Raw genomic sequence first — 50,665 nt, 5'->3', positions numbered from 1 at the left:
AGTTCGTCGATCGGCTTCGGCCGATAGCCGTATTCGGGACCGCCCGACGGGGTGTAGCGCAGCCTGGTAGCGCACTTGACTGGGGGTCAAGTGGTCGTCGGTTCAAATCCGGCCACCCCGACCAATGCCGTCCTAGACGGGAAAAGTAGCGATTCCCGCGACTGTTTTTGTCGCGGGAATTGTGCTGCAATGGGCGACTTTTCGGGCCATAGTGGACCAACTGGTGGACCAACGGCGTGTCTGCCCTCCTGGTCAGGATTTCATGTTGCCCGGAGCTGGCCGCGTAAGCGCCGTTCCCCGGACGCGACCTCGAAGAGATTAGGCAACTTGCGTCAGCCCTTTGCTGTAATAGAAGGGTCCTAGACCTCGCCGCTGACATAAAGGCGGTGCAGCAGTTCCGAGAGTTGTCGAGCTACAGCGATGATCGCTCGCTTCTTTCCGCTCCGGCCTCCCCTTCCGGCCAATCCCGAGCCGAACCGCCGTAGGTGTTATCGGTCTGAAACGCGTCATGAATCGCTACGGCCCAGGCCGGCCTCCCGTGCTTTCACGATCGCCTGAGCCCGGTTGGCCACCTGGATCTTCGAAAAGATGCTCGAGATGTAGTTCCGGACTGTCTTCTCGCTCAGATACAGGCGCCTGGCGATCTCGACGTTCCTGAGACCGCGCGCGACCAGGTCGAGGATCTGCCTCTCGCGCTCGCTGAGTTCCGGAAATGCGCCGTGTAGATCGGCCGCCGACATCGAGGAGAAGAACTCGATGAGCCTGGATGCGACCGAGGGGCCGAAGATCGCTTCCCCGCGCGCAACCGCCCAGATCGACCGGACGACTTCCTCGTGCGACGCCCCCTTGAGCAGGTAGCCGCGAGCGCCCGCCCGCATCGCGGCGAGGACCGATGGGTCGTCATCGAACATGGTTAGTACCAGGATCCCTACGACAGGGACGATTTCGAGAATCCTTCGGGTGGCTTCGATGCCGTTTACACCCGGCATCTGGATATCCATCAGCACGATATCGGGGCGCAGCTCGAGGGTAAGTTCGACCGCCTTCTCGCCGCTCTCAGCCTCAGCGGCCAGCAGCAGACCAGGGGTCGCCGCCAGCAGGGTCCGCAGACCGGCCCTGAACATAGGATGGTCGTCCGCGACAAGAACGCTAAGGTTTCTCTCAGTCACTGCGGTCCCGCCACCGGGAGGTTGAGCTCCACCCTGGTGCCGCCCAGCGGCGAACTCCCCACGGACAGTGAGCCGCCGAGCTCCGCTGCTCGCTCCCGCATCGACCGGAGGCCTACACCGGCCGGGCCTCCCTCGGGTCCGCGGCCGTCGTCATCCACCCGGAGGAGGAGCCGCTGCACCGTGAGTGACAGACTAACCGAGCAGCGGCTGGCGCCGGCGTGCCTCACCACGTTCGTCAGCGACTCGCTCACGATGCGGTAGGCTGCAACCTCGACCGCGGCGGGCAAGCCCGACACTTCGCCGGATGCTTCAAACTCCACATGCAGATCTTCAGAGCCATACTGCTTCACTACTCCATCGAGCGCCCCCACCAAGCCAAATTCGTCGAGTGCCGGTGGCCGTAGCTGGTATACAAGGCGCCTCACTTCCGCCAAAGTCTCGGCGATCTCCCTCTCCAGCTGCGATAGCATCTCGTCACCGGCAAGAGCGTCACGAGCATAGACCAGTCGCGCAGAACCGGCCTTGAGCGAGTGTGCCGCCAGGCGGGGGCCAAGGCCGTCGTGCAGTTCGCGGCGGAGCCTGCGCCTTTCCTCTTCCCGGGATTCGACCAACCGCTGTCGAGACTGTTGCAGGTCATCGGTAAGCTTCGCGGCATGCGCGGCGGCGCCAGCCTGGCGCGCCACATCCTCCAAGACCGCTATATCCCGGCGACTGAAACCCGCTGCGCCGCCCCGCGGTGTCACTTTCATGCTCCCGGTCGTCTCGCCGTTGTACCGGAGGGTAAGAACGAGCGACTCGGGCCCCGGAGAGCCCACCGAAGCACCAAGGTCGCGCCCGTCACCGTGAGGAACATCGATAGCCACGTACGGCAACTTCATGCCTGCCGCAACGACCAGAGCCAAGTTGCCGAGGGCCTCCCTGCCGGGAACCGACCCCTGCAAGAGTCGTCCGAGTCGCGATAAGAGCCTGTAGGGATCATCCCTGTCCCCATAAATGAACCGGTTGACGAACCCCTGCAGGCGTTCACGAAGCGGGGCGAAAGCCACCGCCACCACACCGGCGGCCACCAGCGATACCGGGAAGCTGCCCCGGGCATCGAGAAGCGTCCCGAGGTAACCGGCCACCAAGGCGTAGAGGGCGATGCTCGCCACAGTAAGCGAGATGTAAACCAGGGCCCGGTTTATCAACTCGTCTACTTCCCATAGGCGGTGACGGAGCACCGCCACGGCAATCGAGGCCGGTACTGCCAGGAAGCCGAAGGTGAGCAGGTGACCGTACGCCAAGTCCCACAGGACGGCGTTCTCTGGTTGCAGGGAGCCTGCAAGAAGCTGGTCGAGCACGGCCGCCACTGCGAAGGAGACAAGCGCAACCATCAACCCAAACACGGCCCACTTCGTCTGCTGCCTTTCGACCGGCCCCGAGACGATCCGATAGCGGAACACCTGCGCATAGATCATCGACAACGCAAGTGCCAGGAAAAGCAGAGTGCCAAAATGCCAGGGCCAAATGTTCAGGTCCAACAGCGTCCCGGGAGCGACCGTCGACAGCAGGGTGAGCAGGACGAAGAGCGCAGCCGGCCAACGAGTCCATCCGGGCACGAAACGCCAGTCTGGGAACAGGTAGAACAGCAGGAAGAAGAGGATGAATGACAGGCCGGAGAGCAGGTCCACCAGCGGAACCAGTGCCGGGACTGAGTCACTGAGCGCCCGCGTCACTGGCGTGAAGGTGGCGCCAAAAACCACCAGCCACAATGAGACCAGCAACGCAACAGGATCGCGCGGCCGGCGCAGGAAGAGATAAGTTCCAACCGATACATAACCGCCGGTGAACAGTACCAGCACCGCCGTGACGTAGGTGCCGTACGTGCTGGCGGTCAATCCAAGTTGCACAAGGCCGGCTTCGAGATCCACCCCCAGCGTGGCCGAGGAGCCGCTCAATCCCGGTTCCAGCCCAACTGCGAGCCGGTGGAACGGCCTCAGGCTTGCCAGAAAGGTGAACAGTGCAGTTCCAACCAGCGTCCACCAAACGACGCGCAGTAGAAGCTCCAATTCGGTCGACCTGACGGGAGCGCGCTGGCCCCGCCTGCTCATCTCGGTTTCGGAAACGGGCATGATCGCCCTCCAGGTTGTCCAGATTCTACAGTCGCAAGCGGCAGTCGGGGCCACCGGTAACCTACGGCGACCCCGTGTTGAGCGGACTAATCAAGCGGAGACAGTTCGAGGACCATCCTGTTCCGCTCGATTGCTGGCCGAATCGACACCTGCCCAGGTATTGCCGCTGCTCCCCAACACACGAATCCCCGTCCAGCCCAGGCCGAAAGCCATCACACCGAAGCCGACCACATTGAAGATTCCGCCGCTGCCAAGGAACAGCACCGAGACACCGAGCAGCAAGCAGGCCGCCACCCAAACCGGCACGCTCGATTCTCGCCACAGGCCGACGGCGAGCAAGGCCAAACCCGGATAGAAACCGAACATCACCAGCGACATGATGACCGCGAAGCCCGGGTTACCGTTCATCCCTCCCGCAAACTCGATCATCTGTTCCTGTTCCAGCGTGACGGCGAACTGATAAAGGACGTAATTGAGAGCGTTGAGTCCCACGAACCCCACTACCCCCAGGACCGCAAGAGTCCCACCCAGATTCGCTAGAAGAACGCCCCGAGTTCGGGCAAGCTGGACCAGACCCAGAACCGCCGGCAACAACAAGACGAGCCCCAGCAGGAAAAGCAGGCTGCCAGCCAACCACTGCTGCGGACTCCCCGCCGCGATCCTTGCAATCTCTCCGCCGATCGCATCACCCTCCGACCTAGCGATCAACCTGTCACCTATGAGGAGAAGCGGCACCGCGGCCACGAGTCCGACACCGACAACGATTCTCCAGTAAGCGCCTACAAGTCTCAGGTTCATGTCCACTCCTTCCCGTCCTTGGACGTGCGCTCGACTCTAGAAAGTTCCTTGTCCCGCCGTCATCTGTCCCTTGTCCCGCCAATGTCCCGACCGGCTCGAGACAAGCGGTCACTTGCTCTCTCCTCACCCCCTAAGATTTGAAACGACCCACTACTCCCGTTTGCGCCCATGGCCCAGGTCATGGCCCGAAGGGTTCGATAGCAGCACAAGCAAGATCTGAACTGTACTGGGTTTGATGGAGGCTAGGCCAAGGTGGCATCCTCGATATTACTGAGGTTTCGGCTCCTGGTCTGCTCGCGTACCTACCCTCTGGCGTGCGCCGGTTGGAGCCAAGATCGTTGCCCCACAGTTCCAGGTAGAGAGTGAGGTCCTCCCTCGACGAGGAGGGCAACTCGAAGTACGGCAGACCCGGATTGGAGGCCTCATCCGGGATAGTTGCAGCGCTCTCGTCAAAAAGAGAAGCCGCTCCTCCGCCCGCCCTCGCGCCAACTAGAGCGCAAGTACGGCACCCACTCGGGATGATCCTTCAGAGGAGTGCAATTAGGATCGGTGCTCGTAAACATCTCAGCTCGAGGCTAACCGCACACACGAAAGCGCTTTCGCCTAGCCTCCCACCTCGAGCTCGAGGTCGTCGCCGAAGGGATCGAGGACCGGGAGCAGGCCCAACTACTGAAGGAGCTGGGTTGCAGCCTGGGTCAAGGCTTCTACTACTCGCCTCCGATGGCGCCCGGCGAACTCGAGGCGTTCCTGCGAGCCAGGACAACGGCGAGCATGATCGAAGGTGACCCACGGTCGTTGCCGGGTCCGAGTTGAATCAGGGCCTTCAAGGAAGATCTAACGCCAGGAACGCCGCTGCAAGCCGGCCCGCACCCCTTGGTGGTCCGCGGGGGTTGGGGGCGGGCCAACGACCTGGAAGGCCTTCAGCCGGGTACTCGCCCTGATGCCACGCGTACAACCCGCCGGGACGAACGCCACCGACCCCTGCGTCAGAACGACCGTCCGGTCCTCGAGGGCCAGTTCTCCCTCCCCTTCCAGAACCACCAGTGCCAGGTCGAGACTAGGAGCGTGCACCGGGATGAACTGGCCCGCTTCGAAGCACACCACCACGGCCTGCAGGTGGTCTCCACGTCCCACTGGAGTAGCGGAGAAGGCATCGGGGCGAAACTGGCCGACCTCGTCATAGTGCGTAGAGAAGTGGCTACCGACTGCAGCCTGCTGCTTCGTCATGCGTCACTCTAGAAGGTGAACGACGCCGCCGCCTTGACTCGCGTCAACGCCTGCCCATCGAGGCGCCGCTACCATGCACCAGTCCGCGGGCTCGCGCTGCCGGACCTGGCCGATCCCATTCGAGCGCCTCCGCAACGTTCGCCGGCAACCGTTCAGGTAGTGGATGGGCGTTGCGGCTCGGCATCGAGGAGACGCTGAGGGGACGCGAGTAGCGGTCGCGCAATAGCTCCTGTGGCAGCTTGACCTGGGTCATAGGCGCTGATCGATAAAGCCCAGATACTCGGACTAACGTGTCCACGTTTTCGTGAACGCGCATCGGTTCGTGGGCGCCGACCGCTCATCGGGGCAGACCGCATGGAGGTTGCGACGTGGTTCAACGGTCGATCGATATCACCCTGTCGGTTATCGCCAGCATCGTGAGCCTGCTGCTCTCATGGCCCTACTGGCGAAGGTTCGAGTACTGGGCCGAGTCACGCGGCTGGTGGCAGGTGTACATGATCGTCGGCTTCCTGCTGGCGGTCTACGTCTTCTTCGTATTCTTCCGCGCGCTGCGCACCCTGTTCGTACACGAGGGGCCGGGTCACGGGCACCACCACGCCCACAAACACGAGCACGAACCCAACACGGCCGTCGGTCACGGCCACGTCCACTCACATCCAGTACATGGAAATGGCGATGCCGGCACCGAGGAGAGCGCATCTTGAACGGCAGTGAGCGCAGCCGGCGCTACGCGGCTCTCGCCGTCCTCGCGGTGATGATGGTCATCTTCATCGTGCTGTCGGCCTTCTCCTTCCTGGGCTCGCGCGACCAGGTAACTCCCGATACCGTCAGCTACGCCTCCTACGGCGCCACCGACGGCAAGCGGGTACTCCAGGCCTACAACTGCATGGGTTGTCACACCATCGTCGGTAACGGCGCCTACTTCGCACCCGACCTCACCGATATCTACGAGAGGGCAGGTCCCGCCTGGCTGGCCGCCTTCCTGCCGTCCGCCTCGACCTGGCCGACCGAGGCCGCCGTTCGCACCCAGCTCATGGACTCGGCCCAGCTTGCCGACACCGGTGTCGACGATATCGACGAGTACTTCGCCCGCTTCCCGGGCGCAAGAGAGCGGGTCGTCAGGCGCGGCGGAAGCCATTCACTCATGCCGACCCTGCCGATAACTGCTCAGGAGACGCGGGAACTCATCGCCTTCTTCAAGTACACCTCGATGATGAACACCGAAGGGTGGCCCCCCGAACCGAAGATAGACGGCCTCCAACACCCTCTGGCGGCCCCGGCGCCCGATGCAGCATCGAACATGAAAGCGGCGGAACCACGGGCAGTCGCAGTCGATGAGGCGAGCGACGCAGCGGAGCCGGCCGAACTCGCAAAGGTCGGGGAAGGGATCGCAACCGAGTATGGCTGTTTCTCCTGCCACGCCAGCGACTCATCGCGCCTTGTCGGACCAGGCTGGGGTGGCCTCTACGGCACCGAGCGCACCTTGAGCAACGGCAGCAGCATTATCGTCGATGAAGCCTACCTCGAGACAGCGATCCGCGAGCCGAGCGCGCACGTTGCCCAGGGCTTCCCGGCCGGCGTCATGCCCTCCTACGAAGGGATACTCACCGACGAGGAGATCGACGCCCTTGTCGCTTACATCCGCAGCCTGGAGGAGGCGCGATGATCCAGTACCGCACCCAACACCTCAGTCAACGTTTCTTCATGCTCATGCTGGTACTGTTCGTCGCCCAGGTGATCTTCGGACTGATTCTCTCGGCACAGCAGGCAGACCCCTCGCTGCTGGCGGGCAAACTCAACTTCAACGTCGCCCGCGCCGAGCACGTCAACCTGGGCGTCCTCTGGATCCTCTCCGGCTTCATCGGCACCATCCTCTTCATAGGTCCGCTGCTCTCCAAACGGGAGTTGGCTGCCCCCTGGCTGATCAACGTGCTCTACTTCGCACTGATCTTCGTTACCCTCTGGAACGCCAGCACCCTATACCTGGCGCAGAAGGGCGTGGCCGGCTGGTGGATGGGTCAACCGTGGCTGCAGGAGGGGCTCGAGTACCTCGAAGCCGGCCGCGCCACCGACCTGGTGATCCTTGTGGGCTTCGCTATTTTCATGTACGTCATCCTTCGCACCTTCCCCCCGGTACGAGAATGGAACGAGATCCACTGGGGCCTCGGCATAGGCGTGACCGCCCTTACCGCCATGTGGGTGTTCGGTCTTTTCTTCGTGCCACGCCTCGACCTGCAGGAGTACTTCCGCTGGTTCGTCGTCCACTACTGGGTGGAGGGCGTCTGGGAAGTGATCCACATCAGTCTCATCGGCTTCCTGCTGGTGCTGATGTTCAAGGCCGACGTCAAGGCGGTAGGTTACGCCGTCTTCTGGGGAGTGGTGCTGGTCTGGCTCTCGGGCCTGCTGGGAAACGCCCACCACTATTTCTGGATCGGCACGCCCGCCTTCTGGCAGTTCTGGGGCTCGCTTTTCAGCGCACTAGAGCCGTTGCCACTGATCTTCTGCTTCTGGCACATCTACCTCGACGCCCACCACGACAACAGCCCGCTGGAGAACGCGCCCGCCTTCTACTTCCTGCTGGGCTCGGTGGTCCTCGAACAGGTGGGAGCAGGGATCCTCGGTTTCAGCATGACCTTCGCGCTCACCAACGTCTGGTCGCATGGGAGCTGGGTCACGCCCAGCCACGCCCACCTGGCTATGTTCGGCACCTTCGGGATGCTCAGCCTGGGCGCCGCCTACTTCATCGTTCCAGCCCTGCGCAATGCTACCGACTTCGACCAGCGCTTCGGCAAGCTCAGTTTCTGGCTGGTATTCATCGGCATGCTGGGGATGGCGTTCTCGTTCGCACTCGGCGGTACGGTGCAGATATTCGTCTACCGCACCCTTGGCCTCGACTGGTTCGGCGGCGATGTCTTCCCCGCCATGGGCCTATACAAGGCGATGCTGCCCTTCTTCGGCATCGTGTTCACTATCGGCACGGGTCTGCTGACCTTCGACCTGATCACCATCGGCCACAGGGTGCGCCTGCCCGCCGAGCACTCGGAACACCAGGCGGCCGTGTCCATCGGTTCCCCAGCACTGGCACATACAGGCAGGGGCTGGTCGGGACCGATGAGCGGCTTCGAAGCCGGGATCTGGCTCATGAGTATGTGGATCTTCGGCGGCATCATCACCTTCGGTTTGCTCAGCTTCAACCTGCCCCGGGTGCAGTTCGGCGATCCAACTATTCCCTACCTGGCCGCCGGCGTCGGCTACCCGGGGCTCCTGCTCGTCACCGTGCTGTTCGTAGCGCGCTTCCTGGCTTCGCTCGAGGCCCGCACACCCGCAGCAGTATCACGGCCGAGTGTACGTCTGGAGGTAGCACCCGCCAGCGACTGACCGCCCGCAAAAGACTGCAAGAAAGTGAGGCGGGCGGCTGCAATGGTAGGCACTTCATCCTGCTCGTCATTTCGCTCACCTGCGCAATTGGGCACGGCCAGACCGCACCACTCACCCTCTCCCAACTCCAGGACCTTGCCGCAGAGAACAGTCCCGAGGTGCACGCCGCCCGAAACGAACTCCAGGCCGCCGAACGACAACTCGAACGAATCCAGCAGGACCCCCTGGCTCTCAGACTGGACGTCATCGAAGCCGAAAACGCCGTAGTCAACGCTCAGAATGACCTGCTGGCAGCAATCCGGCAAGCCCGCACCGCAGCAGCCGACAGCTACTATGCAGCTCTCGAGGCGCGGAACGACCTGGAAGTGAGCACGCAACAGAAGGCGATAGCCCGAACAACCCTCGAAGCAACCCGCATCCGCTTCGAAGCGGGCGCCGCTACCAGGATCGAGCTGGAAACAGCCGAGAACGAACTGGAAGCGGCACAGCAAAGGCTCGAGGATACGGAAGGCACATTTTCCCTCGCGCTGGCCCAGCTATCGGGCCTCCTCGGCCAAAAGATAAGTGAGCAAGAACTTCAACCGATAACCGCAAACCCGGATGTTCCTCAACTCGATACGGCGCTTGAACGCCTGCGGACGAACACGGGACTCGAAGTCGCGCGCCAGGCGATCGAAATCGCGGAACTCGAACTAGCAGCCGTCGACAACGCCTTCAGCTCACGCCTGGAGATCGAACAAGCCGAAGCCCACCTCGAAGGTGTACGCCGTGACCTGAACGCGCTAGTCGAAAGCCTCGAACTGACAGTCAGACAGCGCCACAATCAGGCACTGATCGCGCAAGGCAAGCACGAAAGCGCATTGGCAGCACTCGATGCGACCGCCGAAAAGCTCAACGCCCAAGAACTCCGCTACGAGTCCGGCATCATCTCACAGCTCGAACTGATGCAGGCTCAACTCGATCATGTGGAAGCGAAAGCTCAAGTCGCAATCGCACTCCACGACCTGCTGCAGGCGATACAAGATCTCGAGACGGCCATGACAGGATCGACTGGGAACTGACCCCCTGGGATGCAAGTTTCGTGATGCCCTTTGATCTCAACGAACTGATCAACCCGCTACACCCGAAGGCAGCCGGTCTCAAGATCGTGCGCAGGGAGAGATTACGACTCGATCCCCGACTCCTGCTACGAAAAGACTCGGAGGTTTCGACCGGCGTCCCCCAGGCAGGCCACAAGGACGACGAGTAAGGCTCAACTTCTGCCGGGGAAACCTCTCTCCCCGAGGCGCGCTCGTACACGCGGGCGAGCTCACGGCGGTTCACCACGAGCAGGCGCGTCGTGTCGACAGTCAAACGTGCGGCGCGGATGCGCCGAGCGTGGCGTGTACGCTCCGCCGCCCCGCACTCCACGCTATCCATGCCCCACTCACGACCATGAGGGCGGCACCTAGCGGCTGAGTCGGGAGGCTACCTCCCGTCGTGGCCGCCCCCAGTACGGCCCCCAGCACGTAGAAGAGCACCGCCGACAAAGCCCAGGTGGCTCCGGCCCACTTCGGCAAGATCCCCGAACGCCATACCGCCCAGCCGAGCAGGACGTTGCCGACGAACATGAGAAGGACAGCCAGCGCGAACACGACGATCATCCCGGTGGGAAACTCGATCCGCATGACCTCCGTGATGCCAGCCAAGTAGGCTCGACCGACCGCGGGCGTGGCGAACGCGGAGACGCCGCCTATCGCCAACCCCAACGCGTGACCCGCCACGGTCGCCACCATCGCTCCCAGGCCCAACCGACCGGCACGGCTTCCACTCAGGAAGCAGCCGAGCGCGAAAACGCCGAGGATCGCGAGAACGGCGCCGCCGATGGCGCCTAATGCGTGATCGACAACGTAGCCGGTGGAGCTGACGTACTGGGCCCACGCTTCCGGATCCGCGACCTGATCCGGCTGGGCATCCCACGTCGACCACATCGTGAGCAGACCGTAGACGGGCAGGGCGAGTAACCCGGCCCGAATCCATGCATCGATACCGACTCGCGTCATCCCATTCTCCCCGCTAGAAGAACTACCTCGATTCGCCCGAGGCGCGGCGCCTTCACCGACTCTCACGCCTACTGGGTCAGCTTCCGACCGCGTCGATCTCCCCGCCCCTCCTGGAAGTTGCCTGCTGAGCAACAGTATGGGACCGTCGGGACGAACTGTCGGTACCGTGAGCGGTGCAAGCAGCGGCGCCTACTCGACCTTGGGACTCAACTGCGGCATACCGCCTCGGCTCGATCGATAGCTTCATTCAGATTCAGTATCCGCCCACTCGCGAGGGCCACTTCGGCGCGGATTTCGCCCAACTCTCCTGCCACTGTGCGGACGCCGTCCTCGTACTCAACTGCCTGGCCGACGGGCAAAGGAACACCGCTCGCCTTGAGAAGCGCTTCCATCGCGCCCCACAACGTAGCCGCTTCTTCTGCCCGCCCCTCAACGGAGACGGTGAGGGCGACTTCGTTCAGGCACTCGGCGGTACGTTCGATGTCCCTCAACTGCCTCAGGAGTTCGAGACTTTCCCGGCAGAGGGCCTTGGCACCGCCGAGGTCCGCCTCGCGTCGCGCAACCGCCGCCAACCTGGTGAGTGAAGCGGCCGTGCCGGCCCTGTCCCCCAGCTTCCGCTGTGTCGACAGGCTCTCCGCGAACAGGGCCTTGGCCCGTTCCATATCGCCCTGATACTCGGCCACGTCCCCCAGGTTGCTGGTCAGCAGCGCCACCGCTGAGTGGTGGCCCAGGGCCCGGAACAGCTCGAGGCTCTCCGCGTAGTAGCGTTGTGCGGTCACCACATCGCCCTGTTTGCCTGCCAAGGCTCCGAGATTGTTCAGCGTTGCCGCCACGCCCCAGCTGTCGCGCAGCTCTCGTCGGATGGCAAGCGCCCTCTCGAGGTTGGACTTCGCATCCTCGAACTCCCCCTGGTGGAGCGCCAGCACTCCGATGTTGTCGAGCAGGGCGCCCACGCGTTCCCGGTTACCCAGCCGCTCGCTCAACGTGAGACTCTCCTCGAAGCTGACGAGCGCGGCAACGTTGTCACCCTGTGCCGAGGCCAGCACGCCGCGACCCCGTAGAGCCTCGGCCAATGCACCGAGGAGGCGAGGAGGATCAACTCCTTCGCGTCCGTACTCATGCGCGGCGGTTCGCAGGCCGGAAGTCGCTCGCTCCAACCAGGCGCGACCTTCCGTCCAGTGCCCACGCGTCTGCCAGAACCCCCATAACGCTGCCACCAGACGAACGGCCGTATCCCAACGCTCCTGAGCAACCGCCAGCCGAAGGATCAGCCGGAAATTGTCGTGTTCGGCTTCCAGGCGATCCAGCCAAGCCGCCTGCTCCCTTCCACGGAGTTCCGGCCGTCGGAGCTCGACCAGGTTCAGGTAGTAGCTCTCGTGCAGTTCCCGAACATTCCTTTCATGCTCGAGACTCCGGGAGAGCTTGCCGGCGGCGAACTGGCGGAGAAGTGGGTGGAGTTCGTAGCGTCCCGCCTCAAGGCGATGCAGTAACGACTTGTCGACCAGTGAGGCCAGGACCAACATGGAAGCGCCGGCGACGGCAGCGGCTGCGTCGTGCGTGAAACTGCCGGCGAACGCCGCGAGCGACTCGAGTGCATCTTCTTCTTCCGGAGACAACAGGCTCCAAGAGCGCTCCAGGGTCGACCGCATGCTGCGGTGCCTCTCGGGCACGTTGGCCACGTCGGTGCTCAACATGTCCAGGCTCTCTTTGAGCTCATCGGCGATCACATACTCGGGCATCGAGCGGACCCAGGCAGCTGCAAGCTCTATCCCGAGCGGTGACCCCCCAACGAGCCGGCAGATCTCGGCGACCGCGGGAAGGTTGTCGCCCGTAAGCACGAAACCGTGATCGACCCTCTTCGCGCGCTGCTCGAAGAGTTGCAGCGCTTCTTGATGGAGCGCCTCCTCGAGGCTTACCGTCCCAACGGGAAACGACAAGCCCGAGAGCGCGAACAGCTGCTCCTCCTCGAACCCTAGACGCAACCGTGACGTCGTGACGATCTTGAGAGACGGGCAGTGGGTCAGCAGCGCGGGAACGAAACCCAGCCCTTCGCTTACGTGCTCGCAGTTGTCGAGCACGAGCAGCAGGCGCAGAGTGCCGATCGCGTCTGCCACTCCGGTCCAGTTACCGCGACTCGTATTCGGCACCCCTATCACGGTCCCGATTCTGGCGGGCACGAGGTCGGGAGCCGATAGCGACTCGAGCTCGACGAAGTAGACGCCGCCCTCGAACCTCCCCTCATGCAGTTCACGATGCGCGAGCTCCAGAGCTAAACGCGTTTTGCCTATCCCGCCCCCGCCCGTGAGCGTGATCAACCTGGTAGTGGCGTCGGCGAGGAGACCGCTGAGCATGTCCAACTCGGCCGCTCGTCCCACGAAAGAGGTGCCGCGAGAGGCCAGGTTCGATGGTATTCGCCTCGCATCTCCGAGTCGTAGGCGCCCAAGGAGCGCGCGCTTGGCCTCTGCCGCACTACTGGTCAGCTCGATACCGTACTCACCGGCGTCACGGCGCAAACCCGCGGCTCGCGGGCTGCCGCCCGCCACGAGCAGGTTGTGGAGGCGTAGCAACGTCTCCGGGTCGGGATGAGGCGCGCCTGCCAGGTCGCACGCTGCCTCGGCACCTCTCGCGGCTTCTGGGAAGTCGCCCCGTGCGGCCTCGTCCTCCGCTCGCCTCAGCAGAGATTCGCGCACGCGCTCCGCGAGGTGTTCGCGGGTGGTGTAAAGCCACTCCTCCAGCTCGGAGCTGCACTCGTGAAGGTAGAACCCGTCGAGAAAGGGACCGGGGTAGATCGTCTGAGGGGCGTCCGAATCGCACTGATCGATCTGCTCCAGGAGCGCTCTCGCGTCGCACTCGACCGTCGCCCTGAGCTTGACGCCGGACGCCTCCAGCGTGCCGGGTGCTCCGGTTCGCAACTGCGACAGCGCCGTTCGCAGACTCGTCATGGGCGAAGATGCCGTCGGCCAGAATAACTCGCCGAGGTAGCGGCGATCTCGCGGGCCCTCCAGAGCGAGGTAGGTGAGCAGCAGGAGCGGCTTCGGCCTGGTGAATTCCGAGCCTTCGAGCCGGAGTCCACCGAGCGTCACGAGCCGCATGAGCGATTATAGTCGGCGATTCCGCGTTCACGGCATGTTGACGCCGTCCAGCGCACTCTGTAACCGCTGCACGCGGAAGTCGAGGTTCTGGCCGGATGAGAATGGTTTCTGGGGATACGTTCCTGCTCACGATCGGCAGAGTGCTCTGCGCCACCTCGTTACTGGTCACGTTGGCCTCTTGCGGGACGGGCGCCGGCTCCCGGTTCTCTCCAGGGACGTCGGAGCCGCTCGACGTCGTAGTCACTCTGGACGAGGGCCGCGCCGTCAGCCGGGTGGTACCGACCTCCGGTGGCAACATTCTCGTATCATCGGCGGACGGCACGACATACAGCCTGACCATCCCAAGCGAAGCGCTGCTGGCTGACACCGAGATCACCGTTACTCCGATAACCCGGATCGTTGGCGCACCGATCGAGGGCGGTCGTCCGTACGGGGTGCACCTGGAACCGGAAGGGTTGCGTTTTCACGAGCCCGTGACCCTGGAGGTGACGCCTCCCGACGGCAACGCCAGGCAGGAAGCAGCGTCCTTCACCTACTCCGCGATGGGAGAGGAGTTCCACGGATATCCTCTCGCACTCGACCCGCTCTCACTCAGGTTCCAGTTGCTGCACTTCAGCGGCTACGTCCTGTACCTCGGGCCTTCTCTGGAGGTTCGCGATCCGGATACGTTCATGCCCAGCGACTGGGAGAGTCAACTGGAGCACCGCGCCCAGGAGCTGATAAGGGCCGAACGCGACGCGCAGCTTCAAGGCGAACAAGGGGACCCGCAGTTCAGTCAGAAACTCGAGGCGATCCTCGACGACTACTATCGCAACGTGATCGCACCGCTTCTCCCGCTTATCGCGAGCGATTGCGAGACGGCCCAGGCCCAGTCCGCCAAGGTCCTCGCGTGGACGCGACTCACCCACTTGTTCGGCCTCCAGGACAGCTTCCAGGCCGAGAACGAGGCGATCTGGAACAGCATCATCGCCGGTCTCGAGAACTGCTGGGAAGAAACTACCAGACCGTGCGTCGACCACACCGATCAGGTTCAGGTGGCCGCGGCTCTGTCCATCGCTCGCCAACTGGAACTGCTGGGAGCTGCCCCCGGCGAGTTCGATCCCCTCGATCCGGCGCTTAGTTGCGGCGCCGTTTGGAGGGGCACGATCACCTACTCGGAAGCCGGCAGCATCACCAGATATCCGGACGACGCGGAGACGACCGGCAGCTGGACCAACAGTTACGAACATTCGCAGACGATCGAGGTCCAGGAGGTCGTCTTCCCGTACTCGGGGGGCACAGCAGAGCTCCGCGGCGCTCTGCGAGCCACCGGCACGATTAGCGAGCACGGCCTCTTCCGGAAGGAACATTACGACGACTGCGTCGCCAGCGCCGACGCGATCCTCAGGTACGTCTTCGAAGACAGTAGCGACTTCGAGCTCACGGGCGAGATCCAGGAGGACGACGCGTCCTTCAGCATCGTCATTGACTCCGACTCCACCACTTACGACATCTACCTGCCGATCAACGGCTTCCCCGTCACAGGCAGCAGAACGACCCGCCACTACTACATAGACAACTGCTGGCCGGAAAGCGAGAGTGACGACCGGACCACCGAACCGTGGGAACTGGCGATCGACTATGACGACGTGAAGGCGACTGGTACCCTCGGCGACCCGAACCACCTGAGCGGCAGATATGAGGAGCAGCGGGAACAAGGGAACGGTATCCCCACCACCGTCACCGTCACTTGGGACCTGGTGCGGCAGACCGACTGAGCGATAGCGCCGATCACCCAGGAGCTTCTTGGGGACCTGCCGCCGGCGCCAGCTGTCAACGGTCATCAAAGGGGCACCTCCTGGCAGTGGCCGGCTCGGCCAACAGACACAACGGCTGATCCCACTACCGGTACTTGCCACTACTGTGAGAAGGAGTCGGCCAAGCGATCCGGGGACGCCTGCGCGTTGGAGTATCCTCTGCTCGAGGTCCCCTTGATAGGGCAACTCGAAGGCGAGGCGAACGATGGCGAGGCTTGTCTACGGGATGATGCAGTCGCTCGACGGCTACGTGGATGACACGGAGGGGAACCTCGTGCTCCCCGCGCCGGACGATGACCTCTTCCGCCATTTCACAGAACAGGTCAGAGGAGTCTCGGGCTGCCTCTACGGCCGCCGCATCTACGATCTCTTGCGGTACTGGGACGAGGACAGGCCCGAGTACAGCGACCTGGAGCGTGAATACGGGCAGGTCTGGCGATCTCAGCCGAAGTGGGTGGTCTCGAACGGGCGGGCCCCGCTGGGGCCGAACGCCAGTCTGGTCGAAGGCGATCTCGAATCGTTCGTGCGAAGACTCAAGGACGAGGTCGGGGGCGATATCGACGTCGCTGGCCCCACCTTGGCAGGCGCGCTCACCGAACTCGACCTGATCGACGAATACCGAATCTACCTCCGCCCCTTCGTGCTCGGCGAGGGGAAGCCATACTTCCTCCGGGCACGGCCGGCGCTACGGCTGGTAGGAATCAACCGAATAGGTCCCGAGACCGTGCAGCTGGTGTACGTGCCGTAGCGGTAGACCGAAGACTGAAGCCTCGGCAATCGAAGGAGCGGACTACTACCCTCACTTGGCTTCTCGCGGCTCCCGAGATCGCTCGGCCGGAAGCAACCTGACTCCAACCGATCAGTGCCGATAGTGGACGCGTGGAAGAGAACAAGTGCATGCTCTGCTCCCGAGAGGCAACGAAGACGATCGCCAACTTCCCGGTGTGTGATCACCACCACGAACTTTACCTGCAACAACTGCGCGAAGGCCGCACGGACATCGTGAACCAGTTGATAAGCATCCACTACTTCCCTCGCTGACCAGGGTGCAGCGGCCTCAGCCGTAGCACCGGGCGGAAATCTGGGATGATTAGGCGACTCGCTGGAACGGTCGTCGCTGGCCCGATCGGTAACGCGATCTCCGGACCGGTGCGTCGTTGGACCGTGAATCAACGGCAAGGAGGCGGCATGAGAGAAAGCGAACCGGTCGCCCAGTGGCTACTGGGGGCCGATCCGGCTATACGGTGGCAGACATTGCGGGACCTGCTCGACGCGCCGGAGCAGATGTGGAGCGAGGAGCGGGCCAAGGTCGAAACCGAGGGCTGGGGCGCGCGGCTGCTCTCCTACCAGGACACGGACGGCCAATGGGCAGGCGGCGCCTTCATCCCGAACGGTTTCGAACCCCGCGAATGGCATGAGGAAGGTCAGCCCTGGACGGCAACGAGTTTCACCCTCACGCAACTCCGGGAGCTGGGCTTGGATCCCGCGTCTGCTAGAGCCAGACGAACTGTCGAGCTGATCGGCGAGAACTCCCGCTGGGACCATGACGCTCAACCCTTCTGGGCGGGGGAGGTCGAGGAGTGTATCAACGGCAGGACGGTGGCCGACGGAGCCTACTTCGGCGTGGACGTATCGCCCATCGTCGAGAGGCTCACCGGCGAGCGCCTCGACGACGGAGGTTGGAACTGCGAGCGACAGAACGGGTCCCTTCGTTCATCGTTCCACAGCACGGTCAACGTTCTCGAGGGGCTACTCGAGTACGAGCGCGCCACCGGTGGCACGCCTGAATCACGCGAAGCACGCCGTTCGGGTGAGGAGTACCTCCTGGAGCGCCACCTCTTCCGTCGCCTAAGCACCGGTGAGCCCGCCGACCCGGCGTTCCTCCTGTTCCTCTACCCGCACCGCTGGCGCTACGACATCCTCCGCGCACTCGACTACTTCCGGTCTGCCTCCCTCCTGACGGCCACTGCACCAGACGCAAGACTCGAGGAGGCCATCTCCCACCTCCGCTCCAAACGGCTCGAGAACGGAACATGGGCCCTCGACTGGCAACTCCCGGGACGCGCGTGGATCCAGATGGAGGGAGCGGGATCGCCATCCCGGTGGACCACGCTCAAGGCATCGAGAGTGCTCGAGTGGTGGGACACGGTCCGGGCGTAGGCGCGCGAGGGGTTTTCGACGATTCCATCTGTCACTCCCGCCCGATAGCAGTTGCGCCTATATTGTGATTCAGCTCACTGTTACCCTCGCACGAACCGGCGGGCAGTCCCGTCAGGACCAGGGGGTACGATCGATTTGCATTCTCCATACCTGCTGCTCATAGAAGACAATCAGGACGACGTCCTGCTCACGCTTCGAACGCTCCGTTCGAACCGCTGCGCCCTTCAGGTACGAACCGTATACGACGGTTTCCAGGCCCTCGAGTTCCTCTCGAACGCGGCAGCACTGCCGGCAGTCGTCCTCCTCAATCCGAGCCTACCTGGAATGGACGGATACGAACTGCTTCACTCGATCCGCTGCGACCCCCGCACCGAGCGCCTCCCGATACTCCTCTTCAGTGGCACGGAAGAGGAGTGCCTGCCGCTCTCCTCGGCAACCGAAGCTGGAACCCCAGTCGAGGGCTGTGTGCTCAAACCGCTCGACTGGCCCACGTTCCGGGAGCGCCTTCGCCGGCTCGGCCTTGGCACCGCCGGCAGAGAAGCCAAGCCCCGGCTTGCCTCCGCCTCCAACATGCACTCTAAGCGCCTCTTCTGAGGGTTGCGCTCCACGGCTTCTCCCAGCTGGCCGGTCCCGTCATCCAGAGCCGTAGCGCAGCAAGCCATGCTCGAGGGCGGCTCAACACGATGACGATCCGGAGCGAACGGCCCAGGTACGGCAGGAGACACGAGATCGGCGCATGTCGTGTAGTATGTCGATCGGCATTCGTGAGTAACGCAGTCAAAAAGCCAGAAAGTGAGTGCCACCAACTCGAGGCGCCGGGAAGCGATCCCGGCGCCTCCTTATTGACCGTCTTCCCTACTCCGACGCGGACCGCCAAGCGGTTCAGGTTCTCGACGGAGCCTCCTCCGGTACCCACTGCAGCAACGCCCGCACCTTCGAGATCCGCCCGTCGAACTCGACATAGAGGATCCTGACGTTGCCACTGAGCTGGACGGCCCAATCCTCGTCTTGCAGTTCGAGCGCTTCGAACCGCACGATAGCGCTTCCGCTCATGTACTCGTGGAGCAGATTTTCGAGCGAGGAGTCTTCGGTGGGACCCCCGTCGGAGAGCCAGGTGAACGGCTCGCGTTCCCGTCCGAACAGGCTCGTCGTCTGGTAGTCGCTGCAACGTCCGCGATTTCCCGCCAGCACTTCTCTTCGGTCTCGTTGGCCTGTTTCGACGCGGTTTCTCGAGGCACTCATTCCGATCTACTCCTCACGCTCGACCCGCCCCCGCCAGGGAGCCAGAGCCGCCATGAGCAGACTTGTGCGAGAAGGGGGTTGGCCCAGATTACTCCACTGGTCTCCTCCCGATATAGGGATCGGCATCAATGTCGTTCGCGCCGCCACGTCGCCTGGAACCACCCTCTGCCCCGATGACGGTATATAGTGATTCATCTGCACCAAAGCTCAACGGCTTTTTTGTGGTTCGGGCTGCGGCCCGTAGATGTCTCGTGCTCGATCTCATCGCGCACAACGAGAGTTAGGACAGGAACAAGATGGCAACAGGAACAGTGAAGTGGTTCAACGGCGAAAAGGGCTTCGGATTCATCCAGCAGGATGAAGGCGGGAACGACGTTTTCGTCCACTACTCGGCGATCTCCGGTGACGGCTACCGCGATCTCAATGAGGGTGACAAGGTCCAGTACGACGTTCAGCAGGGCCAGAAGGGTCTTCAGGCCGCGAACGTAACCGTGACCGAAGCGGCCCGGTAGGCCGGTAAACACGAACAGGTAAGTGAAGAGGGCGCTCGGCACAGCCGGGCGCCCTCGTGACTTCATCGCTCCAACGCGTCGCGCCCTCCGGGCGCTCGCGGCACGCCAGGGGGAGAAACTATCTCAGACACAGTCCAAGCACCAGCGGCAGAGCGGCAATGGGCCGCTTCCAAGGCAGCGATCGTCACGGTAGTCGTGTTGCCCTTCCTGGGCTTCATAGCTGCCCTCTTCCATTTCTGGGGCAACGGCATCGGCTGGCTTGACATAGCTCTCTTCGTGGCCTTCTACCTGATTACGGGTTTCGGAGTCACGGTCGGCTATCACCGCCTCTTCACGCACCGGAGCTTCAAGGCCGTTCCCTGGCTCGAGACTCTTCTCGGCGTGGCGGGCTGCGCCGCCGTGCAAGGGCCGATCCTGAGCTGGGTTGCTGACCACCGCAGACACCATCAGCACAGCGATCACGAGGGCGATCCTCACAGTCCGCACCTGTTCGACGACCACGGATTGCTGGGTACGCTGGGTGGCCTCTGGCACTCCCACATCGGCTGGCTCTTCGAAGCGGGCTCTACCGATGCGCAGCGCTACGCCCCAGACCTGCTCAAGGACAAGCGGCTGAGCCGCATCGACAGCCTCTATGGACTCTGGCTGCTACTCTCGCTTCTCGCTCCGGCCGTGCTGGCTTACGCCATCACCGGCGGCAGCACCGAGGCGGCCATCAGCGCCGTCCTCTTCGCCGGTCTCGCCCGTGTCTTCCTGCTCCACCACGTTACCTGGAGCGTGAACTCGATCTGTCACAGCTTCGGGAAGCGAGCCTACCGGACCACGGACGAGAGTCGCAACAACGCGATCGTCGGCGTCATCGGACTGGGTGAAGGTTGGCACAACAACCACCATGCCTTCCCCACCTCGGCGCGACACGGGCTTGGCAAGGGCCAGTTCGACCTGAGCTGGGAACTGATCCGGCTGTTCGTGCGACTCGGGTGGGTCACCAAGGTGCAACTGCCGACCGAACAGCTACTGCAGCGCAAGGCGATGGAGCCCGCAGCCGCCGAGTAGCCTTCTTGAGCAGTAGGCGCCAGGAGCGGGCGCCACGGCCGTTCCGGCCGACTACTCCCTGCCGGTCTCGACCCCCAGCCACCTCTCCACGGAGGTGAGGCGCTGCGGGTCGAAGTGGGCGCGCGCCGCGTTCAGGAACGGGTGGTAGTGCTTTGTGACGTAGGGGCCGATCCCCTCGCTGGCGATCTGCCCCAGTATGGTCCTGTAGCTGGAGATGACAGCCTCGTCGAGGACGCTCCAGCTAGCGCCGCCCACGGCAGCGACCGTCCCGATCCCCTTCCGCATCAACGACGCCGCCTCTAGCGCCATCACTCCCAGCACCCTCTCTAGGGGCACCTCCTGCCGTCTGCTCACCTCGAGGATCTCCTGCCAGGTGGTTTCGAGATGTCTGAGCAGCGCTCCCGAGTCGCTGAACACCTTCGAGTAGTGACCGCGCATCTCCGCTACCAGCTCCTCCAGCTCTCGCCTCGAGAGGGGAGGCATGTCGACCGCCGAGGCGGTCGCCTGGCTAGCGCTCTGAACGGCGTCCAGGACGTCCACCAACTCGCGAGGCTCGGCATCCTCTCGCAAAACCCCGTGCCGCTTGAGGTGCTCTACCAACCGCTCCAGGTAGATCCGGCCGCCGCCGGTGGCATCGGCCGCGATCGCGAACACCCAGAGGGGACTGAAGCGCACCGTCGCGAGCCCCGCCAGCTCGACGACGTTCCCCAACGCCTTGCGCTGAACGAAACGGTCACGCAGCGGCGCGGCGCCCGCCGCTCTCATCCCGGCCAGCTGCTCGATGAGGAACGACTGAAAGAGCCCCAGTGTGATCCTGTAAGTGCTCGATCCCCGAACGCTGCCTGGCAGGAGAGTGTCGGTGAGCAGGGTGGTCGTGCCGCCCACGAAGGCAGCAGCCGCCCGCACCAGCCGGAGGGGGAGCGAGATTCCGTACGCCAGCGCCCTTCCCGGCCGCAGCCGCACTCGCCTCGAACTCTTCATCGGTCCTTCCACGGCATCGATCGTACGCGAGCGGCGAGCGGGAGCCGTCCTACCATCGGAGGAGTGGCCCGCTAGTCGGCAGCTCGCCCTGCCGTCTGCTCCCGGTAGGTCGATTCGAAGATCTTGTCGGCGTTCCCGGCCTCGAATCCCTCGCGTCTCATCTCACGCGTGAGCCGAGGCTTGGGGAGATCCGCGAATCGCGGCAGTGGGCGCCTCTCGGCGAACTCGACGTAGGAGCCGCTTATCTCGTGCACATCGCCGCCCGCGAACTCGCTATCGACGAGCTGAGCGACCGTGGAACTCTGCCGCAAGAGCCCGTCCGAACTCGTCTTCACCTTGCCGCCCGAATCGTTGAGCCGGATCCCGTGACTCTCGACGAAGCGGTTGAAGCTGGGGATCGTGTCTATCTTCTCGGACAGGTTGTGGACCGAGATCGTGAAGTGGTTCAGGTAGTAGCGGTTGTAGATGACCCAGGCTGCGTACTCCGACTCGTTGGCGAGCAGCTGGTAGTCATCCCAACTAGGGAGGCGCCAGAGTGGCCGGTGCAGGAACTCGCCTACCGCCTTGCCGTCATCCAGGTCGAGGTCGTCCACGGGGTCCGTGCTAACTTCGTCGGTGTAGCTCCGGATGGTCTCCTGAACAGGCTCGCTCAGATCGGCAACTCGCAGTTCGCTCACGAAGATCCTGGGGAAGCGGGGCTCCGGTGGGCTGTACCAGAAGGCGTCGAGCTTCTTCACGGGGAAGTGGTAGTGGTCTTCGCGGCGGTAGCCGTAATGGAGCCAGATCTTCTCGAACGACCGGATGCCCAGCTGAGCGACGCCCATAGTGCGGAAGGCGATGTGATCGTTCTCGATGGCCTCCGGTGAGGTTATGTAGCCCTCCTCGGTCAGCGCAGCCAGCACCCGCCCCACGTCGGGCACACGCTGGGTGTAACGATGCATGAGCTCGCTGAGGACCTGTTCGAGTGCTTCCGTTCTAGTAACGCTTCCAGACGCATCTCCAGACATGGTTTCGAGTCTCGCACTCCGGCGGTCGATCTGTCAGTTGCCTCTATCTCCGAACGGCAAAACTGCATAACCCTCACGGCTCGAGCTCTGTACCATGATTCCCGCCGATGGACCGCGCCCCTAGATGATGAACCTCGATCCCCGAACGATCTATCTCACCGGGGCGGCTTTCGTGGCGATAGGCGCTATCCATCTGCTGGTACTCGCCCAGCGTCTTCCGGTGGAGCACAGGCGGAGCGCCAGATCGTGGGCGTTCGGCTGTTTCGCGGCTTCCGCCTCCTGGGCGATCTTCGCTCTCGAGCAGTTCCTTCCCGACCTCGCCACGGTTCTCTTCGGCAACCTGGCCTATCTGGTCGCAGTATTCCATCTCTTCCGGAGCGTCAGGCTTTTCGACGGTCTGCTACCCGGCTGGCACCTCTACTACCTGCTCGTACTCCCGGTCATCACCCTCAACCTGGTGCTCAGGTACGTCGTCGACCTCTTCCCCGCCCGGGTAGCGCTGATGTCGTTGGCCGTCGCCCTGCCCCTTGGCCTGGCTGCCCACCAGCTGCTGCGCGGGCCAAGCGGAGCCGCCCGAAACACCGGCAGGCAGCTGACCGCAGCCTGGCTGCTGGCAAGCTGCGTCATCCTGGTCGTGCGAGCCGCTGCCGCGCTCCTGGGGGTGAACGTCGAGAGCGCCGAAGGGAGTCCTGCTCAAGGTCTCGTGCTCGTCGCCTCGCTCCTATCGGTTACCGCCCTCGTCTTCTCCTACTATCTGCTCTACTTCGACCGCTCCACAACGGAACTGCGCTTCCAGGCCGAGCGTGACCCTCTTACCGGCCTTCTCAACCGGCGAGCGTTCCACTCGAGGGCGGCTCGAGAGATCAGGGACGCGCGAGAACGGCGCAAGCAGCTGTCGTTGCTGCTCATCGACGCCAATCACTTCAAGCTGATAAACGACGAGCAGGGGCACGATGCAGGTGACGAGACGCTGCGGCACATCGCGGCGACCTTGCAGCGCAACCTGCGCCTGGAGGACGTGTCGGCCCGCTTGGGTGGAGACGAGTTCGTGGTGCTGCTCCCAGGCTTGGACGAGTTCCAGGCGCGTACCCTGGCTACCCGCGTGGCCGAGCGGGTAGCCGACGCCAGTTCGAGCAACTACGTGACGAGTGTGAGCATCGGCGTAGCCCAGCTCCGCTCGGGGTCCGATATCGATTTGCTCCTCAAGGAGGCGGACCTCGAACTCTACAGGGAGAAGCGGAAGCGGGACGGCTTGCTTACTGGCGTCCAGGGTCCGATCAGCACGGGTCCACTAGAACTGCGGAGGGGCCAGCGCTAAGCGACGGCGCCCACGAACAGCCGCAGTTCGACATCCTGGCCCTCCGCCAGATTCTCCGCCTTCCTGACGCTAGCCTTCAAGGGAACGACGTAGAGTCCCTCCTTCGGCCAGAGCGAGGTCTCCCACTCGGTACTGCCGACTCGAACCCGTGCGGGGATCATGCCCCAGCCGTAGGTGACGAATCTCGAGGCCGCCTGCAATACCTCGCACTCGTCCGGAGGAACGGTAACGAAGTAGAAGGGGGCCGGGCCGCGCCAGTACCAGATCGTCCCGCTGAAGCTGAGTTCCACCCTGCCCGCCGACTAACCCATCGTCCCGCAGATGCCGGGATCGGAAAGCGGTACCTGTCGCGAGCCGAACATGAACCGGATAGTAGTGAGCCGCCTGACCTCGCGTCAAGCTTCGGGCACCTGGAGGAGAGCCTGGCACGCCTCCTCGCAGTTGCGGCAGGCACGAGCGCAAACCCGGCAGTGCTCCATCGCCGAGTGTTTCTCGCACTCGGCCGCGCAGACGCGGCACGCCGTGACGCAAGCCTGCAACTGAGCCCGTAGCAGTTCGTCGCTCGTCTCCGTCTGCCGCGACGCGAGCCTGCCCGTTGCCTGGCACACATCGGCGCAGTCTAGGTTCTGCCGGATGCACCTGACCATCGCCTGCACGTTCTCCTCTCCCAGGCAGGCGTCCGCGCAGGAGGTGCAGGCCTGGGCGCAGTCGAAGCAGGCTTCGATGGAGGCCTGCACCGCCTCGAGCTCGTTCCTTCCATTGGGGTGGCTAGCCAAGATATCCGCCGTATGCCGCATCCGTTCCTCCCGTCACGGCCACTACACCCGCTGGCGGTCTCACCGACCGTGAGCCGATGCGGGAAGCGAAGGGGCGCGCCGGCCCGTGCTCGGTCCTCTGCGCACACCCCTCCTGTGGGCTCAGGCTTTGAGAAGCGGAGGACGGCGGTCAGCGACCGCTCTTGTCGAAGCCGTCGCGCAAGCCGTCGGAGATCATCTGCAGGCTCAGTGCGGCCAGGGCAAGGAAGATGCCGGGTCCCAACGCCGCCCACGGCTGCCGGGTGAGAAACGATCGAGCGTCCTGGAGGACGTTCCCCCAGCTTGGCGTAGGAAGCGGCACCCCCAGTCCGAGGTAGCTGAGCGAGGCCTCCACCAGCAGGAAGGTGGCGACCGTGCTCCCACCCTGCACCAGCAGTGGTCCCAGGAAGTTCGGCACCACGTACTTGACGAGGAGCCGTTGGCGGGTCGCCCCGAGCGCCTCTCCCGCCACCACATACTCGGCAACCAGACCCTTGTGAGCGTAGGCGCGCGACAGTCTGAAGTAGAGGGGGGACCCGGCGAGGCCGAGCGCGAGGATGGTCTGCAGAGCCCCACCGCCCAGCGCTACGACGGCCAACAGGACCAGGAGGAAGCCAGGGAAAGCGAGCACGGCGTCGAAGAGCCGCACCAGCGACGTCTCCAAGGCACCTCCAGCCTGGGCTGCGAAGACGCCGAGCATCAGGCCCGATACGAGCGCAAGGAGGGTTCCGCCGGTCGCGACCGCCAGCGACACTCGGCCCCCCGCCAAGGCGCGCGTGAGCACGTCGCGGCCCAGTCCGTCCGTTCCCAACGGGTGTTCCAGGGAGGGTGGGGCGTAAAGAGCGCGGTAATCGGGTTCGACCGGATCGTAGGGCATCAGGCCGGGCCCAACGATGGTGGCCAGGGCGATCAACCCGAGAAGCAGGAGGCCCAGGCGCGCTCGTCTCACTGGTACCGGAGCCTGGGGTCTGCGATGAGTTGGCCCAGGTCGGCCAACCAGTTGATGGCCATGTAGATGACCACGGCGAGCACGGTTATCCCCTGGACTACGGGGTAGTCGCGGGCCGAGATGGCGCCGAGGATGGTGAGCCCCAGTCCGGGTAGTCCGAACACCTGCTCGACGACGATGGTTCCGGTGAGGAGGCCGCCGAGCTCCAGGGCGAGCAGCGGGAGCAGCCCCGGCAGGGCGTTCGCTGCCACGTGGCGGACGAGCGCCAGGGACCTCACCCCTTTGCTGCGTGCCGTCCGCACGTAGTCGGAGCGTCGCTCCTCGAGGAGCAGGGCGCGGGACAGACGGGCGAGTTGCGCTGCCCGGGGGATGGCGAGTGTCAGCGCCGGCAGGAAGAGGTAGTAGAGGAAGCTGCCGAACGTGGGATCGGCCGAGTAGCCGATGAGCGGGAACCAGCGCAGTTCCACGGCGAAGAGGAGGATCAGCAGGAAGCCGAGCCAGAACTCGGGCAGCGCCAGCCCCACGGTTGTGTAGCCGAGTATGAGCCGGTCACCCGCGCCGTTCTGCCTGAAGGCGGCCACCACTCCCAGGCCCACACCGACGACGAGCGAGAGAGCGAACGCCATGCTTGCGAGCCTGAGGGTGACGGGCAGGCGTTCGCTGAGGATCCGGCTCACCCCTCTCTGCTCACGGATCGACCGACCCAGATCGCCTCGGGCGAGCGACGCCCAGTAGTCGCCGAACTGCTGCACGAGCGGGCCTGCCAGACCAAGCGACTTGCGGATGAGCTGGATCTCCTCCTGGGAGGCGTCGAGCCCGCCTCGGATGGTGGCGGGATCGCCGGGCAGCGCGCGCACCCCGAAGAACACCAGAGTCAGGACCAGGAAGAGTGTGATGACGAAGCTGATCGTCTGTTGCGTGAGGTAGCCCAGCATCAGGTTCCGGAGGGGGCCGAGCGGTCACGCCGGGCCCCCCGCAGATGTCAGTCGATTCTCACATCCCGGAAATCGAAGGTGTCCAGGAGGGGGGTGATCCAGAACCCCGAAACGTTGGCTCGAGCGGCATAGGTACGGAAAGGCGTGCCGAAGTATATGAACGGCGCCTCCTCGTGCATCAGGGTGAGCACCTGAGCGTAGAGCTCTCGGCGCTCCTCGACGTCGGAGGTGCTGGCCGCCCTGTCCAGCAGCTCCACTACTTCCTCGTTGTCGTAACCGGCGTAGTTGTTGTCGGGGTCGCCGTACCCGTCGAGCCTGCCGGTGGGGTCGAGCTTCCCGGTATGGCCGATGACGGTGATGTCGAAGTCGTGCTGCCCGCCGTAGACCTCGGCCAACCAGACGCCCCATTCGACGATCCTGATCTCGCTCTCGATCCCTACGTCACCCAACATGTCCTGTACTATCTGCCCGGCGGTTATGTGGGTCGGGTAGGGCTGCGGCAACACGATATCGAGCGTGAACTCCTCAGGCACGCCGGCTTCCGCCAGCATCTCCTCGGCCCGCTCGGGATCGTAGGCGAAGTGGCCGATCGAGTCGGGGAGCCAGGGGCTTCCAACCTCCATGAAGGTACCGACCGGCTCGCCGCCACCGTACGCGACGTCGAGCACGACCTGCTTGTCGACCGCGTAGTTGAGCGCCTGACGAACCTGGGGATCGTCGAGGTACTCGCGCCGGTTGTTGATCGTGCCTACGAGGACGAGGCCGGAAGGCTCCCTCACCAGTTCCAGGTCGGGGTTCGACTCGACGGTTCCGTAGTCGGCCGAGGCAACGGTGTCGATGACATCGAACTCGCCGGTGATGAGCCCCTGGAGCTGGACAGCGCTGTCGGGAACGAAACGGATAGTGACGGTTTCGAGGCCGACCGGCCCCTTGTAGTAATCCTCGAAACGATCGAGTCGGAGGAAGCTGTCACGCACCCACTCGTCCAGAACGAACGGACCCGTGCCCACCGGCATGTTGCCGAAGTCGTGCCCACTCGCGACCTTCTCGGAGGGGAGCATCGCGCCCCAGCCGGAGGCGAGGGTGGCGAGAAGAGCGGGCGTGGGCTCGGAGAGGTGGAGCACCACGGTGTTCTCGTCCGGAGTCTCGATCTCGCTGATGGTGGCGAACTCGCTGGCCTTGGGAGAGCCCGTAGCCGGGTCGGCGATCCGTTCGATACTGGCCTTCACGTCCGCACTGTCGAAGCTCGTGCCATCGTGAAAGGTCGCGTCGGTGAGGTGGAAGGTCACTGTAGATCCATCCTCGGCGACTTCCCACGACTCGGCCAGGGCGGCTACGATCTCCCCGTCGGGGGCTACCTCGACGAGCGTGTCGTAGAGCGACTTCGTGGACTGGAACGATGAAGTGGCGGCCGTGACCTGTGGATCGAGCGTTTCGGGTTGAGCCGCTGCGGCCAGGGTGAGTTCCTGAGCCAGACCCACGCCGCAGAGTGCGGCCGAGACGAGGAGCGAGAGGAGGAGTCCGACGGGTCTTTTCATGCCAATTCCCCTTTCGGTGTGCGAATCCTATCGATCGCAGTTGCCTTGCCGCCATCGAGCTGAATCAGTACCGCTCCCAGTTCGACCGGTCCGCTCGCCAGTTTCCCCGCCTTCCGGCTGGGCAACCGAGTCCTGATGACATCCAGGAAGAGTTCAGGATCGTACCCCTGCATGCCCCCGCTGGGACCGGTCATCCCGACGTCCGTAACGAAGGCGGTCCCGCCCGGCAGGACACGACTGTCGAGGGTCGCCACGTGAGTATGGGTGCCCACTACTGCCGCGACGCGGCCGGCGAACGACCAGGCGAAGATCTGCTTCTCGCTGACCGACTCACCATGGAAGTCGACCAACACGGCGTCGGTGTCGCCGTTCCAGTCGTCGAGCTGGCGTTCGAGGACGTCGTGAGGTTGATCGACGTAAGCGAGGGCGGTCCTGCTCGCGAGGTTCACCACGCCCAGCCGCGATCCGTTCTTCTCGAGGACGGCCGCTCCTCTGCCGGGAGCCCTGGGTCCATAGTTGAGCGGGCGCAGCACCCGCGGGTCGCAGTGGACGGCCTCGGCCGCAGGACCGTCCCAGGAGTGATTCCCGCCGGTGACGAGGTCTACTCCGGTTCCGAAGAGGCGGTTGATGTCCTCGCTCGCCATTCCGCATCCGGAGACGGGGTTCGTGCCTGTGATGGAGAGATTCTCCGCGTTCGCGACGATGAAATCGGGGGCGTAGCGGGCACGCAGGTGCGGGAGATGCTCCTCGAGGAACTCGAGTCCGCTCGCACCGACGATATCTCCGATGAAAAGGATCTTCACGTCAACCTCGCAGTCAGGAGGGCGAAGGGGGCCGTTCGGGAGGTTGCCTCGCCCTGTTTGTGGTTGGAGGCACCATACCACTCCGAGGCCACCGGAACGGCCTCCTCGAGAGGCCAGGAGATCTGCGGCTCGCTCTCACTGGTATTCGGTTCCACTGCCGGGTCGGCCGCCTCAGTCGTCGCCTAGCGTGAAGTAGAAGGCAGCCCCTTTCCCCGGTTCGCCCTCTGCCCAGATCTTGCCGCCGTGGCGTTCGATCACCCGCTGTACGGTCGCCAGACCGATGCCGGTCCCCTCGAACTCGTGCTGCGCATGGAGCCGCTGGAACGGCAGGAACAGTTTGTGGGCGAACTGGCCTTCGAAGCCGGCGCCGGTGTCGCGCACGAAGTAGCGGTGTTGGCCATCGACCTCCTCGACCCCGAACTCGATCGTCGGTTCGTGAGCCTTGCGGGTGAACTTCCAGGCGTTACCCAGCAGGTTCTCGAGGACGACACGGAGCATGTCAGAGTCACCCGAGGCCGTCACTCCCGGTTCGATCCGAACATCCACCACCCGGTCGGGCTCCTCCTGGCGGAGCCGTTCGATGGTTTCTCTGGCCTTGCGGGTGAGGTTGAGCGGTACTCGCTTCAGTTCTGAACGTTGCAAGCGGGAGAGGCTGAGCAACGAGTCGATGATGCTGCCGATACGGGAAGCGCCGGCTCGAACCCGTTCGAGGTAGCTGAGGGCGGTCTCGTCGAGCTGGTGACCGTAGTCCTCCTGCAACACCTGAGTGAACCCGTCAATACCCCTGAGTGGCGCCCGCAAATCGTGCGAAACGCTGTAGGTGAACGACTCCAACTCGTCGTTGAGCCGCATCAGTTCGGCATTGAGCGAGCTGAGTCTTCTCGTGCGCTCCTCGACCCGCCTTTCGGTCTCGTCGTGCGCCCGGGCCAGCTCTTTCAGAGCCAACTTGTGCTCGGTGACGTCCACGGCATGAGCGAAGATGCCCGTTACCTCCTCGTTCGGTCCGAAGAGGGGCGTGTATACGAAGTCGAGATACCGTTCGACCGGTTCAGCGTCCGGCTCCGGCTGGAGCGGCACCCGGATCCCTCGGCCCACATACGCCTCCCCGCTCGCGTAGACGTTGTCGAGTAGTTCGAAGAACCCCTCGTCCGCAAGTTCGGGGAACGCCTCTCGCGCCGTCTTGCCCAGCAGCTCGCGGTGGCCCACCAGCTGTCGGTAGATCGGGTTGGCCATCTCGAAGCGGTGCTCCGGCCCACTCAGTGTGGCAATCGCGGCCGGCGCCTTATCGAAGACCCGCATCAGTCGGGCTCTCTCGGTCTCCAGCGCCCGGGCGAGTTCCCGCTTCTCCTTCTCGGCCTTGTGGCTCTCGGTGAGGTCCCTGAAGAAGGCGGCTACCTCCAGGTCCTCCGGCTCGCCGACCCGGAACGCGTGCACCTCCCACCAACGATCGACAGCGGCCGACCCCTCCTGCAAGCGCACCGGTCCACCGGTGAGTGCCACACGACCGTATAGCTCGATCCAGTGCGACTCGAGGTCGGGTACCAGCTCCAGGCCCGTCTTCCCGTCGGCGTTCGCGAGTCCCGTGAACTCCTCGAAGCGCGGATTCGTCTCCAGGAAAAGGTAGTCGACCGGCCTCCCCTCGTCGTCAAGCAGGACCCGACACCTGAAGAAAGCCATATCGCACTCGGTCAGTACCTGCCGGTAGATCTCCAGCAGGTCCGGCCGTTCGGCATTGCCCCCCCGCCACTCGGAGATACCCGCTCCCGTTCGCTGTTGCCCCTCGACGTCTCTGTCCACTGGTGTTCCTCATCATAGTCCCGACGGGAGCATGGGTGAGTAGGCCGACACCAGCATCAGCTCATCCGCGTAACCACTCTCGCCGGCCTGGGTGGCCACGTCCACCCCTCGGGCGGCGCCGGGGCGGCGACGGAAGGACTCGGTTCGCAGGCAGGTAGACTGCCTCGTCATGAAGCAGTTCCACCGCCGCGTCGATCCCGACGGCAACCCCTACCTCGAAACCGATCTTCCGGGTCTGGTGCTCACCCGTCTCCCCCTGCTCAACAAGGGCACCGCGTTCAGCGAGGAGGAGCGGCAGGAGTTCAGCCTCTCCGGCCTCTTCCCGGCGCACGTGTCCACCCTCGATGAGCAGGTCGAGCGTGCATACGGCAACTTCCGTGATTCCCATACCGACCTGGGGCGCCACATCTTCCTGAGGATGCTGCAGGACCGGAACGAGATCCTCTTCTACGCTCTCCTCGAACGGCACCTCGAGGAGATGCTGCCGATCATCTACACACCAACGGTGGCGCTCGCGGTCCAGCAGTTCAGCCGCATCTACCGTTTCCCTCGCGGCCTGGTGGTGAGCACGAGGAACATAGACCGCATCGACCAGTTGCTAGGGCACCTCCCGATCCCCGACGTCCGCTTGCTCGTGGCCACGGATTCCGAGGGGATCCTGGGCATCGGTGATCAGGGCTTCGGCGGGATGGCTATCTGCATCGGCAAACTGTCGATCTACACGGCCGCCGCTGGGATCGATCCGGCGACGACGCTGCCCGTCGAACTGGACGTGGGGACGAACCGCCAGGACCTCCTCGACGACCCGCTCTACCTGGGTGTGAGGCACGAACGGCTTACGGGTCAGGCCTACGACGATTTCGTTGGACGTTTCGTCGAGGCGCTGCGGCGTCGCTTCCCGCACGCCCTGCTGCAATGGGAGGACTTCAGCAAGCAGAAGGCGTTCGACGTCCTCGACCGCTACAAGGCGGTCCTTCCCTCCTTCAACGACGATATCGAAGGAACCGGCGCGGTCGTGCTCGCCGGTCTCCTTGCGGCCGGCCGGAGGAGCCAGCAACCGCTGTCTCGCCAGGTGGTGTTGATCCACGGCGCCGGTGCGGGCGGTATCGGGGTCGCCAGACAGATTGCAGCGGGCATGCGGCGCGAGGGCCTCGACGAGAGAGAGGCCCGTGAGAGGATATTCGTCATCGATTCGAAGGGCCTGATCATGACCGATCGCCCGGGCCTCGAGCCTTACAAGCTCGAGTTCGCCCACGAACCCGCGAGGGTGGCGGGCTGGCGGGTGGATGGAAGGATACCGACCCTGCTGGAGACCGTAGTCGAGGGCAAGGTGACGGTCCTCGTGGGCCTTTCCGGCCAACGAGGCGCCTTCGACCGCGAGGTCGTGACGGCGGTCGATCGCAACACGCCCTACCCGGTCGTGTTCGCCCTGTCGAATCCCACCGCCAACAGCGAAGCGGTACCGGAAGACGTCTACGAGTGGACCGCCGGGCGGGCCGTAGTCGCCACTGGCAGCCCTTTCCCCGAGGTCCTCTACGGCGGTAGCCGGCACCCTATCGGACAGGGCAATAACGCCTTCATCTTCCCGGGCCTGGGCCTGGCGGCGCTCCTGGGCGCGGTGCGAAGGGTGACCCAGGGGATGATCACCGCGGCAGCGCTCGCACTGTCCGAGTACGTCGACGCGGGCAGGTTGAGCCAGGGCGCCGTCTACCCGCGGATCGACAAGCTGGCGAGCGCCAGCAAGCGGGTGGCCACGGCTGTCCTCGAGGCCGCCAGGGAGGAGGGCGTCGTCGAACGGGAGCTGCCGGCAGGGGGTCTGGAGGAGTTCGTCGAGTCCCATCTGTGGCGCCCCCGCTACCTCCCTATCCGCCGCCGCCCCAACGGTTGAACCGTAGGCAGAGATTGAGCGTTCGCTCCTGTATCTGTGTGCCTCCCGCCTGGTAGAATCCCAGCTCAGCAGACCCGAACTCATCGACTCTTTCTTGTCGGGCGGAATTCAGCAGGGGCAGGGACGCTCTATGGCTCTATCCGATGGCGGTTCGCCGGCCGTCACTCCTGATCTGCGGACGGACGGGGTACGCGCTCAGTCGATACGCACCCCCGACCAGCGGTTGCGCGTGTTCGTCAGCTCCACGCTCGAAGAGCTCGCGGCAGAACGGCGTGCCGTACAGAAGGGGATTTCGAACCTCAGACTCGCGCCCGTGCTCTTCGAACTGGGCGCCAGACCCCACCCGCCGCGCGAGCTCTACCGCGCGTACCTCGAGCAGAGCCACATCTTCATCGGCATCTACTGGCAGCGTTACGGCTGGGTGGCGCCGAACATGGAGATCTCGGGGCTGGAGGACGAGTACCGCTCGAGCGGCGATCGCCCCAAGCTGATCTACGTAAAGGTGCCGGCACAGCGTGAAGCCGAGCTGGAGCGGTTGCTGGATACCATTCGGCTCGACGGCAACGCCTCCTACAAACCGTTCAACGATGCGGAGGAACTCCAGGAGCTGGTGGAGAACGACCTGGCCCTCCTCCTCACCGAACGCTTCGAACAGATGGGAGCCCCATCGGATACGGAAGTCGACCAGCAGCGCCACGAGCTGCCGCGGCCGCCTACGCCCCTGGTGGGCCGGTCGGCGCAGGTACACGATGTAAGGCGGCTGCTGCTCTCCGACGACGTGCGGCTGGTGACGCTATGCGGGCCCGGCGGCATCGGCAAGACGAGGCTGGGCCTGGCCGTCGCCGAAGGGCTGACGGAGGAGTTCGCCGATGGCGTCTACTTCGTGCCGCTCGCGCCTATTCGCGACCACAACTTCGTCGCCGGCGCCATCGCCCAGGCGTTGGGCCTGGCCGCGGGCAGTGGCAGCCCGGCGCTGGACAGCATCAAGGGGTTCCTGAGGAACAAGCGGGCGTTGCTGCTGCTCGACAACTTCGAGCAGGTGCTCGACGCGGCGCCCCTCGTCGCCGAGCTGCTGAGCTCCGCGAGCGGGCTGAAGGTGCTGGTCACCAGCCGCTCGGTGCTCCGCCTCTCCTCCGAGCACGAGTTCGCCGTGCCCACCCTCGAGCTCCCTGACCGCGACGAGCCGGCCGAGACGGCGACTGGCAGCGAAGCCGTCACGCTCTTCTACAGGCGGGCGAGGTCGGTAGCCCCCGATTTCGATCAGCGGGGGCAGGATGTTGCCGTGGTCGCCGAGATCTGCCGGCGACTCGACGGCCTTCCGCTCGCCATCGAACTGGCAGCGTCTCGCGCCAAGTTCCTCCCGCCCAAGACACTCCTGAAGAAGCTCGATCGGCGTCTCGATCTGCTCACCGGTGGTCCCCGGGACCTGCCGGACCGGCAGCAGACCATCAGGCACACGCTCGACTGGAGCTACGACCTCCTGGACGGGAACGAACGGTTGGTGTTCGCGCGGCTCGGACTCTTCGTCGGCAGCTTCACGCTCGAGGCGGCAGAGGCGGTGAACGACGACCTCGAGGGGGTGGAGATCGTCGAGGTGCTCTTCTCCCTGGCCGACAAGAGCCTGCTAAGGCATCAGCTGAACGAGGATGAACCGCGTTTCTACCTGCTCGAAACGGTACGTGAGTACGCCCAGGAGTTGTGGCGCACCTCCGCCGAAGCGCAGCAGCTACGTCGCAAGCACGCCAACTACTACCTGCAACTGACCGAGAAAGCAGCCCCCGAACTGAGGGGCCTCGAGCAGCCGCAGTGGCTCGAGACCCTCTCGCGTGAGCATCCCAACCTGCGCGCGGCATTGAGGCGTTCTCTGACCGACGGTGAGTACGCACTGGTGGTGAGGATGGGCTCCAATCTGTGGCCCTACTGGTGGATCCGCGGGCACCAGAACGAGGGGCGGCACTGGCTGGAGAGCGTGCTCGAGGCGGATCACGGGTTGAGCGAGTCGCAACTGGCCGACGCGAACTTCGTCGCTGGCGCGATGGCTCTGGTGCAGGGCGAGTACCAGGCGTCGCGCGAGCGGGCCCGGACATCGGTCGAGTTGAGTCGCAAGGTGGGCGACAGGCACACGGAGGCGACGGCGCTCCTGGGCCTCGGCCTCGTCGCCCTCTACTCGGGGGATCTGAGCGAAGCGGCAACGACGTTCGACGAGGCCTACCGCCTCTATCGCGAACTCGAGGACTGGTGGGGTCAGGCGCACGTACTGCACTACCTGTGGCGGCTGGCGGCCTTCCAGGGCCGAGCGGCCGAGGAGATCGACAAGCTCGACAGGAGTGCCGCGCTCTTCCGCCGACATGGGGACAGGAGCGCCCTCGTCCTCATCCTCCACAACCTGGCGATGGCGGCCCTGGCGGGCGGGGATGGGGAACGGGCCTACTCGCTGCTCGATGAGGCGGTCCGCTACTCGGAGGAGCTTCGCAACAAGTGGTACCTGGCATGCTGCCTGGAGGGGTTGGCCTGCCTTGCTATCGACCGCGGGCGGCTGGAGGAGGGCGCAACGCTCCTCGGCGCAGCCGAAGCACTACGCGATCTGGTTCATGCGCCAATGAGCCCCGCCGAGGAGACGCTCTACGCCGGCCATCTGCGGCGGCTCGGGAACGGGCTGGACGCCACGGTGATCGAGGCGCGGCGCCGCGAAGGCTCGAGGCTGAGCCCCGAGGGGGTCGCAACCTTGGCGAGGTCTCTGCAGAACGAACGGGCTGCGCGACCGCCGGCTCGCGGCGACGATGCGGTAGGAGCGGGAACCGACGGGGTGCCGTAGGAGCTGGAACCGACGGGGAGCCGTAGGAGCGGGGACTAACGGAGCGCGCTAGGAGCGGGACCGACGGAGTGGCGTAGGAGCGGGGACTAAGGTCCCGGAGACAGCATGCTAGCATCCGGGCATGCGGCTCCTCGCAGTGATCGCGTTGCTGAGCCTTCTGGCGGCTTGCAAGCCCCCGGAGAGTGCGGCGGCGAGCGCGACGGGTGAGGCGACCAAGGCGGGCGTGACGGTCGAGTTGACCATCGACGGCGAAGCGACCGTGGGAGCGGCACCGGTGAGAGTGACCGTGGAACGTGACGGCGCCGGTGTAACGGGTGCGTCAGTGGAAGTGATCGGCGAGATGACTCACGCCGGCATGGTGCCGGTCGTAACCCAGGCTTCGGAGGTCGAACCGGGCCTCTACGTCAGTGACGAGTTCGGGTTCAACATGGCGGGCGACTGGATCGTTAGCGCCCAGGTTTCCCTCGAGAACGGCGAAGAGTTGCGTGCAGCCCGGGCGCTGAGCGTGGAGCAAAGGTGAACTCATCGAACCGGGCGAGGGGTTGACGGTGCGGTTGAACGTCCTGAGCGGCTCGCGGGCCTGGCAGGCCGGAGCGCTCGTCTACCTCGTCATGGTGCTGACCTCCGGTCTCCTCGCTGCCCCCTGGGTGGCGGCCGGACTGGAGTTCGGTCACTGGCATCCGGACGATCAACCTGCCCATGTCCACCAGTTGACCGGCGTGATGGCGGGTGCGATAACCGCTGCCCTGGTAGCCGTCGAGGCAACCTTCACAGCACCAACGAAGTCGATCGCCCGGCCCCTAGCGGCACACGACGAAAGCGTGCTGCACGCCGCTCGTGGCATCAGGGCACCGCCTTCGCCCAGCTGAACAGCAGAACGGCCCACGACCCTGAACCCGGATCGCCCCGCGAGCCGTCGACCGGCCCCACAGGGACGATACGGTAACGTCCACCGATCCAAGGAATCTACCCGCCTAGCGCCCGAAGGCCACACCATGGACACCTTCCTGAAGGCACTCCTCTACATAGGCACCGTCGTCGCCATCGGCGCCGGAGTGTTCAGGTGGTTCGTGGCCCCGGAGTCGCTACGACCAGAAGTATCGGGCCGGCTCCGCACCGGTCTCGTAGTCGGCTGCGCCCTCGTCCTCGTCGCGAGCCCACTGCAGATCGTCGTGACCATCTCGAACCTGCTGGGCCGTTTCGATCCGTCCCTAGGGACCGAATACCTGGTGGCGACCCGCCACGGCGTAGCCACCCTCGCCAGGTTCGTGGCTATCGCCCTGCTGATCGCAGCGACCTTACTGCCGTTCGGCCGAACGGCAGGACGGTCGTTCTTCACCGTTTCGGCCCTGCTACTGCTCGCCACTTTCAGCTGGACCAGTCACGCGGTGGCCGTGGCCGGAACCCTCCCACTGGTCGCCGACCTCCTGCACTTCGCTGCCGCGGCAGGCTGGGCGGGCGCCGTGCTGTACGCAGCCTGGATGCCGTTCTGGGAACGCCCCGGCACTCCGCAGGTCGTTGCCCTGAACAGGGTTTCTAGCATCGGTGCGACCGCTGTGATGGTGCTGTTCGCGACCGGCCTCTACACCGCGCTGCTGCACGTCTCCTCGCCGCAGATATTGGCCTCGAGCCCGTACGGTCGCGTGCTGAGCGTCAAGAACCTCCTGGTACTCCTGATAGTCGCAGTCGCCGCCGTCAACCGCTGGTGGTTCCTGCCCAGGATCAGGCGCGGGCAAGCTGGACCCAGCTTCCGGCGTCTCTTCAGAGCTGAGGCCATGCTGCTGCTCGCCGTACTAGCCGTCACCGGGCTGCTCACAACCAGCGCCTTGCCTCACGAACCCGGGGTCCCCCCGGATCCGTTGGAAAGCCTCCGCAACTTCTTGCCAGATAGGGGAACGAATTGAAAGCACATACTATCCTCATAGCGCTCGCGCTCCTGCTCTTCGCTTCGCAGGCGCTCGCTCACGAAACCCAGACGATCGGCGCTCCCGGCGAGGAGTACGACGTCATCGTCGGCTTCTCCACCGAGCCGCCGTTCACCGACGAGCGCAACGGGCTCAGCCTGACGGTAAGGAGATCCGGCGAAGGCGAGCCTGTCGAGAACCTGCAGAACAGTCTCTCGGCCCAACTGATCGGACCTGACGGACAAGCGACTCTCGAGCTGGAACTGCGTCCCCGGCACGGTCAACCGGGCTCGTACACGGACGACTTCGTGCTCACCCAACCGGGCGTCTACACTCTTCGGCTCAGCGGTTTCATCGGCACCGCCGAGGTCGACCTCACCTTCGAACTGCATGAGGTGCGGCCGTTGGACGAACTCAGGTTCCCGTGATGCGCCTCGGTGAACACGGCTTCCGATGGCCCCGGCCGCTCATCGCCTTGACCGTGCTACTGCTCCTGCCGCTGGCTGCGGCTCACGCAGACCTGCTCGCGGCAGAGCCGGCCGACCGCACCGTGGTCCGATCGGCGACCACGGAAGCCTCCCTCCGGTTCAGCGAGCCCGTCGAGGTGACCTTCAGCAGGTTCGAGCTCTACAGGTTGGCGGAGGAAGCTCCGCCGGGAGAGCCCAGCGAACGGGAGTGGCAGAGGCTCAGCGGCCTGGCCGCTGTCTTGCTTACCGAAGGCGGGAGTGAATTGCGATCCGCTGAAGCGCGCGTGGAGACGACGATCTCGACGGGCGAGCGTCGCAGCGACTCGATCACCATCACCTGGGAAGAGCCGCTCGAACCCGGAGTCTACGTTCTCGCCTGGCGCGCGCTCTCTATCGACACCCACATCGTCCAGGGTTTCGTTACCTTCGTCGTGGCACCCGATGAGTGACGCGGGTAAGGATGGGTGACGGTTTGATAGGCAGAAGGATCTCCCCAGGACGAACGGCGGCACCAGCGGTAGGCACGGAACTCCCGGTCTACAAGCCGATCACCGATCAACCGCGGGGCTTCGACCTGCTGCGCCTCCCCGGAGTGCGGCGCTTCATCCGCTGGCGTTACGCGCGACTGGTCTTCCAGGTGCCGTTGCTGCTGCTGGCGCTCTTCGTCATCGTCGACGGCTTCACCGGCCGGCAACTGGCGCCCCGGAACGTCGCAACCACCAGCGTCTGGCTCCACTACCGCGGACTGGTGGTCATCGCTCTGGCGCTCGTGGGGAACGCCTTCTGCGCGTCGTGCCCGCTGATGCTCACCCGCGGCTTCTCCCGTCGCCTGGAGCGGCTCCTGCCTAGCAAACTCGCCTGGCCGCGGGTGCTCAAGAACAAGTACCTCGTCCTGCTGCTGCTTCTCCTCTTCTTCTACTCGTACGAGGCGTTCGACCTGTGGGCCAGTCCGTGGCTCACCGCCTGGTTGGCGCTCGGCTACTTCGGTGCGGCCCTGGCGGTCGACACGCTCTTCCCCGCCGGCACCTTCTGCCGCTGGGTCTGTCCCCTCGGGAACTTCAACTTCGCTCTCTCGTCGGTGTCACCGGCCCAGATAACCGCGGTGGATCACGACCTGTGCCGGCAGTGCGAGCACAAGCCGTGCCTCCACGGCAGGGAGAGCTACGCCGATCCTGCTCAGGCGAGCGGCGAGTTCGCTTTCGTGCCGCTGGCCGACGTCGTTCATGTCAACGGTTCGGGCCGTTTCCCAGGGTGCGAGACAGATCTCTTCGCTCCGACGGTGCAGTCGAACATGGATTGCACGAACTGCTTCAACTGCGTGCGCGCCTGTCCCTACGACAACGTGGCGCTCACCCTCCGGTCTCCCGCTCGTGAGGTGACGCGTGCGCCGTTGACGCGGCGGGGCGGCCTGGCCGTGTCGCTGGTAGGTGTGCTGCTGGCATTCTTCGGCCTGCTCAACGCCGCGGCGATGGTCGCCCCCTTCCACGGAGCCGCCAACTGGATCGCCGGGCTGCTGAGCGTGGAGAGCGAGCAGACACTGCTCGCGCTGCTCTTCCTGATCGTGGCAGCAGTGGGTGCCGCAGTGACGACTGGGACGGCGCTGTTGGCCGACCTAGCCGGCGGTGGACGCGCCGAGCCGGTCCGCGCACTCGAACGCTGGGGCTACGTCCCCGCAGTCCTCGCCTTCGGCTTCTGGGCCTCGCACTACCTCTTCCACTTCCTCACCGGGGCGCTCTCGATCGTGCCGGTATTCGAGCACTTCTTCGCCTTCCGGGGCCTGCCCGTCGACCCGAACTGGCGACTGGCGCAACTCGTGCCCACCCGCTACCTGTTCACCATCACCGCGGCCGTAACCAGCGCCTACACGCTTCTCGCCCTCTTCGTCGCCGGGCGCATCGCCCTGCGCGACTTCGGTCGCCGTGGCGTCGTCGCCATGTGGCCGATCCTCCTCTATACCCTCGCCTTCGCCGCGCTGGGCCTGTGGCTCCTCGCCCAGCCGATGGAGATGCGCGGGACGATCCTGGGACCGAGCCTGTGAGACGGGGCCGAGCGACCGCGCTCGCGCCGCGAGCGGTTACGATGGCTTGCGGCGTCTCCCGCCCGGCTGCGCCCGGCCGATCGGATCGTCTGACCATGTCGAGGCCCCTGCTCACCCTCCGCACGCTGCTGCTGACTTTGCCCCTGTTGCTGACTGGCGGGGCTGCGGCCCACGCCACCATCGTCTTCGGTACGGTCACACCCCAGCCGAATCCACCCCGTCCGGACTCGGAGTTCGCCTTGCGGCTCGAGCTGGTGGACCCGTCGTCCATCCCGATCGAAGATGCCTTCGTCCTCGCCGAGTTCCAGCGAGCCGGTGAACTTGTCTCGAGCGTCCGTTTCGAGGAGGTGGAGCCGGCCGGCAACTACCGGGCAAGAGTGCGGTTGCCCGAGGCGGGAACCTACCTGCTCACCATGCGCGACCAGACGTTCCGGCAGGAGGAGGCCGTCACTACGGTCGAGCTTCCGGTCGGCACCGCTGAACCGGTCGAGCCCATCGAGTTCGTCTTCCCCCCGACTGCCGTAGGCGGTAGTCTCACCACGTGGCTCGTGTGGCTGATCGGCGTGCCACTCGTTGCCGGACTGGTCGTCACCCTGCTGGTTCTGCGGTCCGGGCCCACCGAAGGGGCCGCTCCGAAGGAGAGAGAATGAAGCTCGATTCCCGAAACCTCACCACCATCACCCTCGTCATACTGGCTGTTCTCATCCTCGGTTACATCATCTTCAGCCAGTTAGGGCCCGGCGGCGACGATTCGGCACCCGCCGGCAGCGCGGACTTCCGCATCTCCGAACAGCCGCTTCTCGGTGACCCTGACGCTCCGGTCACCATCGTCAGCTTCGAGGATTTCAAGTGCCCGGTGTGCCAGCGCTTCGAGCAGACGGTGGTGCCGCAGATCGAGGAGGAGTTGATCGAAACTGGCCGCGCCAACCTGGTGTTCATCAACTTCCCGTTCCTGGGACCCGACTCGACGACCGCGGCGATCGCCGGCGAGTGCGTCTACAACCAGAGCGAGGAGCTCTTCTGGGACTACAAGACGATACTGTTCCGCGCTCAGGGGCCGGAGAGCCAGCAGTGGGCGACGCCTGAACGTCTCGTGCAGCTGGCCGGCGAATACGTTCCCGACATAGACGTCGATGAACTCGAGGAGTGCCTCGAGGAGGAACGCTACGAGGACGAGGTCGCACAGGACCGGCAGACGGCGCAAGCCTCCGGTGCAACCGGTACCCCCACCGTCTTCGTCGACGGTGAGAAGCTCGCCGACTGGAGTTATGCCGCCATCGAACGTGCGGTGGCAGAGGCGGCTCCGGAGCAGTCACAGTAGGTGATCCGCGAGATCGGCCTCTACCTTGCCTGGCTGGTGACGCTGGTCGCCACCGGAGGCAGCCTCTACTTCAGCGAGGTGGCGGGGTTCGTCCCCTGCACCCTCTGCTGGTATCAGAGGATACTCATGTACCCGCAGACGATCGTGCTGGGCATAGGCGCCTACCGCAGGGACACCGATCTCGTGGTCTACTTGTTGCCCGTCAATCTGCTGGGCATGGGGATAGCCCTCTTCCACTACCTGGAGCAGAAGGTTCCGGGGTTCGGGGCGCCAGCGGTCTGCCGGCAGGGGGTGCCGTGCAGCGTCGAGTACATCAACTGGCTGGGCTTCATAACCATCCCGCTGCTCTCCCTCACCGCCTTCACCCTGGTGGCGCTGCTGCTGATCGGGCTCTGGCGATCACGCGAGGTCCGCAGCGATCCGGCCGCCGGCTACACGGCGTGAAGTGGTAGCCGGCGAAACGCTCCGTCGCCGTTACCCACTCCTCCTGCCCGCGACTACTCGCTGTAGGCGATAGTGCTGAGCAGTGCGTTCTCGGCCTGACGAGAGTCGAGGCGGGTGTGCTGTACCACTATCGGCACGGTCGACTCGATCACGCTGGCGAAGGGCGTTTCGCGGGGGATCGTTTCGGGGTCGTCCAGCTCGTTGAAGCGCAGGTGGACCGTTCGCCGCGGTGCCAGCGTCAACACGTAAGGCCCGGCCGGTTCGCGGTCGGTGAAGTAGACCGTCAACTCCACTCTGGCCTCCTCGCTCGAGGTGTTGAGCAGGCACACGGTCTCGTGGCTGGTGAAGGCCGGCTCGGGCCCGTTGCTCCAGCCGGGGATGTACCCCTCGGCGATCGCCCAGCGTCTCTTGCCCATGGTGATGCTCATCCCCGGAGTATCCCGCCCGTCACGACTTCGCTCAGTAGGTTGGCTCTCGGAAGGATCGCTCGTTTCGCGTACGCTTGCTTAGGTGAGCGACGACGTGGGGTCGAACGGGGGACGGGCCAGGAGCAGATGGACCTGGCTCGTCCCCATCGGCCTGCTCGCTGTTCTGGTGGGCCTCTACTTCGTCGCCCCCGGTTACCGGGAGTTCGTGGATCGGGCCTATCGCCTCATCAGTTCGGGCGAGAGCGAGCGGCTTCGCGACTGGGTGCAGGGGTTCGGTTTCTGGGGGCCATTGCTCATCTTCGTGATGATGCTGGCGCAAACGCTGCTGGCGTTCATCCCCTCGCTCCTGCTGCTGGTGGTGGCGGTGCTCGCCTACGGCCCGCTCTGGGGTTTCCTGCTAGCCTGGGCCGGCCTGCTGCTGGCGGCGGTCATGGCGTACTTCATCGGCCGCGCCCTGGGACCAGTCACCGTTGCCAGACTCATCGGGCGTGAGGCCGAGAAGAGGATCGGTTCGTACGTCGAACGTTACGGGATGTGGGGGATAATCGCGGCCCGGATCTCGCCCGTCCTGTCGAACGACGCCGTGAGCTTCGCCGCCGGACTGCTCAGGATGAACTTCTTCCGCTTCGCCCTGGCAACCAGCCTCGGCATACTGCCCCTGACCGCCCTGGTCGCGTTCCTGGGCGAGGACATCGACCGGCTCAAGTCCGCTCTCATATGGATCTCGGTCGTGAGCCTCTTCGCCTTCGTCTTGTGGGTTGTCTACGACCAGCGGCGACGTCGGGCTCACTAGCGGCCAGCGCCCCGGCGGCCAGACGCAACGCCGCGACCCAGCGCCCAGTCGCTCCACTCAGGGAAGAGCGGTGGCTGCAGCAGCTCCCCCTCCTGCAGTTCGTAGACCCCCACGCCCAGCAGGCGCACCGGCTGTTCCAACTCCAACTTCTCGAAGAGGATGTGATGGGCGACCTCGAGGATCTGCCCGGCTGATCTGACGGGCAGCGGCAGCAGCAGCTGTCGGGTCACGACGCTGTGGTCCGAGTACTTCACCTTGAGAACGACGCCGCGCCCCATCAGGCCGGCTCGCTCCAGGCGCCGCGCCACCCCCTGAGCCAACGGTGGGAGCTCCTCGGCGAGCTCCGTGAGCGTTGCGATGTCGAGTTCGAATGTCTCCTCGCTGGATACGCTCTTGCGCACCGAGTTGGGATCGACCGGCCGGTCGTCCATGCCGCGCGCCAGACGGTAGTAGTGGGCGCCCACCTTGCCGAACTTCTCGAGAAGGAACTCCTCGCTCTGCTTACGCAGGTCGCTGCCGTCGTGGATCCCGAGTTCATGCATCTTCTGGCTGGTCCGTGGACCCACGCCGTGGATCCGCTCTACCGGCAGTCGCGCCAGCACCCTCTCGGCATCGTCGGGCGTCAGCACTGTTAAGCCGTCCGGTTTCTGCCAGCCGGAGGCCAGCTTGGCGAGGAACTTGCAGTAGCTCACTCCAGCGCTCACGGTCAGCCTCGTCTCGCGTACGATGTCGGCCTTGATCCGGCGAGCTATCAACGTCCCACTCGGGGGTCCGATCTTCGGATCGCTCACGTCCAGGTAGGCCTCGTCGATGCTCACCGGTTCGACGAGCTCGGTGTAACGCCCGAATATCTCGCGGATCGCTTCGCCGGCCTCCCGGTACGCGTCGAAACGGGGCGGCACGAAGACCAGTTCTGGACAGCGCTCGCGAGCCATCCGCGACGGCATCGCCGAACCCACGCCGAACTTCCGGGCCTCGTAACTCGCGGTGAGTACCACGCCTCGTGCGCTCTCGGCGCCCACGGCGACCGGTCGCCTACGCAACTTGGGGTCGTCGCGCTGCTCGATGGCGGCGAAGAAGGCATCGGCATCGATGTGCAGGATGCGGCGCATCGTCCCATTATCGCCGGCCCCCTCCGCCAGCGATCTACTTCGGGTTGCGTCCGCTGCCCGAGAGTTCAGCCTAGGTGCGGTGGATCCGAAGCGACGAGGAGCGCCTCGACGATTCGTTCGAGGCCTTCCCCGTCTTCTACACCGAACCGGCTTCTGTTCGGGCTGTCGATGTCGAGCACTCCCAGGAGGCGGTCGCCGGCGAGCATCGGGACGACTATCTCCGAGCGCGAGACGGCGTCGCAAGCGATGTGCCCCGGGAACGCCTCGACGTCGGGCACGATCAGGGTCCGGCGCTGCGCGGCGCTCGTGCCGCAGACCCCCTTGCCCACCGCGATCCGCACGCACGCGACCTTCCCCTGGAACGGCCCGAGCACCAGCTCGCGACCGCGCAGGAGGTAGAAGCCGCACCAGTTGATGTCGGGCAGGAACTGGTAGAGGAGCGCGCTCAGGTTCGCGGAGTTGGCGATGAAGTCCCTCTCGCCCACGAACAGACTCCTGCTCATCCGCAGCAGCTCGTCATAGCCGGGTGGGGCCGAGCGCTCGGCGAGGAGGGCGAACTCTGCTTCGTTCACGTCGTTACGTTACCCCGCCTCGGCCTGGCGGGTTCGCAGCGGCACGCCCTGAATGAAAGGCAGATTAAGGTGTCACTGATAGATTGATACAACTGTTTCTTGGCGCCCCGAAACGGACCGGCTATTCTTATTCGCACAGGGGCAGCAGCATCGCCCCAGGGAGGAGGCCGGCACGGGGGCGCCGGCCTTTTCTCGTTGTAGATGGGAGGGAAGGCGGCTTGATCCTTCCGCTGCTGCTGTCATCCTTCGCGGCCGGCTTGATCGCGACCGCCGTGATGGTCTTCTTCCTCTACCTCCCGAGGGCCTGGCAGGGCGCCACCTACGACGTCATGGGCGCTTTGGGCTCGGCGATGACCGGCCGCGAGAACGGCCAGAGCCGATTCATGGGAACCACCACCTACTTCCTCGTCGGCATCCTCATCGCGCTCCTCTACGGCTGGATCGTCCTGGCGCTGCTGGAGGACCCGCCCGTGATGGGTCCTAGTTGGCCGGTGTTCCCCGGGGCGCCGGTCCACATCGACCTACTCTTCCCGCTCCTCGGCGCCCTGATAGGTTTCGTCCACGGGCTCGTAGTCGCTCTACTCGTGGCTGTGATAGTCATCGAGCACCACCCGATCGTCAGCTACCGGGAGAAGGTTCGCCTCATCCCCTCGCAAGTGCTCGGGCACGTGGTCTACGGCGCCACGGTCATGTTCTTCCATCACCAGTTCCTGCAACTCCTGCTGTCGCTTCGCAGTTGAACCATCAACGCCTGACTGCTATATCGTGATCACCGATGGCGGTTCGATTCGCCCCGATGTCCCCCTCGCACTGGCCGCGAGTGAGCACGATCTACGCCGAGGGGATCGCTACCGGCCAGGCCACTTTCCAGACCGAGATTCCGTCCTGGGAGGAGTGGGACGCTTCCCATCTCGCTGCGTGCAGGCTGGTGCTGTTCGAGGACGACGTGACGGTCGGCTGGGCAGCCCTCTCACCTGTATCGAGACGCTACGTCTATCGCGGTGTCGCCGAAGTGAGCATCTACGTCGCCGGGAACGCCCGTGGGCGCGGTTTGGGTAGTCAACTCCTCGAGGCGCTGGTGAGGGGTTCCGAGGAGGCGGGTGTGTGGACCCTCCAGGCCGGCATCTTCCCCGAGAACACCGCCAGTTTGAGACTGCATCGGAGTTGCGGGTTCCGGGTGGTCGGTACTCGCGAGCGATTGGGCGAGTTGCGTGGGGTTTGGCGCGACGTGCTGCTGCTCGAACGGCGGAGCGCCGTCAGCGGCTGCTGAAGAGGCCCACCGGCTCGACCCAGAAGTCGTCCTTGGGCTCCAACGCCGTTCCCCTGTAACGCTCGCGCGCCGAGACCAGGGTCACCTTCAACCGCACCCGGCCGCGGCGCCTCAGCTCCTCGCCGTACACGGCCTCGGCGAGCCAGATCCGCTCGGCCTCGAGTTCAGGTTCGGGCAGATCGCGGTACCACACGCGCCGGCCGCCGTCCCACCGATAACCGCGCGCTTTCAAGAGGTCCTTCGTCTCGAAGGGACTTCCTAGCGCCCAAAGTCTGGCATCGACCCTCCGCGCGCTCTCGAGGAGCGAACCGAGGGCCGTCCGGCCGTCCCCCAGCCAGTCGGTCGCCAGCACATGGACTCCAACCTGGCAATCGACCTCAGCCCGGTGCCCGTCGAAGAACACACCGCTGCGGTAGGCGATGTACTCGAGCTTGCGGCCCCGCACGCCCAGGCGCCCCCAGGGGACCTCACGCTGGCTGCAGGCCCACGGGAGAGGCTCGAGACCGGGGAACGTCTTCTCGAAGAAGGGTCGGTCGAAGTCCGCGTTGTGGGCGATCACCAGCGAGGTGCCGGTCAGGAAGGAGGCGACCGCGGCCGCGTCGATGCTCTTGCCCTTCAACTCCTCGTCGGTGATGCCGGTGAGGGCGGTGATGAAGGGGGGTAAGGGCCGCCCCGGGTCCTGCAGGCCAACGAACGCCTCCTCCACTGCGAAGACGCGACCGTCGGGCGAGTACTCGAACGGCACCATCGCCAGCTCGATGATCTTTTCGGTCCGCGTGTCCGTGCCGGTCGTTTCCACGTCCAGGAACACGCCACGGAGCAGGTCCGTCGCCTCGTCCTCGCAGTAGCGGCCGGGGCATGAGAACCTGCGCAGGACGCGGTACTCGCCGGACGCCTCCAGGGTTTCGGCGCAGTCTTCGAGGTTCTCGCTCATCGGTGCCGGTCTCCCGTGTCTCCCCCTTCGCCAACATAACAGGCCGGCCGCGAGCCGCACGACTCTCGGGAAGCAATAGCCGCTCGCCGCTCACCTCGCCTTCGGAACGAAAGCGTGGCTTCGGGTCGAAAAGCGCCTGTGGATAACCTTGTGGAGAACGACGACGATCTCTCTGCCGTTCCTTTCGATCCGTAACCCGCCGCGTGGGTGGCCCCCTGTATATGCAATCGCCACTGAATGTATATTCAGTCGGGCTGCATATGGCAATGCGCGACAGACGGGCCGGCATAACCGCGCACGGGGTAGGCCGCCCGGCGTCGGTGACCGGTGGTTCGCCGAGTCACCGGAAGCAGCGACGCTCGGACTGGGTGCCGCTATTCAGGAGGAGATGATCAGGCAGAAGAGAGCGCCGGCTCCTAGGGGAACCGGCGCTTCGGTCGTTCGGCTTTCAGGGACGGTCGTTCAGACCGACGGGTGAGCTTGCGTCTCCCGTATCACGAGGCCATCCACGCAGTGCATCAGCTCGTCGTGGAACCGGGCCAGCACTACTTCCGGCTCGTCCGACTTGAGGGCGACAACGTCGCCGACGTAGATGAGGGCGTCGGGATCGACCAGCAACCGCTCGCCGCGACGAAGATCGAGCGAAGGCACGTCCTTGGCCAGGATGAAACGACGCGGCGCCAGGCGAGGGGCCCGGTTGGTGGGCGCGCTCATCTGCTGGTGATGCCCTTTACGGGTCAGGGCCACCGCTGCTGCTACGCCGGCGGCCAGAAAGAACAGTGAGAAGTTCTGGGGGCGCATGCCCACAAGCGTAAGGGGCGTCGCCCCCTGCTGTTGGGAAGAAATTTGCATTGTCGGGGCCCGCGCTCAGGGCCCCCACGCCATCGAAAAGGGGCCGCCTTACGGCCGCCCCAGACGCTCACGATTTTGGTGACTCAGCTGCTCGTGAACGAGCCTCCCTGGGTGCCCGAGGCGAGGATCAGGTTGCCCGACTCGACCCGCTCCTTGAACCTCTCCAGATCGCGCCGGATCTCCTGGGCTGGTTCGCGGCCGAACAGCTTGGCGATCGCCGATCCGGCCTTGCCACCTGGTGGGTGGTAGGTGAGGGCTACGTCCACGACGGTTCCGCTGCCGTCGGGGCTGCGGCTGAAACGCACCGAGCCTTCGTTCGGCACCTCGGACCCCTCGAGCGACCTCCAGGCCACGAGTTCGTTCTCGCGCGCGTCGGTTATCTCGGCTTCCCATTCGATCTTCTGTCCCGCCGGGCCCTTCGCTACCCAGCGCGAGCGCCGGTCCCCCAGCTTGGTGACCTCTTCCAGGTAGCTCATCACCCGCGGCAGGTTCTCCACGTTCCGCCAGAACCGGTAGAGGTCGGGCACGGAGCGGTTGATCGTCACCTGCTCTCGCACCTGAACACCGGGTGTGTCCCGCCGGCCCTTCATCATCGCTCCCATGCGGCGGCTGCGCTCCGTCGAGCTACCGCTGCGGCCTCCGCTGCGGCCCATCGGCAGGCCCGTCTGGCCTCCGCGCATACCCTGCATCAGCAGGTACCCGCCGAGTCCGAGAAGTAGTGCCCCGGTCGCCACGTAGCCCCACTCCATCGATCCGCCGCCGCGCTGGTCGAACTGACGGTAGCGCTGTCGGTAGAAGTCCCTGCCGGATTGCCTCTGGCCGATATCGGTCTCGAAGGATTCGCGCTGATCGCTGCGGTCCATTGTTGCCCCTCCCCTGCCAAGTCCACTCGACTCTACGTCAGCGACCCGCTCTGGCGCGGAGGCCTTGGCGGGCCGCCTCAGAGTGGGCCGTCACACCGTAAGCATATGAACGGTCGCGCCGCGAGAATGTGGGCCCTTCGGGTATCGCGTCGGCTGAACGAACCCTTGTTCGACTGTCTGGAGTGGTGCGCCCGGCAGGATTCGAACCTGCGACCTTGGGCTTAGGAGTCCCCTGCTCTGTCCAGCTGAGCTACGGGCGCATGCGGTCAAGTATCGTACCCTCTGCGACCGCAACGCACAAGCGGCCGCTGGACCGCGCCTGGGCCGAAAGGGCCTGTTCTGCAGAGCGGCGCGATCAGGCCCTCGCCCCCAGGAAGCGCCGCACGAAGCGGACGGCCGAGGGGTTCTGTTCCCACAGCAGGCCGTTGTCGAGCCAGTAGCGGCCGGCCTGCTCCTGCTCAGTTACTGGATAGATGAGCGCGTCGGAGCAGATGACCGACCTGCCCGGCCAGATCAACACCTCGACGGTGGTGGGCCAGCTGCGATAAGCCTCGGCCAGCGTGTAGAACGCCTCCTCCTCCCAACCGAGGGCTACGCAGGCGAGGACCTTGCCGAGGCAGAGCTGCACGTTCGAGGTAGCTCCGGGCGCCCCGGTTATCTCGAGGACACGCGCGTGCTGAGCGCTGTGGAGGAGGGATCTGACGAGGACTTCGCGGGCCGCGGTGTGGTCCGTAGGATCGTGGCGCAACACCTCACGGGCATGACAAATCGCCTCGCGGTGGCGGCCTATCCTTCCGAGTGCGTAGGCGTATTCGCGAAGAGAGCGCAAATAGGCGCGATTCTCAGCGTCTTGCCACGGGAAGCGGCGGGCAGAGCCCTCGCTGTTTTTCGAGGTCGCCTCGCGGCAGATCTCGAAATTCGTCTCCAGCAGCCCGAGCGCTCCCTCCTCGAAGCCGGTGAAGAGGGCGTGCAGGCCCAGTTCGGTGCGAACGTCGAGGAACTCCGGGTAGAAGACGAGGAGATCGCCGAGATCGACGCGCAGGTCGCGATATAGGCTCTGGACCTCCGGCGTCAGCCTGGGAAAGGTGAATCCGAGGCGCTGCGGACCAAGTTTTTCGAGACGGATATGCTCCACGGCCTCACGGATTGTGACGTCCATAGCGGTCCCCCCGGTCGCTGACTTCGTGTGGACAGTCTAGCGAGCGCTAATCCATGAGCTGGGGAAGCGGTCACGGGCCGCCGCCACATCTCATCCGGTTAACTGCTGCGCTGGTTACAACCGCTGCATGTTCTCGCCCGCTGCCCGCGCCGCCCCCACGAGACTCCTGCTGCTAGGGTTCCTGCTCACGACCGCCTGGTCGGCGGCCCAGACCCCGCTGAGGATCGGCGTCGTACTCCCCTACCAGGACACCGCCACCAGCGCGAACTGGAACGAGTACCTCGCCGCCCGCGCCTGGGAGCGCGACGTCGCCGACCAGGCCGCAGGTCTTCCCGTAGAGCTCTTCTATCGGGATGGCGGCACGACCCCGGCCAACACCCTGCCAGCCATCCGTGAACTGGTCGAACAGGAGGATGTCCACGCGGTCGTGTGCTGCGTAACGGCGGTCAGCGCCGGTTCAGCCGCAGCGATGGCTGCCCGGCTGCCGATTCTCTCCCTCGAGGAGCCGCTCGGGGGATCGGAGGATGGTCCCCTGGTGATGGTTCCCGGTCGCCTGACGGTCGCGCTGGCGATGGCTCAGGATGCCCGCCGGTTCGGGCGTGGGGTGGGCCTGATGACGCTCGACAACGGCTTCGGTAGGGAGATCGTGGACGCCGTCGTCGCCGCACTTGCCGAAACCGGCCTGCCGCTCTCACGCGCCGAGCAGTACCCTCCGGGAGCCGATGTCCTTACGCCGGAGGCCCTGCTGGTGGCTGCCAGTGAGCCCTCGGCGGTGATCGTGTGGGGGCTGCCCGACGACAGCGCTACCGCCATCCGAGGACTCCGCGCCCGCGGCTACGAGGGGCCGGTCTACCTCCCGTGGTCCCTTGCTAACGAGTTCCCGGGAGGCGTACGCAATTCGCTCCTGCGGGAGGCTCTGCTGGCGACCCCGCCGGTGGTGCTGGCGGAAGAGTTGCCTCCCGGGAGCCCGAACCACGAAGCCCTCGAGCGCCTCCGGGAGGTCCTCGCCCGGGCGTACGGCGTCTATGGGCCAACCCTCGAGGGCGCCCTCGCGTTCGACGCCCTCGAACTGCTGCTGAGCGCGGCCGAACTCGCAACCG

General features: G+C 64.9%; 53 protein-coding genes, 2 tRNA genes and 1 pseudogene (1 of these 56 only partly in view). 29 read left to right on the top strand and 27 right to left on the bottom strand.

Features of this window, described 5'->3' with window-relative positions:
- The first annotated feature begins 47 nt into the window (after positions 1 to 47).
- Positions 48 to 124: transfer RNA gene (locus tag VF168_05115), tRNA-Pro, on the top strand.
- A gap of 238 nt (positions 125 to 362) precedes the next feature.
- On the opposite strand, the pseudogene VF168_05110 reads toward VF168_05115, so the two are convergent.
- From VF168_05110 to VF168_05085, 6 genes and pseudogenes are all read right to left on the bottom strand, one after another.
- Positions 363 to 485: pseudogene (locus tag VF168_05110) on the bottom strand (IS110 family transposase).
- A gap of 21 nt (positions 486 to 506) precedes the next feature.
- Positions 507 to 1,169, bottom strand: coding sequence for a response regulator transcription factor (locus tag VF168_05105; protein ID HEX7003543.1), 663 nt, complete (start codon positions 1,167 to 1,169; stop codon positions 507 to 509).
- The gene (locus VF168_05100) at positions 1,166 to 3,280 is read right to left on the bottom strand and encodes a sensor histidine kinase (GenBank protein HEX7003542.1); all 2,115 of its coding nucleotides are present in this window, start codon (positions 3,278 to 3,280) and stop codon (positions 1,166 to 1,168) included. Before VF168_05100 ends, VF168_05105 begins: the two co-directional genes overlap by 4 nt.
- Before the next feature lie 90 nt (positions 3,281 to 3,370).
- On the bottom strand, positions 3,371 to 4,078 hold the full coding sequence (locus tag VF168_05095) for a hypothetical protein (protein ID HEX7003541.1): 708 nt from the start codon (positions 4,076 to 4,078) through the stop codon (positions 3,371 to 3,373).
- Positions 4,079 to 4,912: 834 nt separating this feature from the next.
- Complete coding sequence (locus tag VF168_05090) at positions 4,913 to 5,305, bottom strand: cupin domain-containing protein (GenBank protein HEX7003540.1); 393 nt, start codon at positions 5,303 to 5,305, stop codon at positions 4,913 to 4,915.
- A gap of 43 nt (positions 5,306 to 5,348) precedes the next feature.
- The gene (locus VF168_05085) at positions 5,349 to 5,558 is read right to left on the bottom strand and encodes a hypothetical protein (GenBank protein ID HEX7003539.1); all 210 of its coding nucleotides are present in this window, start codon (positions 5,556 to 5,558) and stop codon (positions 5,349 to 5,351) included.
- Positions 5,559 to 5,673: 115 nt separating this feature from the next.
- Between VF168_05085 and VF168_05080 the strand changes: the two genes are divergently transcribed.
- From VF168_05080 to VF168_05060, 5 genes are all read left to right on the top strand, one after another.
- Entirely contained in the window at positions 5,674 to 6,009 is a 336-nt protein-coding gene (locus VF168_05080) for a hypothetical protein (protein HEX7003538.1), read from the top strand.
- Positions 6,006 to 6,971: a c-type cytochrome gene (locus VF168_05075; protein ID HEX7003537.1), complete on the top strand. Its 966-nt coding sequence runs from the start codon at positions 6,006 to 6,008 to the stop codon at positions 6,969 to 6,971. Before VF168_05080 ends, VF168_05075 begins: the two co-directional genes overlap by 4 nt.
- Positions 6,968 to 8,683, top strand: coding sequence for a cbb3-type cytochrome c oxidase subunit I (locus VF168_05070; protein HEX7003536.1), 1,716 nt, complete (start codon positions 6,968 to 6,970; stop codon positions 8,681 to 8,683). The genes VF168_05075 and VF168_05070 overlap by 4 nt, the downstream gene beginning before the upstream one ends.
- A gap of 158 nt (positions 8,684 to 8,841) precedes the next feature.
- On the top strand, positions 8,842 to 9,744 hold the full coding sequence (locus tag VF168_05065; GenBank protein ID HEX7003535.1) for a TolC family protein: 903 nt from the start codon (positions 8,842 to 8,844) through the stop codon (positions 9,742 to 9,744).
- Between the two features lie 23 nt (positions 9,745 to 9,767).
- Positions 9,768 to 9,932 (top strand): hypothetical protein, encoded by a 165-nt coding sequence (locus tag VF168_05060; GenBank protein ID HEX7003534.1) that lies wholly within the window; start codon positions 9,768 to 9,770, stop codon positions 9,930 to 9,932.
- A 100-nt stretch (positions 9,933 to 10,032) separates the two neighbouring features.
- On the opposite strand, the gene VF168_05055 is transcribed toward VF168_05060, so the two are convergent.
- Together VF168_05055 and VF168_05050 are read right to left on the bottom strand one after the other, a co-directional pair.
- The gene (locus tag VF168_05055) at positions 10,033 to 10,725 is read right to left on the bottom strand and encodes a hypothetical protein (protein ID HEX7003533.1); all 693 of its coding nucleotides are present in this window, start codon (positions 10,723 to 10,725) and stop codon (positions 10,033 to 10,035) included.
- A gap of 206 nt (positions 10,726 to 10,931) precedes the next feature.
- Positions 10,932 to 13,817, bottom strand: a complete 2,886-nt coding sequence (locus tag VF168_05050) for a tetratricopeptide repeat protein (protein HEX7003532.1) — start codon at positions 13,815 to 13,817, stop codon at positions 10,932 to 10,934.
- Between the two features lie 95 nt (positions 13,818 to 13,912).
- On the opposite strand from VF168_05050, the gene VF168_05045 reads away from it, so the two are divergent.
- The 5 genes from VF168_05045 to VF168_05025 all read left to right on the top strand — a co-directional run bounded on the left by VF168_05045 (position 13,913) and on the right by VF168_05025 (position 18,367).
- A complete protein-coding gene (locus VF168_05045) occupies positions 13,913 to 15,574 on the top strand; it encodes a hypothetical protein (protein ID HEX7003531.1) in 1,662 nt (553 codons plus the stop codon).
- Positions 15,575 to 15,818: 244 nt separating this feature from the next.
- The gene (locus VF168_05040; GenBank protein ID HEX7003530.1) at positions 15,819 to 16,361 is read left to right on the top strand and encodes a dihydrofolate reductase family protein; all 543 of its coding nucleotides are present in this window, start codon (positions 15,819 to 15,821) and stop codon (positions 16,359 to 16,361) included.
- A 131-nt stretch (positions 16,362 to 16,492) separates the two neighbouring features.
- Positions 16,493 to 16,654 (top strand): hypothetical protein, encoded by a 162-nt coding sequence (locus VF168_05035; protein HEX7003529.1) that lies wholly within the window; start codon positions 16,493 to 16,495, stop codon positions 16,652 to 16,654.
- 147 nt (positions 16,655 to 16,801) lie between these two features.
- Positions 16,802 to 17,773, top strand: coding sequence for a hypothetical protein (locus VF168_05030; protein HEX7003528.1), 972 nt, complete (start codon positions 16,802 to 16,804; stop codon positions 17,771 to 17,773).
- Between the two features lie 135 nt (positions 17,774 to 17,908).
- Complete coding sequence (locus VF168_05025; GenBank protein ID HEX7003527.1) at positions 17,909 to 18,367, top strand: response regulator; 459 nt, start codon at positions 17,909 to 17,911, stop codon at positions 18,365 to 18,367.
- A gap of 288 nt (positions 18,368 to 18,655) precedes the next feature.
- On the opposite strand, the gene VF168_05020 is transcribed toward VF168_05025, so the two are convergent.
- A complete protein-coding gene (locus VF168_05020) occupies positions 18,656 to 19,015 on the bottom strand; it encodes a hypothetical protein (GenBank protein ID HEX7003526.1) in 360 nt (119 codons plus the stop codon).
- Positions 19,016 to 19,311: 296 nt separating this feature from the next.
- On the opposite strand from VF168_05020, the gene VF168_05015 reads away from it, so the two are divergent.
- Both VF168_05015 and VF168_05010 read left to right on the top strand, forming a co-directional pair.
- A complete protein-coding gene (locus VF168_05015; protein HEX7003525.1) occupies positions 19,312 to 19,527 on the top strand; it encodes a cold-shock protein in 216 nt (71 codons plus the stop codon).
- 195 nt (positions 19,528 to 19,722) lie between these two features.
- On the top strand, positions 19,723 to 20,583 hold the full coding sequence (locus VF168_05010) for an acyl-CoA desaturase (protein HEX7003524.1): 861 nt from the start codon (positions 19,723 to 19,725) through the stop codon (positions 20,581 to 20,583).
- A 51-nt stretch (positions 20,584 to 20,634) separates the two neighbouring features.
- On the opposite strand, the gene VF168_05005 is transcribed toward VF168_05010, so the two are convergent.
- Positions 20,635 to 21,564, bottom strand: a complete 930-nt coding sequence (locus VF168_05005) for a hypothetical protein (protein HEX7003523.1) — start codon at positions 21,562 to 21,564, stop codon at positions 20,635 to 20,637.
- A gap of 71 nt (positions 21,565 to 21,635) precedes the next feature.
- Entirely contained in the window at positions 21,636 to 22,571 is a 936-nt protein-coding gene (locus tag VF168_05000; GenBank protein ID HEX7003522.1) for a DUF1338 domain-containing protein, read from the bottom strand.
- 124 nt (positions 22,572 to 22,695) lie between these two features.
- On the opposite strand from VF168_05000, the gene VF168_04995 reads away from it, so the two are divergent.
- A complete protein-coding gene (locus tag VF168_04995; GenBank protein ID HEX7003521.1) occupies positions 22,696 to 23,889 on the top strand; it encodes a GGDEF domain-containing protein in 1,194 nt (397 codons plus the stop codon).
- Here the strand turns inward: VF168_04995 and VF168_04990 are convergent.
- From VF168_04990 to VF168_04955, 8 genes are all read right to left on the bottom strand, one after another.
- The gene (locus VF168_04990; protein ID HEX7003520.1) at positions 23,886 to 24,179 is read right to left on the bottom strand and encodes a DUF1905 domain-containing protein; all 294 of its coding nucleotides are present in this window, start codon (positions 24,177 to 24,179) and stop codon (positions 23,886 to 23,888) included. The genes VF168_04995 and VF168_04990 overlap by 4 nt on opposite strands.
- Before the next feature lie 105 nt (positions 24,180 to 24,284).
- Positions 24,285 to 24,686, bottom strand: a complete 402-nt coding sequence (locus tag VF168_04985; GenBank protein HEX7003519.1) for a four-helix bundle copper-binding protein — start codon at positions 24,684 to 24,686, stop codon at positions 24,285 to 24,287.
- Positions 24,687 to 24,834: 148 nt separating this feature from the next.
- On the bottom strand, positions 24,835 to 25,632 hold the full coding sequence (locus VF168_04980) for an ABC transporter permease (GenBank protein HEX7003518.1): 798 nt from the start codon (positions 25,630 to 25,632) through the stop codon (positions 24,835 to 24,837).
- Positions 25,629 to 26,567, bottom strand: a complete 939-nt coding sequence (locus VF168_04975; GenBank protein ID HEX7003517.1) for an ABC transporter permease — start codon at positions 26,565 to 26,567, stop codon at positions 25,629 to 25,631. The genes VF168_04980 and VF168_04975 overlap by 4 nt, the downstream gene beginning before the upstream one ends.
- Positions 26,568 to 26,614: 47 nt before the next feature.
- The gene (locus tag VF168_04970) at positions 26,615 to 28,105 is read right to left on the bottom strand and encodes an ABC transporter substrate-binding protein (protein ID HEX7003516.1); all 1,491 of its coding nucleotides are present in this window, start codon (positions 28,103 to 28,105) and stop codon (positions 26,615 to 26,617) included.
- The gene (locus VF168_04965; GenBank protein HEX7003515.1) at positions 28,102 to 28,908 is read right to left on the bottom strand and encodes a TIGR00282 family metallophosphoesterase; all 807 of its coding nucleotides are present in this window, start codon (positions 28,906 to 28,908) and stop codon (positions 28,102 to 28,104) included. The genes VF168_04970 and VF168_04965 overlap by 4 nt, the downstream gene beginning before the upstream one ends.
- A gap of 171 nt (positions 28,909 to 29,079) precedes the next feature.
- On the bottom strand, positions 29,080 to 30,705 hold the full coding sequence (locus tag VF168_04960; protein HEX7003514.1) for an ATP-binding protein: 1,626 nt from the start codon (positions 30,703 to 30,705) through the stop codon (positions 29,080 to 29,082).
- Between the two features lie 12 nt (positions 30,706 to 30,717).
- Positions 30,718 to 30,876: a hypothetical protein gene (locus VF168_04955; protein HEX7003513.1), complete on the bottom strand. Its 159-nt coding sequence runs from the start codon at positions 30,874 to 30,876 to the stop codon at positions 30,718 to 30,720.
- On the opposite strand from VF168_04955, the gene VF168_04950 reads away from it, so the two are divergent.
- The 11 genes from VF168_04950 to VF168_04900 all read left to right on the top strand — a co-directional run bounded on the left by VF168_04950 (position 30,875) and on the right by VF168_04900 (position 41,582).
- Positions 30,875 to 32,593: an NAD-dependent malic enzyme gene (locus tag VF168_04950; GenBank protein ID HEX7003512.1), complete on the top strand. Its 1,719-nt coding sequence runs from the start codon at positions 30,875 to 30,877 to the stop codon at positions 32,591 to 32,593. The genes VF168_04955 and VF168_04950 overlap by 2 nt on opposite strands.
- A gap of 94 nt (positions 32,594 to 32,687) precedes the next feature.
- Positions 32,688 to 35,408, top strand: coding sequence for a DUF4062 domain-containing protein (locus VF168_04945; protein HEX7003511.1), 2,721 nt, complete (start codon positions 32,688 to 32,690; stop codon positions 35,406 to 35,408).
- A 121-nt stretch (positions 35,409 to 35,529) separates the two neighbouring features.
- Complete coding sequence (locus tag VF168_04940; protein HEX7003510.1) at positions 35,530 to 35,928, top strand: FixH family protein; 399 nt, start codon at positions 35,530 to 35,532, stop codon at positions 35,926 to 35,928.
- 28 nt (positions 35,929 to 35,956) lie between these two features.
- Positions 35,957 to 36,277: a hypothetical protein gene (locus VF168_04935; GenBank protein HEX7003509.1), complete on the top strand. Its 321-nt coding sequence runs from the start codon at positions 35,957 to 35,959 to the stop codon at positions 36,275 to 36,277.
- A gap of 126 nt (positions 36,278 to 36,403) precedes the next feature.
- Entirely contained in the window at positions 36,404 to 37,312 is a 909-nt protein-coding gene (locus tag VF168_04930; GenBank protein ID HEX7003508.1) for a CopD family protein, read from the top strand.
- On the top strand, positions 37,309 to 37,740 hold the full coding sequence (locus VF168_04925; GenBank protein ID HEX7003507.1) for a hypothetical protein: 432 nt from the start codon (positions 37,309 to 37,311) through the stop codon (positions 37,738 to 37,740). The genes VF168_04930 and VF168_04925 overlap by 4 nt, the downstream gene beginning before the upstream one ends.
- A complete protein-coding gene (locus VF168_04920; protein ID HEX7003506.1) occupies positions 37,740 to 38,228 on the top strand; it encodes a copper resistance CopC family protein in 489 nt (162 codons plus the stop codon). The genes VF168_04925 and VF168_04920 overlap by 1 nt, the downstream gene beginning before the upstream one ends.
- 11 nt (positions 38,229 to 38,239) lie before the next feature.
- Positions 38,240 to 39,817, top strand: coding sequence for a hypothetical protein (locus VF168_04915; protein ID HEX7003505.1), 1,578 nt, complete (start codon positions 38,240 to 38,242; stop codon positions 39,815 to 39,817).
- A 95-nt stretch (positions 39,818 to 39,912) separates the two neighbouring features.
- Positions 39,913 to 40,467 (top strand): hypothetical protein, encoded by a 555-nt coding sequence (locus VF168_04910; GenBank protein HEX7003504.1) that lies wholly within the window; start codon positions 39,913 to 39,915, stop codon positions 40,465 to 40,467.
- Positions 40,464 to 41,138: a thioredoxin domain-containing protein gene (locus VF168_04905; protein ID HEX7003503.1), complete on the top strand. Its 675-nt coding sequence runs from the start codon at positions 40,464 to 40,466 to the stop codon at positions 41,136 to 41,138. The genes VF168_04910 and VF168_04905 overlap by 4 nt, the downstream gene beginning before the upstream one ends.
- Positions 41,139 to 41,582, top strand: coding sequence for a disulfide oxidoreductase (locus tag VF168_04900; protein ID HEX7003502.1), 444 nt, complete (start codon positions 41,139 to 41,141; stop codon positions 41,580 to 41,582).
- Between the two features lie 53 nt (positions 41,583 to 41,635).
- Here the strand turns inward: VF168_04900 and VF168_04895 are convergent, their stop codons facing one another.
- On the bottom strand, positions 41,636 to 42,010 hold the full coding sequence (locus VF168_04895) for a sensory rhodopsin transducer (GenBank protein HEX7003501.1): 375 nt from the start codon (positions 42,008 to 42,010) through the stop codon (positions 41,636 to 41,638).
- A gap of 82 nt (positions 42,011 to 42,092) precedes the next feature.
- Between VF168_04895 and VF168_04890 the strand changes: the two genes are divergently transcribed.
- Positions 42,093 to 42,803 carry a TVP38/TMEM64 family protein gene (locus VF168_04890; GenBank protein ID HEX7003500.1) on the top strand — a complete coding sequence of 237 codons (711 nt, stop codon included), beginning with the start codon at positions 42,093 to 42,095 and terminating at the stop codon, positions 42,801 to 42,803.
- Here the strand turns inward: VF168_04890 and dinB are convergent.
- The gene (gene dinB / locus VF168_04885; protein HEX7003499.1) at positions 42,800 to 43,915 is read right to left on the bottom strand and encodes a DNA polymerase IV; all 1,116 of its coding nucleotides are present in this window, start codon (positions 43,913 to 43,915) and stop codon (positions 42,800 to 42,802) included. The genes VF168_04890 and dinB overlap by 4 nt on opposite strands.
- Before the next feature lie 65 nt (positions 43,916 to 43,980).
- Positions 43,981 to 44,487 (bottom strand): GAF domain-containing protein, encoded by a 507-nt coding sequence (locus VF168_04880; protein ID HEX7003498.1) that lies wholly within the window; start codon positions 44,485 to 44,487, stop codon positions 43,981 to 43,983.
- Between the two features lie 218 nt (positions 44,488 to 44,705).
- On the opposite strand from VF168_04880, the gene VF168_04875 reads away from it, so the two are divergent.
- Entirely contained in the window at positions 44,706 to 45,227 is a 522-nt protein-coding gene (locus VF168_04875) for a hypothetical protein (protein ID HEX7003497.1), read from the top strand.
- A 35-nt stretch (positions 45,228 to 45,262) separates the two neighbouring features.
- Positions 45,263 to 45,757 carry a GNAT family N-acetyltransferase gene (locus VF168_04870; GenBank protein ID HEX7003496.1) on the top strand — a complete coding sequence of 165 codons (495 nt, stop codon included), beginning with the start codon at positions 45,263 to 45,265 and terminating at the stop codon, positions 45,755 to 45,757.
- On the opposite strand, the gene VF168_04865 is transcribed toward VF168_04870, so the two are convergent.
- From VF168_04865 to VF168_04845, 5 genes are all read right to left on the bottom strand, one after another.
- Positions 45,744 to 46,691: a 3'-5' exonuclease gene (locus VF168_04865; GenBank protein HEX7003495.1), complete on the bottom strand. Its 948-nt coding sequence runs from the start codon at positions 46,689 to 46,691 to the stop codon at positions 45,744 to 45,746. The genes VF168_04870 and VF168_04865 overlap by 14 nt on opposite strands.
- Positions 46,692 to 47,153: 462 nt before the next feature.
- Positions 47,154 to 47,492 (bottom strand): hypothetical protein, encoded by a 339-nt coding sequence (locus VF168_04860; GenBank protein HEX7003494.1) that lies wholly within the window; start codon positions 47,490 to 47,492, stop codon positions 47,154 to 47,156.
- Between the two features lie 134 nt (positions 47,493 to 47,626).
- On the bottom strand, positions 47,627 to 48,406 hold the full coding sequence (locus VF168_04855; protein ID HEX7003493.1) for an SRPBCC family protein: 780 nt from the start codon (positions 48,404 to 48,406) through the stop codon (positions 47,627 to 47,629).
- Between the two features lie 183 nt (positions 48,407 to 48,589).
- A tRNA-Arg gene (locus VF168_04850) sits at positions 48,590 to 48,666 on the bottom strand.
- 95 nt (positions 48,667 to 48,761) lie between these two features.
- Positions 48,762 to 49,565: a hypothetical protein gene (locus tag VF168_04845; GenBank protein HEX7003492.1), complete on the bottom strand. Its 804-nt coding sequence runs from the start codon at positions 49,563 to 49,565 to the stop codon at positions 48,762 to 48,764.
- A gap of 127 nt (positions 49,566 to 49,692) precedes the next feature.
- Here VF168_04845 and VF168_04840 point away from each other — a divergent pair, with 127 nt between their 5' ends.
- Positions 49,693 to 50,665 carry the 5' portion of an ABC transporter substrate-binding protein gene (locus tag VF168_04840; GenBank protein HEX7003491.1) on the top strand. 188 nt of this gene lie beyond the right edge of the window, so only the first 973 of its 1,161 coding nucleotides appear in the window; the start codon lies at positions 49,693 to 49,695; the stop codon falls past the right edge of the window.

This window comes from Trueperaceae bacterium (assembly GCA_036381595.1).
Lineage (GTDB): Bacteria > Deinococcota > Deinococci > Deinococcales > Trueperaceae > DASVCN01.
The sequence above is the reverse complement of the archived record's forward strand: the minus strand, read 5'-3'. Positions and strand labels throughout refer to the sequence as shown.

What these genes read in the sequence shown, in the direction of transcription:
- VF168_05040 (HEX7003530.1), top strand. Translation starts at nt 15,819, where the DNA reads ATGGCGAGGCTTGTCTACGGGATGATGCAGTCGCTCGACGGCTACGTG.
- VF168_04845 (HEX7003492.1), bottom strand. Translation starts at nt 49,565, where the DNA reads ATGGACGTCACAATCCGTGAGGCCGTGGAGCATATCCGTCTCGAAAAA.
- VF168_05005 (HEX7003523.1), bottom strand. Translation starts at nt 21,564, where the DNA reads ATGAAGAGTTCGAGGCGAGTGCGGCTGCGGCCGGGAAGGGCGCTGGCG.
- VF168_04950 (HEX7003512.1), top strand. Translation starts at nt 30,875, where the DNA reads ATGAAGCAGTTCCACCGCCGCGTCGATCCCGACGGCAACCCCTACCTC.
- VF168_05055 (HEX7003533.1), bottom strand. Translation starts at nt 10,725, where the DNA reads ATGACGCGAGTCGGTATCGATGCATGGATTCGGGCCGGGTTACTCGCC.
- VF168_05015 (HEX7003525.1), top strand. Translation starts at nt 19,312, where the DNA reads ATGGCAACAGGAACAGTGAAGTGGTTCAACGGCGAAAAGGGCTTCGGA.
- VF168_05100 (HEX7003542.1), bottom strand. Translation starts at nt 3,280, where the DNA reads ATGCCCGTTTCCGAAACCGAGATGAGCAGGCGGGGCCAGCGCGCTCCC.
- VF168_05030 (HEX7003528.1), top strand. Translation starts at nt 16,802, where the DNA reads ATGAGAGAAAGCGAACCGGTCGCCCAGTGGCTACTGGGGGCCGATCCG.
- VF168_05050 (HEX7003532.1), bottom strand. Translation starts at nt 13,817, where the DNA reads ATGCGGCTCGTGACGCTCGGTGGACTCCGGCTCGAAGGCTCGGAATTC.
- VF168_04870 (HEX7003496.1), top strand. Translation starts at nt 45,263, where the DNA reads ATGGCGGTTCGATTCGCCCCGATGTCCCCCTCGCACTGGCCGCGAGTG.
- VF168_04920 (HEX7003506.1), top strand. Translation starts at nt 37,740, where the DNA reads ATGCGCCTCGGTGAACACGGCTTCCGATGGCCCCGGCCGCTCATCGCC.
- VF168_04915 (HEX7003505.1), top strand. Translation starts at nt 38,240, where the DNA reads ATGGGTGACGGTTTGATAGGCAGAAGGATCTCCCCAGGACGAACGGCG.
- VF168_04930 (HEX7003508.1), top strand. Translation starts at nt 36,404, where the DNA reads ATGGACACCTTCCTGAAGGCACTCCTCTACATAGGCACCGTCGTCGCC.
- VF168_04895 (HEX7003501.1), bottom strand. Translation starts at nt 42,010, where the DNA reads ATGAGCATCACCATGGGCAAGAGACGCTGGGCGATCGCCGAGGGGTAC.
- VF168_05095 (HEX7003541.1), bottom strand. Translation starts at nt 4,078, where the DNA reads ATGAACCTGAGACTTGTAGGCGCTTACTGGAGAATCGTTGTCGGTGTC.
- VF168_05070 (HEX7003536.1), top strand. Translation starts at nt 6,968, where the DNA reads ATGATCCAGTACCGCACCCAACACCTCAGTCAACGTTTCTTCATGCTC.
- dinB (HEX7003499.1), bottom strand. Translation starts at nt 43,915, where the DNA reads ATGCGCCGCATCCTGCACATCGATGCCGATGCCTTCTTCGCCGCCATC.
- VF168_05020 (HEX7003526.1), bottom strand. Translation starts at nt 19,015, where the DNA reads ATGAGTGCCTCGAGAAACCGCGTCGAAACAGGCCAACGAGACCGAAGA.
- VF168_04970 (HEX7003516.1), bottom strand. Translation starts at nt 28,105, where the DNA reads ATGAAAAGACCCGTCGGACTCCTCCTCTCGCTCCTCGTCTCGGCCGCA.
- VF168_04910 (HEX7003504.1), top strand. Translation starts at nt 39,913, where the DNA reads ATGTCGAGGCCCCTGCTCACCCTCCGCACGCTGCTGCTGACTTTGCCC.
- VF168_05085 (HEX7003539.1), bottom strand. Translation starts at nt 5,558, where the DNA reads ATGACCCAGGTCAAGCTGCCACAGGAGCTATTGCGCGACCGCTACTCG.
- VF168_04860 (HEX7003494.1), bottom strand. Translation starts at nt 47,492, where the DNA reads ATGCGCCCCCAGAACTTCTCACTGTTCTTTCTGGCCGCCGGCGTAGCA.
- VF168_04940 (HEX7003510.1), top strand. Translation starts at nt 35,530, where the DNA reads ATGCGGCTCCTCGCAGTGATCGCGTTGCTGAGCCTTCTGGCGGCTTGC.
- VF168_04995 (HEX7003521.1), top strand. Translation starts at nt 22,696, where the DNA reads ATGATGAACCTCGATCCCCGAACGATCTATCTCACCGGGGCGGCTTTC.
- VF168_04905 (HEX7003503.1), top strand. Translation starts at nt 40,464, where the DNA reads ATGAAGCTCGATTCCCGAAACCTCACCACCATCACCCTCGTCATACTG.
- VF168_05090 (HEX7003540.1), bottom strand. Translation starts at nt 5,305, where the DNA reads ATGACGAAGCAGCAGGCTGCAGTCGGTAGCCACTTCTCTACGCACTAT.
- VF168_05000 (HEX7003522.1), bottom strand. Translation starts at nt 22,571, where the DNA reads ATGTCTGGAGATGCGTCTGGAAGCGTTACTAGAACGGAAGCACTCGAA.
- VF168_05060 (HEX7003534.1), top strand. Translation starts at nt 9,768, where the DNA reads ATGCCCTTTGATCTCAACGAACTGATCAACCCGCTACACCCGAAGGCA.
- VF168_05045 (HEX7003531.1), top strand. Translation starts at nt 13,913, where the DNA reads ATGAGAATGGTTTCTGGGGATACGTTCCTGCTCACGATCGGCAGAGTG.
- VF168_04985 (HEX7003519.1), bottom strand. Translation starts at nt 24,686, where the DNA reads ATGCGGCATACGGCGGATATCTTGGCTAGCCACCCCAATGGAAGGAAC.
- VF168_04975 (HEX7003517.1), bottom strand. Translation starts at nt 26,567, where the DNA reads ATGCTGGGCTACCTCACGCAACAGACGATCAGCTTCGTCATCACACTC.
- VF168_04855 (HEX7003493.1), bottom strand. Translation starts at nt 48,406, where the DNA reads ATGGACCGCAGCGATCAGCGCGAATCCTTCGAGACCGATATCGGCCAG.
- VF168_04955 (HEX7003513.1), bottom strand. Translation starts at nt 30,876, where the DNA reads ATGACGAGGCAGTCTACCTGCCTGCGAACCGAGTCCTTCCGTCGCCGC.
- VF168_04865 (HEX7003495.1), bottom strand. Translation starts at nt 46,691, where the DNA reads ATGAGCGAGAACCTCGAAGACTGCGCCGAAACCCTGGAGGCGTCCGGC.